The organism is Proteus sp. G2300, assembly GCF_009915965.1.
Taxonomy (GTDB): Bacteria; Pseudomonadota; Gammaproteobacteria; order Enterobacterales; family Enterobacteriaceae; genus Proteus; species Proteus vulgaris.
Window position 1 is genome coordinate 173,014 of the sequence record NZ_JAABNK010000022.1, and the last position, 57,671, is coordinate 230,684.

Genomic DNA, 57,671 nt, shown 5'->3' on the forward strand with positions numbered 1-57,671 from the left:
TTACACCACAACAGCCTTATCAATATGTTGATTTATTAGGCGAAGGATTGTCTGGCGTGTTGTATCAAGATCGAGGTGCTTGGTGGTATCGCGCACCTGTCAGAAAAGAAGATAAACAAAATCCGAATGCCATAACATGGGATAAAGCAAAAAAGCTTCCTGTTATTCCGTCATTGCGGAATTCAGCCATGCTGACCGACGTGACGGGTAATGGAAAACTGGAATGGTTAGTTACCCAAGGTGATGTGAATGGTTATTACACTCAAGATGAAACCAACGCAGAAAATTGGCTAAATTTTGTGCCGCTTGATGCACTGCCAGTAGAATATTTTCATTCTAGAGCGGAAATCACCTCATTAACAGGCAGTGGTTTTGCTGATTTAGCTTTAATTGGTCCTCGCAGTATTCGTCTTTATGCTGGCTCTGCGCAAGGCTGGAAAAAAAGCAAAGATATCATGCAGGCTGATGGCGTGACGTTGCCGATTAAAAACGTTAATCGACGTACCTTAGTGGCATTTAGTGACGTATTGGGTTCAGGTCAACAACACCTGATTAAAGTGGATTACCAAGGCGTAACCTGTTGGGTGCATTTAGGTGAGGGGAGATTTAGTACTCCGATGACGATCCCTGGTTTTTCTGCGGATCGTCTGAAATTTAATCCTAATCAATTCTATTTAGCAGACTTAGATGGTAGCGGTACGACTGATATTATTTATGCTCAATCTACTCATTTAGAGGTGTATTTTAACCAAAGTGGTAATCAATTTGTGCGTGGTGATGATATCGCATTACCTAAAGGTGTGCGTTTTGATAACCAATGCCAACTGCAAGTGGCGGATATCCAAGGTCTTGGTGTCGCTAGTATTTTACTGACAAAAGCTTATCCAACACCGCAACATTGGGTGCTTTCGTTACAAAATAAAAAGCCGTGGTTATTAACGTCCATTAATAACAATATGGGGCTTATTCAGAATTTGCATTACCGTAGTTCAGCGCAATATTGGTTAGATGAAAAATCAACTCGTCAACAGCAAAATAAAGCTAAAGCGGTTAGCCACTTACCTTTCGCACTACATACGTTGTGGAAAATTGAAACCATTGATGAAATCACGCAAAGTTGTTTAGCGCAAACTTACAACTATCGTCATGGTGTCTGGGATGGTGAAGAAAATGAGTTTCGTGGTTTTGGTTGTGTAGAAGCCACCAATGCCGAGTCTTTTAAAAGTGAAGAAAATACCACGGATAAAACGCCAAGTGCATTAACGCGTCAGTGGTTTTTAACGGGAAAATCCTTAGTTGATAACCAGTTTTTTAATGAGTTTTGGCAAGGCGACAGTGCGGCGTTTTCTCATTTCTCACCACGCTTTACCCAAGGTGATGGAAGTTCAGAAAAAGCGTGTAATAACACAGTGCATCAAGAGCACACCTATTGGCTTGAGCGTGGACTGCAAGGTCAATTGCTTAGAAAAGAGGTCTATGGATTAGACAATACCGTTGTATCTGATGTGCCTTATGTCGTTACGGAACAACGGCCACAAGTGCGTTTAATTGAAGCGCAAGGGCGCTCACCAGTGGTGATGCCTTCTGTAGTCGAAAGCCGTGACTATCATTATGAGCGTATTGCTTCTGATCCTGCTTGTCATCAACACATTATCTTAGAGCAAGACGGTTATGGTTTTGTATCTAAAGCCGTTTCGATTAACTATCCAAGACGTGCTAAGGGGGCGAAAAACCCTTATCAGCACTACGAAAGCCTACCCGAGACGTTATGGGCATCCAGTTATGATGAGCAACAACACACTCTGCGTTTAGGTTTATCGCGCCAGACTTGCCATCATCTTGTTCATCCTGAAAAACAGGTTTATCAGCTCGCGATCATCAACGCCAGTCGCCAAGATAGTTGGATATTCGGTGCGGAAAAGCAGCCGAAAGAAGGCCTGAATGTCGAAGCATTATTAGCGAGCAATAATTTGCTCACACAAAAATCAGCTTCAGTCTTTGTAGGGCAACAACAGCTTGCTTATCTGGATGCGAGTGGTAATGCAACATTAGCAGAACCCGATTTCCCTGTGCGTTTAGCTTACAGTGAAACCGCGGAATTAGATGAAGAAACCGCAAAAGTCATTTCACAACCTTATCCAGATTTAAAACTGGATGAAGTGATGAAAAATGCAGGTTATCAGCAAAAAGACTATTTATTCGCTGATGAAACAGAAAAAAGCAAAAAATTGTGGGTAAAACCGTTATTAGGCGTTAAAACCTATGGTTCATTAGCCCAGTTCTATAAGCCACTGGTGTATAAAAAAACAGAGTTTTCTTGTGATTATAACTTACTGTGGGATAAGCAATTCTGTGTATTAATGGGTAAAGGATCTCCTTTAAATACACAAGATTTTCATCTTACTTATGATTGGCGCTTTTTATCACCTAATTCAATAACAGATGAAAACAAAAATCTTCGTCAAGTGACCTTTGATGGTTTTGGTCGTGTAACGACAACCCGTTTTTCAGGGGCTGAAAAAGGTCAGGAAAGTGGTTATAGCCATAAAGCCTTTACGATGCCAAATACTGTCGATGAGGCTTTGGTACTGACATCAACTCTGCCTATTGCTACGGGTTTTGTTTATGTCACGGACAGTTGGATGTCTTCATCGTCAAAACTGCCTCCACACGCTCTGCAAATTATGACTGACCGTTATGACAGCGACTCACAACAGCAAATTCGCCAACAAATCGCGTTTAGCGATGGTTTTGGACGCCTATTGCAAACCTCTATCAGAGTTGAAGCGGGTGAGTCCTTTTTGCGCAGTAAAAAAGGGGAATTAGTGGTGGACAGTGTACAGCAAGCACAGCAAAAAAGTACCACAACACGTTGGGCAATTTTAGGTGAAACCGAATATGACAACAAAGGGAATGTAAAGCGCGTTTACCAGCCTTATTTCCTGAATGATTGGCGTTATGTTTCGGAAAGTTCATCTCAGCCTAATCGCTTTGCGGATACCCATTATTACGATGCATTAGGTCGTTTATATCAAGTGATTACTGCAAAACAATATCGCCGTCATACGATGATGACGCCGTGGTTTGTGGCTCAGGAAGATGAAAATGACACCTTAGTGTAGGTTATTTATTACGCGGATTAATGGGGAACACCATTTATCCGCTCTATTTAGGAATTTTATTATGCTGGTAGCAATCCCATCTGAAAGCGATGCGCTGGCTTGGATGATTATCGGTGGATTTTCAGCCTGGGGAGGTATCGTGAGGTATTTAATGGAAATTAGGCAAAAACAAATTAGGTGGTCTTGGTGTGGCATTGGTAGCCAAATTGTGATTTCAGTATTCACAGGATTATTAGGGGGATTATTGAGTTTTGAAAGTGGTGCAAGTCGCTATATGTCTTACATGATTGCAGGGCTTTTTGGCTCAATGGGAAGTACCACATTGATTTGGCTATGGAATCGTATTTTTGGCATGAATAGCCTTAAGGAGCCTAAATGAGTACGTATACATTAAGTCAACGTAGTCAAAACAACTTAAAAGGTGTGCATCAAGATTTAGTGCAAGTGGTTCATCATGCACTGACATTGAGTGAATATGATTTTGTGGTTATCGAAGGGCTACGCTCATTCGTGCGCCAAAAAGTGCTAATAAAAGAAGGCAAAAGCAAAACACTCAATAGCCGTCATTTAACGGGTCATGCTGTAGATATTGTACCGTTAGTGAATGGCTCGATCCCTTGGCATGATTGGTCTGCGTTTGAATCTGTATCAAAAGCGATGAAACAAGCGGCACATCAATTGGGTGTTTCAATGAATTGGGGCGGTGATTGGGTATCGTTTCGTGATGGCCCTCATTATGAGCTGTCTAGAGAGGTATATTCATGAGTCTAACCTGGCTTCTACGCTGGGGATTAAAAGGAGGCGTGTTGTTAGTCATTCTGACCACGCTTCTGGTGATCCGCTATCAGCACAACCAAATTAATCGACTTTCAGAACAAAATAGTCAGCTTGAATATCAACAAAGTACATTGCAATCACAATTAATGCAATGGCACGAGCAAGCGGAAAAAATCTCTGAAACGCTCACTCATCAACAAAAGGAGCAACACTATTTAGAGGAAGAAAATCATGCAATACGCCAAGAATTACGGCTACTTCTGGCTCAAACGCCTTGTGCTAATGAGTCTGTGCCTGACGCTGTTATCCAGTTGCAACAAAACACCCTTAACCGTCGTTAAAGCACCCGAAAAATTTGTACCAACACACTTATTACAGCCCTGTTCAGCACCGTTTTTTAATGTGCAAGTATGGGGGGATTATCCTGATTATGTGGCACGTTTAATGTTGGTATTAGAAAAATGTAATACCGATAAAAAAGCGGTAGTAGAAATATTGGCAACAAAAAATCAGCTTGGTACTCATGAGTTAGATCATAAAAGAAAGCAAATTAAGGAATTATAGAAATATGTCAAATCAACAATTACATACAAGAACGCCAACGGTGGTGGTTCATGATAATCGAGGATCGGCTATTCGAGAAATTAGCTATTGCCGTCATCCTGATACGGTTAACCAAACGGATGAACGTATTACGCGTCACCATTATCATGCTCGCGGTTATTTAGAACGCAGTATTGATGCAAGATTGTATGAAACACAACAATCAAATTCAGCAATACAACCGAATATTCAACAAACAGTGAGTTTAGGTGGCGCGATTGCTGTATCTCAAGGGATTGATAATGGTACAAGCTTTAGTCTTAATGATATTGAGGGTACCGTTTCACAACAGATTAATGCAAAAGGTACGGTGACAACGTATGAATATTCTGAGCCCAGCGTTGAGCGATATTTAGAGCAAGTCAAAGAAGGAAAATTAGGGAATTCAGACACGAAGGTTATTCAGAAATTTAAATGGGGACAAGGAAACGCGAGTGAGTTAATCGATACCAATCAAGTGGGAAAATGTATTGAACACTTTGATACGGCAGGTAAAAAAACGTATAGCAATTATTCTCTCTTGGGGCATGTTATTGCAGAAACACAACAATTGCATATGGGTAGTGTTATTGATTGGAATTCAAGTCGTGAAGTAAATGATATTCAACAAGCTGAAAAATTTACCACTCAATATACTTATGATGCGACAGGGGTTGTATTAGAAGAAACCGATGCAAAGGGGAATAAACGCCGTATTGCCTATGATATTGCAGGCTTTGTTAAGCAATCTTGGTTGACCTTAAAAGGACAATCAGAACAAGTGATTTTACGCGCTTTAACCTATTCTGCTACGGGGCAAAAATTACGTGAAGAGCAGGGTAATGGCTTAGTCACCACTTATGAATATGAGCCTGAAACGCAACGTTTACTGAATGTCAAAACACAGCGTCCTCAAGGTCATGCATTAGGTGCGAAGATCATGCAAGATCTGCGTTATGAGTACGATCCCGTCGGCAATATTATCTGTCTGAAAAATGATGCTGAAGCAACGCGCTACTGGCGTAATCAGAAAGTCGTGCCTGAAAATCGTTATATCTATGACTCTCTGTATCAATTAGTGAGTGCAACAGGCCGTGAATCTGCCAATCAAAAAACACCTGCATCAATCCAATCTCAAACCATTACCACGTTGGTCAAAGATGCACAAAGTTATACCAATTACACGCGTTTATACGCTTATGACAGAGGCGGTAATTTAACGCAAATCCGTCATAACTCCGCTATTGCGCAACAAAGTTTTACCCAAGATATAACCATATCTAATAAAACTAATCGGGCATTACTTAAATCACAATGTTCTGATCCGAAGCAAGTCGATAGCTATTTTGATGAGAGCGGTAATTTAACCCAGCTTCTTAATGGTGATGCCATTATTTGGGATAGCCGTAATCATCTGAAAGCCACAAAAGAGATAATGGAAAGTGGGCATTTGTCTGAGGGTGAAACTTATCAATATAACAGTGCGAGCCAACGTATGACGAAAATACGCGGGCGCAAAACTGCTAACGGTCATTTAGAAAGAGTCACTACGCACTATTTACCGAATATTGAACAATGGGACGTGAGCACAAGTTCTGTGACAGAGAAATATGCCGTTGTACAAATTCAAGCAGGCACTAGTGCAAAAGTCAGAGCATTGTGTTGGGAAATTGGCACACCGAAAGGAATTGAAAATAACTCACTGCGTTATAGCTATGATGACGGTATTGGCAACAGTGGATTAGAAACCGATGGTCAAGGGCAATTAGTTAGCTATGAAGAGTATTACCCTTATGGTGGCACTGCGATTTGGTCTAGCGAAAATGCAGTAGAGGCTGATTACAAAACCATTCGTTATTCAGGTAAAGAAAAAGACGCTACGGGGATGTATTACTACGGTTATCGTTATTATCAACCGTGGATTGGTCGCTGGTTAAGTGCCGACCCCGCAGGTACGGTGGATGGACTAAATTTATACCGAATGGTGCGTAATAACCCTGTGACATTGCATGATCCGGATGGACGAATACCATTAAAAGAAGATACTTTAGCATCTACAAGTACAAGTGAAGCGGCTAATTTATCAGAAACATCTGCGAATACTTTAAATACTCATCATTTTGTTAATAAGTTACCAACAGAATATAAAGAATTAACAGGATATAAAAAAGGCTTTAAATATGGGATTAGTGAATTAGGTAAATATTTTAAAATAATATCGACACCAGACCATAAATCAGAACAATTAGTGATTACATCACATGGTGGATATTTCCCTTGGCACAATGAAATTTCTCCGCCAGAAGGGACTACATTAGATTTCTTAAATCCACATAAAACGTATTTAGCTGATCCTAAAATATCTAACTTAGCGACAGGAAAAAATAAAACATTTGTTTCTATTACGAGTGAAGACACTATTCCGAAAAAACAAAATGCGGTTGAGATTTTAAATAGTCGAGGATTATGGGGGTTATCAGGTAGCCATTCAAAAGGAAAAGTAAAGGACTACGCATTATCAAAATATGAAGATGATACGATTGAATCCGTCGCTACGGCATTATCTTCAAATAGAGATTTTGCAATAATGGATAGTAATACGGTGAGATCTGATTTTCTAATTGTCAGAAATAGGAAAGATATAAAGAGCTTATTAGCAAATGTAACATTAGGAAGTGTTTTAAAAGAATTAGAAAAAAATGATATCAATTATAAAAATATCGTTTGTGGTTTTTGCCGAGGTGCAATACTGAGTCACAATGAAACTTATAATGTGAAATCCTCACGTTCTCTTTAGAACAACTTAAACCTGTAAATAAATAGTGTTTTTAATAAATATATTATTAGTCAGTCTCAAAGACGATAAGATAAGCTTCGGCAATAACTTATCTTGGGAAACAAGGCACGAAGATCGATCATGTCCAAGAAAATGTCGCTACATTTGATTATAATCTTGAAGCTAAGTTGCCTAGTTTCTCCGGCAGGGCTGGTTATAGTTATGCCCTATTGGCCAAGGATTCAGGAAAAGTTAATGTGAAAGTATTGTCGGAAGATGTGATTATCGATATGAAGACGAACAAAATTAGTGTTCTGAACTCAATGAAAACTCGTTTACATTAATACATCGTAATTACAGAATGACATCAATTGCGATTGTATATTGCTATATTGTAATCACGTTAAAACATATCCCAAAATATACAACCCAGAGAGACAGCATTTCTGTCTTATTTGGGTTGTTTTTATTTTATATTGATGATTTTATTTCTTTTAATAAAATATAAAAAAGTAATAAAAATAATTTAATTTATTATTTTTGTTATTGATAGTCATTTAATAAATATTAAATGACCGTGTTAGTCTCATTTTAATATTAAATTAAATGGCGATGTTGCTCACAAATATAAATAAATGAATATTTAATTATCTTTTTTTGACTAGTATATATTGTGATTGATGCAATCATTATATTTAAAAACACTTATTAATAATTATGAGGCTTTATTATGAAGAAAAATAAACTTATGGTATTCACTGCAACATTATTACTATCATCAGCGGGTTTTATTTCAACAGCGTCAGCTGATGTGACGTTAAAACATGGATACATTGATACTCCTCCTAGCAGAGCTTTTCTTTGTTCAGCAAAAGGGAAAAATTTAAATAAAGATTGTGGTCCAATACAGTATGAACCTCAATCAATTGAGGGGCTTAAAGGATTTCCTAAAGATGGGCCTGCTGATGGTCAAATTGCTAGTGGTGGGAAAGAAGCTTTTTCTGCTTTAAATGCACAAAGTGCGGATCGTTGGCATAAAGTGGCAATGAAAAGTGGAGAAAATATGTTTAAATGGACATTAACGGCTAAACATAGCACTGAATCATGGCGGTTTTTTATTACGAAACCAGGGTGGGATGTAAATAAACCATTGACCCGTGCTGATTTTGATTTAACACCATTCTGCCAACAAGATGATAATGGCAAAATACCAACAGAAACCGTAGAGATAAATTGTAATATACCAGAGCGCTCAGGTTATCAGATTATTTTAGGCGTTTGGGATATTGCGGATACAGGTAATGCTTTTTATCAAGTTATCGATGCTGAATTTAAAAAATAATAAATTTAACGTAATAGAAGAAATTATTTAATATCAATAATGGTATTGTACTCAATCTTATTTATTTTAAATTATAAATAGATCATAAATCCGAATTCTAAATTTGGATCAGAGTTAATGTTTTTTATTAACTAGAAACTATAATCATTTATTATTGTTATTTAATTAATAGCGCCTCTACTCGGGCGCTATTTTTATTGGAACCACTAGAAATCCATCGCGCACAATGCTACTTTTTACGTTATACCTATAATTATTTAGCTTAAAAACCAACATTATTGAGGCGCGATTATGGAAATCTATTTAGATACAGCGGATATCGAAGAAGTCAGAAAACTCTCTCAAGTTCTTCCTATTGCAGGTGTCACCACCAATCCGTCTATTATTGCTAAATCAGCACAAGATATTGAAACGCTGTTACCTGAATTAAAAGCTGCAATGGGAGGCAAAGGCCGAGTATTTGCACAGGTCATTGCCAGTGATGTCGATACCATGGTTGAAGAAGCATTACGTATTGGCAATATCGCGGATAATACCGTGATTAAAATCCCAGTTACTGAAGCGGGGCTTGTCGCCATTAAACAATTAAAGCAAAAAAATATGCTGGTATTAGGTACCGCGATTTACAGTGTCTCACAAGGGTTAATGGCGGCTTTAGCAGGGGCAGATTATATTGCGCCTTATGTTCACCGAATGGATAGACAAGGCTCTGATGGGGTAAGGGTTGTCAAAGAATTACAAACCTTAATTACTATGCATAATTTACCGACTAAAATCTTAGCAGCGAGTTTTAAAACACCAAGACAAGTTGTTGATTGTTTATTAGCGGGGGCTTCTTCGGTGACATTACCGATTGAGCTTGCTTACTCTATTATTCGCTCACCAGTTGTGGATGATGCGGTAAATAGATTTTCGGATGATTGGCAAACTGCATTTGAGCGTCGTTTTTTATAATCAATTTAATAATATGAGACTAGGTGCTATAGAGTTATATAGCACTTAGTTTATCGCTTTTAGTATATAAAATACTAATCTTCACTTTTACTAATGTTTTAATCACTGGGTTATTATTGCATTAAATAAACGAATATTGATTTATATCTAATAATAAGCCACCTTTCTAGCAATCTAAATTCAAATCTATTATTATAATGTTAGTCTAGAAATGGATTATTAATATAATCTATTGTTTTTTATTTTGTTGTTTCAAATGCTTTATTTATCAATGTGTTATGTTTGTTTTTTTAATTTAATTAATTTTTATTTTTACTCAGTTTAATAGTTATTACTTTTGTTTTAATAACAAAATAATAAATTGTGACAGGCGTGTTAATTAACGAGTTTGGTTGTTAAAAATAAATTAATATTATATTGATGGGGTAGTTAAATTACCAAATTAACAGGGAAAACGGATACTCCGTGGTGCAATGATAATTAACATATACAGTTATTATTTTTATTTAGCAATAAATAAAATTTTATTTGTAATACTGGAGTAAATATGTGTGAAGAATACATGAATAAGCCACTCTATCTGTCAATTGCTGATTGGGTTCAAGAACAAGAGCGTTGGGTAAGCGCAAAAGAGATCGCGAAAAAATTCGATATCCCTCAATGTAATGCGATTAATATCGTTTCTTACATCCTTTCTGATGTGAAAGAAATTGAGTGTGAAACGAAAAGTGTTCCTAATCAACTTGAAGGCAGAGGATGTCAGTGCCAACGAATGATCAAAGTGAGTCATATTGATCCTCAACTCTATTCACGTTTAAAAGGTCATGCTCAAGGAAAAAGTAGTCAAAGCTCACCTGAAAAATTAGCGACGATGATCCCTCATGGGCTCAACCATGAGCAGAAATGGCAATGGATGCTGTCAAAATCACAACGACGCTAACTGATCATTTATGATCTTACAATAAATACAATACGACAGGCGCAATGATGCCTGTCGCTGTTTATTACTGACCTTTAGGTTTAACGTCTGTAGTGCCTCGTAAACGTGGACGATTAGGTTCAGGCGCGGCTAGTGGCATTGTTTCGACTAAGCTTTGGTGGCAACGTACTGTGAGATCTTGATATTCACGCGTGTTCATGCGCTTCCATTCCATCTCTTGATCAGTAATATCGCGCAAATGTTTGGCAGGACTGCCAATTAACATTTGGCGAGGTTGTCCTTGAAAACCCGCTTTTACAAAGCTCATTGCCGCTACAATGCTTTCTTCACCAATCACGGCTCCATCCATAATCACGCTATTCATGCCGACTAAGCTGTCACGCCCGATAATACAACTATGAAGGATCGCTCCGTGTCCGATGTGTCCATTTTCTCTTACTATGGTATCCATATCTGTATAACCATGCATGACACAACCATCTTGAAGGTTAGCACCTGCTTCAACAATTAAGCGTCCATAATCCCCTCTTAATGAGGCTAATGGGCCAATATAAACACCCGCACCAATAATGACATCACCAATTAATACCGCAGATGGGTGAATATAGGCGGTTGGATGTACTACAGGAACAAGACCTTCAAACGCGTAGATACTCATCCGTTTTCCTCTTTGTTGTATTATCGAAACACTAGATAATTACCGTCCTTTCCATTCAGGTACACGTTTCTCAGCAAAGGCAAGTGGTCCTTCTGTGGCATCTTCTGAATGGAGAACACTTGGATAATGTTTTAATACACCACTGCGCATTAATTTGTAGCCTTCTTCAATAGAAAGTTCGCTAGTGGCACGATAAATCTCTTTTAATGCTGCAACAGCCAGTGGGGCGCTATTGGCGATTTGATCTGCGAGTTCACGAGCGCTATCCATTAATTCAGCAACGCTAACAACACGGTTTGCAATACCCCAACGTAATGCTTCGTCTGCATTCATGCGACGGCCTGTCATCAGCATTTCATTGACGATAGCAGGGGGGAGACGTTTAGGTAAACGTAGAACACCTCCACTATCTGGCACAATACCTAATTGTGCTTCAGGTAACGCAAAAGAAGCGTTGTCTGAGCACACCATCATGTCGGCAGCGAGTGCTAATTCAAATCCACCACCAAAAGCATAGCCGTTAACCGCTGCAATGACGGGTTTATCTAGAGTGAAAAGCTCGGTTAACCCCGCAAAACCGCCTGCGCCGAAATCAGCATCAGGAGCTTCACCTTCAGCTGCTGCTTTTAAATCCCATCCTGCCGAGAAAAAGCGTTCACCTGCACCTGTAATAATCGCGACACGTAAGTTGGGATCATCACGAAAACGTAGGAAAACTTCTCCCATTTCATGGCTGGTTTTCGCATCAATAGCATTGGCTTTTGGTCTATCTAATACAATTTCAAGTACTGAACCACGCGTTGTTAGGTGTAATGATTGGCTCATGTTGTATTCCTTTTCATCATCAAAAATAAGCATTTATGATTGAGGTTATTAAGTTGTGATTGAATCTACCTATGCTTTATTTCAAATGCTTTTTAATCACTTTTCCGGAGCAGTTACGTGGTAAACCCTCTCTAAATTCAAGAGCACTGGGAACTTTAAATTTCGCCATATTTTGCTCACAGAAATGGAAAAACTCTTCTTCACTCAAGGTTTCATTCTCGACCAGCACCACAAAGGCCTTGATCGCTTCATCACGAATGTTGTCAGGGACACCTATTACAGCCACATCTTGAATTTTAGGGTGTGAAGAAATGATGTTTTCAATCTCAACGCAAGAGACGTTTTCACCCCCGCGTTTGATCATATTGCAACTGCGATCAACAAAATAGAAAAAGCCTTCGTCATCACGATAACCATAATCACCCGTATGTAACCAACCTTCTGGCTCTAGCGCTTTGGCTGTTGCATCAGGTCGATTGTAATACTCTTTGAATAAGGTTTTTCCTGGTTCACCTTTTACGCAAATCTCACCTACCACCCCATCAGGGACTTCGTTATTTTGTTTGTCTCTAATTTGGGCTTGATAGCAAAAACCCGGTCTGCCAATTGATGGCCAACGGCGTTTATCGCCAGGCCTGTCACCAATTAAACCAACAATGGTTTCTGTCATGCCATAAGAGGTGAGTAATCGAACCTTAAAGCGTTCAATAAAGGCGTCTTTTTCTTCATCTGAGAGATTAAGGTAGAACATCACTTCGCGTAATTTGTGTTGCTTTTCTTCTGATGAAATGGGTTGGGCCATTAAAGTTCTCATCATCATTGGAATACATTCTGTTACCGTTGCTTGGTATTTAATTATCTGTTTCCAAAAGGCTCTAGCACTGTATTTTTCTAACAATACAAAGGTAGCACCCACTGAAAATGCCGCGAGGGAAGCCGTGCATTGGCAATCAATATGAAAAGCAGGCATTACAGTAAGATAAACGTCATCTTCCCGTAAGGCGTTTTGCCATGATGAATAATAACCGGCAAAGCGTAAGTTATAGTGTGTGATAACAACGCCTTTAGGTTGAGAGGTTGTGCCTGAAGTAAAAAGAATTTCAGCCGTATCATCCACACTTAATGGGGTGTAATGATTAAGCGTAATAGGGTGCTTGGCTTTCTCTTTTAAAAAGTCGATAACCCCTTTTTCAACAGGGAGATTGTTTTCTGTTATTAAAAACAACTGCGTTAAAGGGTTTTGTTCATCCTGTAGCATAGGTTGATAAATAGGGTAGAAATTATCGCATGTGACCACGTAGTGGGCTTGGCAGTGGTTGATTATCCATGCGCTCTCTTCATGCATAAATCGCGCATTAATAGGCACCATGACAGCGCCTATTTTTGCCAGCCCAAACCAGCAAAAGAAAAATTCAGGGCAGTTATCAAGATGCAAGGCAACATGGTCGCCTTTTTTTATGCCACCAGCATGGAAAAGATTTGCGGTTCTGTTTATCTCTTCATTTAATTCACTGTAGCTAAATTGTCTCTCTTGTCCTTGTGCGGATCCAAAAATTAGCGCTGTTTTTGTACTATAAACCTCTGCCAAATCATCCCACATTTGACGTAAGTTTTGTTTGCCAATCACATCCATTAAACTGTTATCCCGTTCTTTTGCCGTGAGTTCAGACGCGCTTTCTACCTTTGCGCTATCTGAATTCAACAGTATTACTTTTCGATTTTAGCCAGCCCCTTATCGACTAGCCCCCTGATTTGTTCATCGCTATATCCGATATTTTTCAATATCGCGTCAGTGTCCATGCCGTGAGACGGCATTCCACGCCAGATTTTTCCCGGATTATTTTTAAATTTCGGCATCACATTTGGTCCTTTGCAGGTTTCGCCATTCATGGTTTGCCATTCGGTGATCGATTCACGCGCGATATATTGCGGATTATCTTCAAGCTCTGGAATGGTGAGTACTTTGGCACTGGCAATATTGAGTTCTGAAAGGCGTTTAAGGACCTCAGTGATAGGCTGTTTGGCTAACCATTCATCTAACTTGTCTTCAAATAATTGGCCATGAGGGCAATTAATACGGTGAATAAGTTGAGTACCTTCCGGCACTTCAGGTGTACCAAGCAGATGAGCCAGGCCGATATCTTTGAAAATTTCTTCAATTTGCGTGATACCGACAACTTCCATCACGATATAACCATCTTGGCAACGGTAAAGCCCACAGCCTGCGTAGTACGGATCTTTTCCTTTGGTCATTCGAGGACAAATTTCGCCCCCATTGAAATAATCCATCATGAAGTATTGCCCCATGCGCAACATCACTTCATACATAGCAATATCAATACTTTCACCTTTGCCTGTTTGTTGGACTTTATACAGTGCAGCTAACGCGGAAGTGGTTGCTGTCATTCCTGAGAAATAATCTGCGGTATAAGGGAAGGCTGGCATTGGCTGATCTTTGTCACCGTTTTGAATAAGGTAACCACTAAAGGCCTGAGCGATGGTGTTATAAGCGGGTAGGTTGGTATATTGCGGATCACCGTATTGACCAAACCCCGATAAATGCGCAATAACCAATTTAGGATTATGCTCCCACAATACTTCATCAGTAATACCACGGCGTGCAAAAGCTGGGCCTTTACTGGCTTCGATAAAGATATCGGTTGTTTCCATTAATTTTAAAAACGCATCACGACCTTCGTCTTTAAAGATATTTAACGATAGTGCATGAAGATTACGGCGAGAAAGTTGAGGGTAGTGAGGTTGAACGCGGATGGTGTCAGCCCATGCAACGTTTTCAATCCAAATCACTTCAGCACCCCATTCTGCAAACATTTGTCCTGAAAATGGCCCTGCAATTTCAATTCCTGAAAACACAACACGAACCCCTGAAAGTGGGCCGAATTGTGGCATTGGTAAATGTTCTGTCATAGCGTCACCTCGTAAGTGGTTGAGTGAAACCTCTCTTACCTAATGATGAGAGAGGTTTCGTGATTAATTAGCGGTACTGTTTAAGTACTGAACGTCCAAGTGTCAGGATCTGCATTTCGTCAGAGCCACCAGAGACACGGTCAACACGAAGATCACGCCAGAAACGAGAAATACGGTGCTCGCCAGCAATACCAACACCACCAAGCACTTGCATGGCACTATCAACCACTTCAAATGCTGCATTCGCACAGAAGTATTTACACATAGCTGCATCACCAGAAGTGATTAAGTTGTTGTCACTCTTCCATGCAGTTTCATATAACATGTTGCGCATTGAATTGAGTTTGATCGCCATATGAGCGAATTTTTCTTGAATAAGTTGGAAACGGCCGATAGCTTCGCCAAATTGCACACGTTGGTTGGCATAACGAGCAGCATCTTCAAATGCACACATCGCAGTACCGTAGTTAGTAAGAGCCACTAAGAAACGTTCATGATCGAACTCTTCTTTCACTCGATTAAAGCCGTTGCCTTCACGACCAAACATGTCTTTTTCTTCAAGTTCAACGTTGTCGAAAGTGATTTCACAGCAGCTATCCATGCGTAAACCCAGCTTTTCTAACTTGTTGACTTTGATACCGGGTTTGCTCATATCCACAAACCATTCGGTAAAGATAGGTTTATCTGGAGACGCTGAGTCACGGCTCATTACAACAACATAAGGGGTATAGGCACTACTGGTGATAAAGCATTTGCTACCGTTAAGGTAAACTTTGCCATCTTTACGGGTATAAGTAGTTTGTAAGCTACCAACGTCGGAGCCTGCCCCGGGCTCAGTGATAGCAGAATTCCACATTTGTTTACCTGTACCACGGAACGCCATGATTTTATCAATTTGCTCTTGAGTCCCTTCACGTAAGACGGTGTTAAAGCCACCTGGTAATTGATAAAGCACGTAAGTTGGCGCACCTAAACGACCTAATTCCATCCAAATGGCAGCAACAGTAACAAAACCTGCATTTAAGCCGCCGTGCTCTTCAGGGATAAGCAGATTGTCAATTTCCATATCCGCTAAGGCTTTGACAAAACGTTCTGGGTATTTGCTTTCGCGATCACATTGTGCGAAATAAGCTTCCCAGTTTTCACTGGCCATTAATTCGCGGACACCGTCAACAAACAGTTCCTGCTCATCATTCAATCTAAAATCCATGTTAATAACCTCTTAATATGTCATTCTTTGCGTATAGCGGATCAGTCTTTCCAATGTACTTTGGCATCTTTAATAAAGGACAAGGTGACCATGATATTGACGAAAAATAGTGGGCATCCTCCGGCGATAATGGCGGTTTGAATCGGTTTTAAACCCCCAAGTGCTAATAGGATGATGCCGATAACACCAACTAATACAGACCAGCCGATACGCACTAATAAAGGTGGCTCTGCGCCTTCTTTCATAGAGCGACAAGTGGACATGGCGAGTGTGTAAGAGCAGGCATTAATTAAGGTGACAGTGGCAATAAAGCAGAGGATAAAGAAGCCCCACATTGTCGCTGTACTAAGCGGTAATGCTGCCCATGTTTCGATAATGGCGCGTGGAACACCATATTGTTCAATTAGTTGTGGAATATTGAGAATATTTTGATCAATCAGTTGTAGAGTATTACCGCCAAGAATTGTCCAAATTAGCCAAGTCCCTGCGGTTAAGCCTGAAACCATTCCTAAACACAGTTCACGCACAGTACGGCCTTTAGAGATACGGGCTAAGAATATGCTCATTTGAATGGCGTAGATAACCCACCATGCCCAATAGAAGACCGTCCAACCTTGAGGGAATCCACCTTTACCGATTGGGTCTGTATAGAACAACATACGTGGCATATACATCAATAATGTGCCCACAGAATCAGTAAAGTAATTGACGATAAAGCTTGCACCACCGACGATAAATACCCAACCCAGCATTAAAAAACTCAGATAAGTACGCACATCACTGGCGATTTTTACCCCTTTTTGCAGACCGAATGCCACACAAATAGCATTAAGCAAAATCCAGCAAGAGATAATAATGGCGTCTAATTGCAGGGTATGTGGAATACCAAATAGGTATTGAATACACTCAGTCACAAGTGGTGTGGCTAAACCAAGGCTAGTCCCCATGGCTAAAATTAAGGCAACTAAATAGAAATTATCAACAATGGTACCGAATAAGCCATTAACGTGTTTTTCACCAACTAATGGAGTTAAGGTGCTACTTGGTCGAATGACCTCCATTTTGCGTACAAAGAAGAAGTAGGCAAATGCAACAGAAAGGAAACTATAAGTTGCCCAAGGTAAAGGCCCCCAGTGAAACAAGCTGTAAGCAAGGCCAATCTCTTTTGCTTGTGTTGAATAACCTTCCATTCCAAAAGGTGGGCTTGAAATGTAGTAGTATATTTCAATCGACCCCCAGAAAAGGACAGCTGCGGATGTACAAGACGCAAACATCATAAAGATCCAGCTTGCGGTACTAAACTCAGGTTTGTCTTCCCCAAGACGTTTCTTGGCATAACGGCCGAAGACTAGCCAGAACCAACCTCCGAACATGATAACCATGTACCATTCGAAGGCCCAACCCCAGACATTGGTAACATAGCTGAAGACGGCATTAATCACTTCATTTGAAGCATCAAGATCGCGTACCGTTAACCAACATAAAATACCAACAATGATCAATGGCGGAAAAAAAACCTTCGGTTCTATTCCTACCTTTTTATTATCTTTGCTCATGGTTAAATTTTCCAAATATATTTAGCGCAGAAGTTTAAGTAGTGTTAATTCCTAATAACTAATAAAGCAATTAAGTTTATTTGTGAATATTTTGTCTATTGGTGATTCATCATAATAGAAAAATAAAGTCATTGGCTAATCTACAAATCCATTAATGATAAAGAATGATGGATATTATAAGAAATCTATTCTGTTATTCACTTCACACTATTCTTTTTGTCGTTTTTATGTTACGTTTTATAACGTTTTGTTTTCATTGTAACTAACTGATAGTTATTGGTATTTGGTCGTATGTAATCGGCTTGTTATATTCCATCTTTCAATATTGTTGATCTGAGTGGCAATATTGAATGTTAAATACCATTATATTTATTATCTTCAATATTGTTGATCGAAGTAGCAATATTGAAAGTTGAACACTTAAATTAAAACTAATTTCAATATTGGTGATGTATTTGGCAATATTGAACGCTATCTCTTCTTTATTTAATAATGTTCAATATTGGTGACCTAGGTTTAATTTTTTAACCGCTTAATTATGTTAATTCTATATTACATTGCCAGAGTAAATGACATTATTTATTAATTTCAGGAGATGTAATGAATATTATTACATGTTACAAGAGTGTTCCCGATGAGCAGGATATAACGATCAATAGCGCAGATGGTTCGTTGGATTTTTCTCGTGCTAATACCAAAATCAGCCAATATGATTTAAACGCAATTGAAGCCGCTAATCAGCTTAAGACGCAACTTGATGGCATTCAAATCACGGCAATGAGTGTGGGTGGTAAAGCACTGACAAATGCGAAAGCGCGTAAAGACGTTCTTTCTCGCGGTGCTGATGATTTAGTCGTTGTGGTTGATGACCAATTTGAAGCCTCTTTACCCTATCAAACGGCGGTTGCACTAGCAGTAGCAGCCACTAAAAAAGGTTATGACTTAATTCTTTGTGGTGATGGTTCTGCAGATCTCAGCTCACAACAAGTTAGCTTGCTGGTGGGCGAAATTTTAAATATCCCAGCAATAAATGGTATTAACAAAATTGTTTCTCTTTCTAATGATTCCATCACGGTTGAACGTGAATTAGAAAATGAAATTGAAACACTGACAATTCCATTACCTGCTGTCATTGCGGTGTCTACTGACATTAACACACCTCAAATTCCTTCGATGAAAGCCATTCTTGGCGCTGCCAAAAAACCAGTTCAACAATGGAGTGTTACTGATCTTAGTCTGGATGTTATTACTGCGCGTTCAGAGCAAAAAGTCGCGGCACCAAAACAGAAAGTCCGTCAACGCATCATTATTGAAGGTGATGGTGACGATCAGATTGCTGAGTTGGCAGAACATTTACGCAAAATTCTTAAGTAATAGGGGGAGTTATGAGCCAATTTTCAACTGTTTGGGTATTTAGTGATGCACTTTCCCGTTTACCAGAATTAATAGGTGGTGCTTCTTCATTAGGTCAATCTATTAATGTATTTACATTGAATGATGAACAAAGTGTGGTTGCCTTTAAATTAGGTGCAACAGCTGTTTTTCAATTAGAAGGCAAACCAGACGATCGCATTATTGAAGACTATGCACAAAGCATGGTTGAAACCATCAAACAAAAAAGTGATGCAGGTTTAGTACTATTACCGAATACACGTCGTGGCAAATTACTCGCAGCACGCTTAGGTCATCGTTTAGAGGCGGTTGTTTCTAATGACGCACAATCTTTAACAGTAGACGGTGATGCATTAGTCACAAAACACATGGTTTACGGTGGTCTTGCCTTTGGTGATGAAACCCTGAAAACCCCTTATTGCGTGGTGACAGCAAGCGTGGGGGCTTTTGATGTTGCACCAGAAAATGACGCTACGGGTAATGCACAAAAAGTGGCATGGATAGCGCCAGCTCAAACCATTGTTCGTAATGCAGTTCAACCGCGCGCAATCAACGCCGTTGATTTAGATAAAGCGCGCTTTGTTGTCAGTGTAGGTCGCGGTATTGGTAGCAAAGAAAATATCGCTATTGCAGAAGAATTAGCGAAAGTTATTGGTGCTGAGATTGCCTGTTCTCGTCCTGTTGCTGAAAATGAGAAATGGATGGAGCACGAGCGTTATGTTGGTATTTCTAATCTGATGCTGAAACCTGAACTCTATTTAGCGGCTGGTATTTCAGGACAGATTCAACATATGGTCGGCGCAAATGGCGCACAAACTATTGTTGCTATTAATAAAGACAAAAATGCCCCTATCTTCCAATTCTCTGACTACGGCATTGTCGGTGATTTAATGAAGATTTTACCTGCATTAACTCGTCAATTATCTAACTGATTTATTTAAGCAGAGAAGGCGACTTCTCTGCTTTTATCGCAAATTCTGGAGATGTTATGTCCGATTCCGAAGATATTTTCGATGCCATTATTGTTGGCGCAGGATTAGCAGGCTCTGTGGCTGCACTTGTTTTGGCAAGGGAAGGCGCACAAGTATTGCTAATAGAAAGAGGTAACTACGCTGGCGGGAAAAATGTAACCGGTGGTCGTATGTACGCACATACTCTTGAGCGCATCATTCCTGAGTTTGCGCAAGAAGCACCAGTTGAACGCGTTATCACTCACGAAAAATTGTCGTTTATGACTGAAACCGGCGCAATGACAATTGATTACCAAAATGCTGAAGGGAATAATCCCAAAACGGCCTCTTGGTCTGTATTACGTGGTGAGTTTGATCAATGGCTAATGGAACAAGCCGAAAATGCGGGGGCGCAATGCATTACCGGTATTCGTGTTGATAAGCTCGTCGAGCGTGATGGCAAGATTGTTGGTGTGGAAGCTGATGGTGATGTGTTAGAAGCCAAAGCTGTTATTTTAGCTGATGGCGTGAATTCTATTCTTGCTGAACAGTTAGGGATGACAAAACGTGTTGCTGCTGAAAATGTGGCGGTGGGCGTAAAAGAGATCATTGAACTGCCTGAAAGTGTGATTAACGATCGCTTTAACCTAAAAGATAACGAAGGTACGGCTTGGTTATTTGCCGGCTCGCCTACCGATGGATTAATGGGCGGTGGTTTTTTATATACCAATAAAACCACTCTGTCTTTAGGTCTTGTTTGTGGCCTTCATCATATTAAAGATGCGAAAAAATCCGTACCACAAATGTTGGAAGATTTTAAACAGCATCCCGTTGTTGCTCCGCTAATTGAAGGCGGAAAAATGATGGAATACGGTGCACATGTCGTCCCAGAAGCGGGCTTAAGAATGCAAAATGAATTAGTACGCGATGGTGTATTAATTGCCGGTGATGCTGCAGGGATGTGTATGAACCTTGGCTTTACTATCCGCGGGATGGATTTAGCGATGGCATCTGGCGAAGCTGCGGCAAAAACCGTGCTCTCTGCTATGGAGAAAAACGATTTTAGCAAACAAACGCTAAATGAATATCTCACACATTTAGAAGATGGCCCGTTACGCGATATGAAAGCGTATCAGCGTATGCCTGATCTACTTGATAATCCTCGTATGTTCACTGCTTATCCTGAAATGATCGTTGGTATCGCGAAAGATCTCTTTACCGTTACGGGTGAAGTACCCGTACCAATGCGTAAAACCATGATGCGTCATACCAAAAAAGTCGGTTGGATGAATCTGATCAAAGATGGGATCAAAGGAGTAAAAGCAATATGAGTTCTCCCGTAAATGTCGATGTCAAACTAGGCATCAATAAATTTAATGTCGATGAAGAAAATCCACATATCGTCGTTAAAGAACAGCCTGATATGCAGGTATTGGAAACCTTAGTTAAAGCATGTCCTGCAGGTCTATATAAAAAACAAGAAGATGGCACCATTAGTTTTGATTATGCAGGATGCTTAGAGTGTGGAACGTGTCGAATTCTTGGTTTAGATAGTGCGCTTGAAAAATGGGAATACCCACGCGGAACGTTTGGCGTGGAATATCGTTACGGATGATGTATCACGACTTTTCTCCCAGTGCTATCTCCGGCCTGGGAGCTTTTCTTTTTTATTTTATTTAGAAAAAATACCAGGACGCAGTCATGCAACCCAGAAACTTTGATGATATTCGTTTTACCTCTGTACATCGTCGGGTGATGTTATGGGGGAGTGGTGGCCCGTTTCTTGACGGCTATGTATTAGTGATCATTGGGGTGGCGTTAGAGCAACTCACGCCGTTATTACAGCTTGATGCACAGTGGATAGGTCTGCTTGGTGCTGCAACATTAGCCGGGCTTTTTATTGGTACATCACTCTTTGGTTATATTTGTGACAAAGTGGGTCGTCGCAAAATGTTCCTCGTTGATATTGTGGCTATTGCGCTGATTTCGATTGCGACGATGTTTGTGTCAACGCCGGTGGGCCTATTAGTGATGCGATTCCTTATTGGAATCGTGATTGGTGCCGATTATCCCATTGCGACTTCGATGATCACGGAGTTTTCCAATAAAAAACAACGTGCTTTTGCCGTCGGTTTTATTGCTGCTATGTGGTATATCGGGGCGACTTGCGCAAATTTAGTCGGTTATCTTTTATACGATATTGAAGATGGCTGGCGTTGGATGTTGGGCAGTGCCTTTATTCCTTGCGTCATTATTTTAATTGGCCGCTTTGATTTGCCCGAATCACCCCTTTGGTTAATACGTAAAGGGCGTATTCAAGAGTGTAACGAAATGATGATAAAGCTCTTTGGTGAACCGGTTGTTTTTGAAGCTGAAAATGCTAAAACAACGCGTTTTATCGAGCTATTTAATAAACGTCATTTTTCTTTTGTTCTGTTTGTTGCCGTCATTTGGACTTGCCAAGTTATCCCCATGTTTGCCATTTATACTTTCGGGCCACAGATTGTCGGGTTATTAGGATGGGATGCAGGAAGGAGCGCTGCGTTAGGTAATGTGGTGATTAGCCTATTCTTTATGTTTGGGTGTATTCCCGCCATGTTTTGGTTAAACCAAACAGGGCGACGTCCGTTATTGATTGGTAGTTTTGCCATGATGACATTAGCACTATTGGTGCTAGGTGTTTTTCCTGATTTACCTATTTTATTTGTTATCTTAGCATTTGCGACTTATGCCTTCTTTTCTGGTGGCCCCGGAATTTTACAATGGCTTTATCCAAATGAATTGTTCCCAACAGATATTCGTGCATCGGCGGTTGGTGTCATTATGTCAATAAGTCGTATTGGGACGGTTATTTCAACTTGTGCGCTTCCTGCTTTTATTGCCACTTATGGCATTAATACCACCATGCTGGTGGGCGCTGCGATTTCCTTATTCGGTATGATAGTTTCTGTATTGTTTGCACCAGAAACCAAAGGATTAACACTAAATCAAACCTCAACCATGCCAATGCGACAGGGTAAACAACATCTTTAATTGATGAATAATAAAATAAGTTAAGTCATTTAAAATATTTTTATTTAGATGTTATAAAGTTTAATCGTTATTGTATTTATTTTTATATTATTTTAATTTAAATTATTACATCAATGTTTATTGATAAGATTTGTTTATATCTTAAGTGAGATGAGTTTATTTATATTAAAAAGAGAGTGACTTTATTTTTCTTATTTAAATAAAATAACTCTCCTTTTTATTTTTTTAAATAACACCTTTATAACGCCTTGGTTTCAAATTTATTTCATTATTATTAATTTCTCTTCAATTACAAATTATATTTAACTCACCAAATCTAGACCCCAATCACAGATCTCTCTCAGACTATTCAAATGACGAAAAACAGTTCGTTATTTACCAAGAATGAATAATTCTCCCTACCCAGAATAAGGTCATTACAGACGCAAACACCAGCAGAAAAGCGGTTGAGTAGGTATTTATGACCTTATTAGAAATGACAGTTAAAGAATGTCTAAACAATATTGTAAAGCAATATGCTTCACAAACAGCCTTGATTGAAAACCAAAGTAAAAAGACACTTTCTTGGCAACAATTACAACAAGAAGTGGAAAGTGTTGCGCGTGGTTTTTTAGCCATTGGTTTAAAAAAAGGAGATCGTTTAGGTATTTGGTCTGCTAATAGCAAAGAGTGGATAATCTGTTTTCTTGCTGCCGCTCAAATTGGTGTTCCTGTTGTTTGTATTAACTTTCATTTTAAAAAAAGAGAGTTATTAGATTTATGTCGATTAACCGGAATTAAAGCACTCTGTTTTTCAGATGGTTTTAAAAGTAATGACTTTATTGAGGTTATTAATTGTCTTTCTGAAAAAGCATCTGAAAATAACGATATATTACCTCGATTATTTATTAGCATGGGAAATAAACATGCAGAAAAAAGTGTCTCTTTATCTCAATTAAAAGAAGTTAGCCAAAAAATATCAGATAAAGAATATCAACACGCTGTTTCACAAGTCAGTGTAAAAGATTTACTGACCATTCAAATGACCTCAGGCAGCACAGCAATGCCGAAAGGTGTCATGTTAAGTCAATATAATGTGATTAACAATGCCATGTTGTCAGCACAGCGGTTAGGTGTAACGCATAACGATGTCATTTGCCTTGCTGTTCCTCTATTTCACTGTTTTGGGCTCTCTTCTTGCCTCTTTTTTGCGTTAACAACTGGATGCCAATTAGTTCTTCTTGATAACTATTGTGCAGAAGATGTTTTGAAAGTGGTTCAAGACTATCGCTGCACCGTTATGCATGGCGTACCAACGATTTTTAGTCGCTTAATGAAGCACGAGCAGTTCTCTCACTACGATTTATCTAGCCTTGATAAAGGTATTATCGCAGGGGCAAGTTTCCCTTCTGCATTAGTTGATGACATTGAAAATACTCTAGGGATGAAAGGGATCACCGTCTCTTATGGTCAAACAGAAGCTTCTCCTTGTTGTACTCAAACATTACCAAATGATGCTTTATCCATAAAACGCAGTTCTATCGGTAAACCATTACCTTTTGTTGAAATGAAAATCATTAGCCCGAAAACAGGTAAACCTGTGCCAGTGGGCGTTTTGGGTGAAATTTGCACCCGTGGTTTTCATGTGATGATGGGGTATGACAATGCCCCTTATAAAACCAAGGAAGCACTAGACGAAGAGGGTTGGTTACATACAGGGGATATTGGTTATGTCGATAAACAAGGAAATTACCACTATGCCTATCGCATGAAAGAAATTGTAGTCCGTGGTGGTGAAAATATCAGCCTTTGTGAAATAGAAGAGGCTATCGCGGAATATCCTGGCGTTGATGCAACCAAAGCGTTCGGTATTCCTTCTACAGATTTAGGTGAAGAAGTGATTGCTACGATTTGTGTGCAAAAAGACTACACCCTAAATGAAAGCGAATTACGTACATTTCTACAAGAGCGATTGGCTCGCTACAAAATTCCCAAAGAACTCCATTTCTTTACGCAATTTCCTCATACCCCTTGCGGAAAAATTGATGTGCAAGCCCTGAAATTGCAATTGGGTTATGGCGTTTCAATCAAGGATGAAGAAACCAAAGTAGCGGGTTAAGTGACCGCGGATTATCCACATTCTGACAACAGCAGTATGAAGTCTAAAAATAATTAGGAGAAAAAATGACAAGTCGTAAAGCACTGGAAGGCGTCACTGTAGTTGAGCTGGCGACCTTTATTGCCGTACCCGCAGCAGGTCGTATTTTAGCTGATATGGGGGCAAATGTAATCAAAATTGAATCCCCAAGTGGTGATAACTTACGTTATACCGCACCGACTGAAGGCCGTCCGTTAGATCAACATGAAAACACCAGCTTTGATTTAGAAAACGCCAATAAACGAGGCATTGTCTTAAATACGAAAACAGAAGCAGGTAAAAAAATTCTGTTTGAACTGTTAGAAAAAGCCGACATTTTCTTAACTAACTGGCGCCCGGGGGCAAGAGAACGCGCTGGGCTAGATTATGAAACCTTAAAACAGCGCTTTCCAAAGTTAGTTTATGCCAGCGTGACAGGCTATGGCGATGAAGGTCCAGATAAAGATCTACCTGGATTTGATTACACCGCATTCTTTGCGCGTGGCGGTATTTTAGGTTCGCTGTATCAAAAAGGCACAGTACCTATGAACGTGATCCCCGGCCTTGGCGATCATCAATGTGCACTAGGTTTAGTCTCTGGGGTGTTAGCGGCTTATATTCGCGCTAAAAATATTGGTCAAGGTGAGTATGTTTCGACGAACTTACTGCATACCTCAATTTATACCCAAGCGATCATGATCCAAGCAGCACAATACCCCGATTATGGCCAGCCGTATCCAATCGATCGTCGTAATACCACTAGCCCATTTATTCTGGCTTATAAAACAAAAGATGACCGTTTTATTCAGGTCTGTATGCCAGTTTATGACGCCTACTATCCAACCTTTATTTCTTGTATTGGTCGTCCAGATTTAGCGGAAGACGCTCGTTATACACGTTTACAAGAAGTGGCGAAAAATAATCGCTCCCCTGAATTATATGATCTGATTTGGCATCAAGTTGAGCAAAAAACAGCGTCAGAGTGGGCAGATATTTTCACCAAAAACGATATCCCATTCAGTATTGCGCAAACATGGGAAGAGGTGTTGGAAGACAAACAGGCTTGGGCAATCAACACCTTCTACAACATGAAGTACAACAATGGCAGTGAAAAAGCCTTAGTTCGTCCACCTATTGATTTCTTAGAAAGTGGTTTGCCTGAATATCGTCGTGGTCCTTTGCTAGGTGAAGATACACCGTCTGTATTAGCTGAATTAGGGTATAGCGCGGAGGAAATTGCCAACCTTGAAGCCAATAAAGACGTGATGACGTGGAAAGAATAATCCATTTATTTTTTTAATTTTCAGGAGAGCAAAGGCATGCAACAAGACATTTTCACAATGGGCGTTGATATCGGATCGTCTGCATCAAAATGCATCATCATGAAAAATGGTGACACTATTGTCGCCAAATCACTGGCATCCGTAGGTGCAGGAACCTCAGGACCTGAAAAAGCGATCGCTGAAGTAGTCAGTCAATTTGGCGGTGATCTCAGTCAGATAAGTTGGATCTGCGCAACAGGTTATGGCCGTAATTCTCTGAAAGAAGCCAATAAAGAAGTGAGCGAACTGAGTTGTCATGCGAAAGGGGCGCACTTTCTTTTTCCGGGCGTAAAAACAGTGATTGATATCGGCGGTCAAGACGTTAAAGCACTCCATATGGATGGTGCAGGCCGTTTACTAAACTTTGTGATGAATGACAAGTGCGCTGCGGGTACAGGACGCTTTTTAGATGTGATGTCGAGAGTATTAGAAACTAAGATTTCCGATCTCGCACAAGAGGGCGCTAAGTCCACTAAAAAAGTCACGATTAGCTCAACCTGTACCGTGTTCTCTGAATCCGAAGTCATTTCCCATCTCGCAAATAACGAAACAATACCCGATGTAATTAATGGTATTCACCGCTCGGTGGCTAGCCGTATTGCTGGTCTTGCAAAACGAGTGGGTGTTGAAGCACCTGTCGTGATGACAGGCGGTGTTGCCAGTAATTTTGAAGTTGTTCGTTATGTTAGCGAAGAGCTGAACGCCTCTATCGCCATCTCACCATTATCACAATACAACGGGGCGATAGGTGCCGCCATTTATGCCTTTGAAGCGTACCGCCATCAACTGGAAGACGATGCGTTAACAATAGGAACATCAAAATGAGCAATGTAGATATGAATGCGCCGGATTATATTCCTGCAAAAAAACGACTGCAAAAAATCGCTGCGGATGCTTATCAGCGTGCGTGGGATGCTAAAAATAGCGGTGAAAAAATAGGCTGGTGTGCCTCTAACTTTCCACAAGAGATTGCTGAAACATTAGGTTTATGTGTGGTTTACCCTGAAAACCAAGCTGCTGCGATTGCGGCAAAAGGTGCGGGTTTAAAAATGTGTGAACATGCAGAGAGTATGGGGTATTCCAATGATATCTGTGCTTATGCTCGTATCAGTCTCTCTTACATGGATATTAAGCAGTGTGAAGAGATGGATATGCCTCAGCCCGACTTCTTGCTGTGTTGCAACAATATCTGTAACTGCATGATCAAGTGGTATGAAAATATCGCATATGAACTGAATATCCCGATGATCCTCATCGATATTCCTTATAAAAATGATTATGACACCGATGATGTGACCGTGAAGTATGTTCAAGCGCAATTTGATGATGCGATTAAACAACTTGAAAAAGTCACTGGCAAAGTCTTCTCCGAAGAGAAATTTAAAGAAGTCTGTGAAATCTCACAACGCACAGGGCGTGCATGGTTAAAAGCTGCAGAATATTGCCAATATGAACCGTCTCCAATGAATGGTTTTGATTTGTTTAACCACATGGCTGTTGCTGTTTGTGCGCGCGGTAAATTAGAAGCTGCACTGGCTTTTGAACAACTGTGTGAAGAGATGGAACAAAACATCAAAGAGAAAAAATCGACTTATCGCGGAGAAGAAAAATACCGTGTTCTCTTTGAAGGTATTGCCTGCTGGCCTTACTTGCGTGCCACATCGACTCCGTTAAAAGAGCAAGGCATCAACGTGACTGCCACTGTTTACGCCACTGCATTTGGTGTGATTTATCAAAACAGTGACGAGATGATGCGTGCTTACTCTTACGTCCCTAACTGTGTCTCTGTTGAGCGTGCTGCAGATATGCGTATTGACGTCAGTCGTCAGAATAAAGTGGACGGTGCGATTATTCACGTTAACCGCAGTTGTAAGCTCTGGAGTGGCATTATGCCTGAAATTGAGCGCCGTATTCGTCATGAACTTAAGATCCCAACAGTGACTTTTGATGGCGACCAAGCTGATCCTCGAGTTTTCTCTGAAGCGCAGTATGTCACCCGTGTTGAAGCATTGACTGAAATTATGGCTGCTAATAAGGCAGAAATGAAAAAGGGGGACATCTAATGAAAACATTAATAGATAAGTTTGATGCTCTACAAGCAGTGGTGGATACTCCTGTTGCTCAGTTAGAGGGATTTATTCGCAGTGGCAAAAAGGTTGTTGGCTGTTTTCCTGAATATACCCCGAATGAAATTGTCTATGCGGCTGGCATGGTGCCTTTTGGCATTTGGGGAGCTGAAGGACGTGAAATCTCAGAAGCGAAGAAATATTTTCCTCCTTTTTATTGTGCGCTAGTGCTTTCTTCTCTTGAGATGGGATTAGATGGTGCGCTGAATAAACTGTCAGCAGCCATAATTCCTTCTTTGTGTGACACCTTAAAATGCTTAGGGCAAAACTGGAAAGCCGGTGTGTCACAAGTACCATTTATTCAATTGGTGCATCCACAAAATCGTAAAACCCCAGCAGGTATTGCTTTCTTAACTGAACAATACAAAAAAATTGCACTGCAATTAGGGGAAATTTCAGGTCAGCCTGTGACAGATGATGCACTAAAAAATGCAATCCATCTGTTTAATCTGCGTCGCGCCGCGTTACGTGAATTCTCTGAAATTGCAGCCCTTCATCCAAACTTAATCACACCACAACGTCGTAATACTGTGATCAAAAGTGGTTATTTTATGGATGTGGTTGAACATACCAAAGCTGTTGAAGCCATTGTTGCGCAATGCAAAACCTTATCTCCAGAACCTTGGAAAGGGCACAAAATTGTCGTGACAGGCATTATTGCGGATAGTCCTTCTATTCTACAAATTTTGGCTGATAACAAGATGGCGATTGTAGCAGATGAAGTGGCGCATGAGTCTCGTCAGTTCCGTCAAGATATCCCAGAAAATAACGCACCTTATGAAGCGATGGCAGAGCAAATTGCCCAGCTTGAAGGGTGTTCACTTTTATATGATCCAGAGAAAAAACGCGGTCGTTTAATTGCCGATATGGTGAAAAACACAGGCGCTGATGGTGTCGTCTATTTACTGACAAAATTCTGTGATCCCGAAGAATTCGATGCTCCGATAGTGAAGAAATTCCTCGATAAAGAAGGCATTCCTTCCATCATTATCGAAATTGATCAGCAAACCAAAACGTATGAACAGGCTAGAACCGCACTGCAAACTTTTGCGGATGTGCTTTCTGCTTAACAACATTAATCAATAGTCACAAAAGACCTGTGTGAAATAGCACAGGTCAATTGAACCCTAACACATATAAGTGGGGCAATTATGGGTATTATTTGTTTAATCATTGGGCTAGCGATATTAATGATCATGTGTATGAAAGGCATACATATCTTCATTTCTGTTTTTACCACCAGCCTATTTCTTGCTGTGACTGCATGGCTTGTATCACCAGATATGCTTAATCCTGTCGATGCACTGTTACAAGTGTATACCGGTGGGTTAGGTGGCTATTTTGGTAGCTTCTTCTTCATTTTCGTACTCGGTGCGATTTTTGGCAAATTAACCGCTATCAGTGGCGCTGCTGATAGTGTTGCCTCTTTTATTATTGGTAAATTTGGTGAAAGAGCCGTTATTCCTTCATTAGTTGCGGCTTGTGCCATTTTAGCCTACGGCGGTGTTTCAGTGTTTGTTGCACTGTTTACCGTTTATTCGATGATGGTGAGTCTATTTCGTAAAGCGAATCTGCCTCGCAGGCTTATTCCAGCTGTCTATTTTGCTGGTGCAGGTACGTTTGTGATGATAATGCCAGGATCACCACAAATCCAAAACCTTATTCCAATGAAATTCCTAGGGACGTCAGCGACGGCGGGTTTAGTACCCGGAATGTTGACTGCACTGTTCCAGGTCACTTTAGTGATTATTTATCTCACTTGGTTATTTAAGCGTGTAAAAGCGAAAGGTGAAGGTTGGGTTGAAGACGAAAAAACAGCAAAAGCCGAAGAGGGTAAAAAAGAACGTCAATTACCGAATGTGCTCGTTGCATTACTCCCAATGCTTATTTTGTTGGTCGTGCTGAATATTCTGAAATGGGATCCTGCTATTGCTCTGTTCTGCGCCATTATAGCGGCCTTAATTGTGTATTTACGCTATCTCGATTGGAAAAAACTCGTACCTAATTTGGCCGCTGGCACGATGGAAGGAGTGACCTCTCTCTTTAATACCGCAGTTATTGTTGGGTTTGGGGCATTAGTGATGACCTTACCAGCATTCAAAGAATCTTTCCAAGCGATTGCTCAATCGGGTCTTAATCCTCTGGTTGTGACTGCGATTTCCGTCGGTGCGCTGGTGTTTATCAGCGGTTCAGGCTCTGGTGCGTTAAGTATTGCTATGCCAATGATTGCTGCAATGTTCCCTGCAACCGTGGTTGATCAAGGCGCCTTACACCGTGTGGCCACAATGGCATCAATGAGTACAACTCCACCATTTAACGGATTGATTATTACTGTCTTTAGCGTCTGTGGTGTCAGCCATAAAGAGGGCTATGGCCCTGTAGGAACGTTAACTCTCGCGATCCCACTGTTAGCCATGATGTTTATGTTGCTGCTGTACACCTTCTTACCTGCATCTATAGCGACGATGTAGGAATAACGTTAACCCATTAATGCGTGCGATAAGACGAAAAACGTGAAATCGCACGCCATAGAGATAACCCTAAATATTCTCAGAGGAAAATAAACATGGATTTTCAGCTAACAGAAGAACAAATCCTGATCCGCGATATGGTCAGAGAGTTTGTTGAAAACGACATTAAGCCGATTGCGGGGGAAATCGATAAAGAACACCGTTTTCCAAGTGAAAGCATCACTCCCATGGCTGAATTAGGACTCTTTGGTTTCAATATTGATGAAAATTATGGTGGTACAGAAGCGGATGCAATTAGCTATGTATTAGCAACAGAAGAGATGGCAAAAGTCAGTGCAGCACATGCCATGATCATGGGATCACAGTGTTCATTAACAGGCCCTGTTATTCAAAAATATGCTGATGAAGAAACCAAAGCACGTATTTTACCGGGAGTGGTTTCAGGTGAACAAATTGGTTGCTTCTGTTTATCCGAACCAAGTGCGGGTTGTGATGCCGCCGCTCAACAAACAACCGCTGTTCGTCAAGGTGATAATTATGTGATCAATGGATCTAAATTGTGGATCACAGCAGCACCTCAAGGTGCATTCTTTATCGTATTTGCCATGACTGATAAAAGTGCGGGTGTTAAAGGGATCACCGCATTCTTAGTTGAGCGTGATAACCCAGGGATCAGCATTGGTTTACCAGAAGAAAAAATGGGTATGAATGGCTCTGAAACTTGTTCTGTCAGTTTTAGTGACTGTGTTGTACCTGTTAGTGCACGTTTAGGCGCGGAAGGTAAAGGCTTTAGCATTGCCATGGAGACCTTAGATGGTGGTCGTTTAAGCTGTTCTGCTATTGCGTTAGGTATCGCACAAAGTGCATTAGATGCCACGATTGATTACACCAAAGAGCGTATTCAATTTGGAAAACCCATTGCAGCCAACCAAGGTGTGCAATGGATGTTAGTGGACATGGCTACCCGCGTAGACTGTGCTCGTATGCTGGTATATCGCGCAGCTACGGCAAAAATTGCTGGGCTTCCTTATACCCGCGAATCAGCGCAAGCCAAATTATACGCTTCTGAAACAGCAACCTATGTCACTCAAAAAGCCGTTCAACTCCACGGTGGTATGGGTTACACCAAATCTTATCCTGTTGAACGCCTAATGCGTGAAGCAAAACTCACTGAAATTTTTGAAGGCACAAGCGAAGTGCAACGCATGGTGATCGCTAAACATATTTTAGCGTAATGACATTGGGATTTTATTAATTTGCTCCCTTGAGCAAAACGGAGAATGTGAATTATGAAACTTATTGCCTGCTGTAAGGTTGTTCATGACGAACAAGACATCACAACGCGGCCTGATCGTACACTCGCAACTGATAATGCGGGTTTAAAAATTAGTTTATATGATTTAAATGCAATTGAAACCGCAGTAGAAATTGCCTCGGCTCTGGGTGATAGCACCGTAACTGCATTGAGTATAGGCACTAGTGCAATGGTAGAAAATGCGAAAATTAAAAAAGATATTTTATCGCGTGGCCCTGATGCATTAACACTTGTTGCTGATGATGCGTGCAATGCTCTTTATTCAACAGATACCGCTAATATTATTGCGCAAGCGGCACAAAAGGTGGGTTTTGATTTATTAATTTTCGGTGAAGGCTCTGGTGACTTATACGCTCAACAAACAGGTTTAGCAGTAGGTGAATACTTAGGCTTACCTTGTGTTAATGCCGTGAACAAAATCACCGTTGAAGGTGACAAAATCATTGTTGAGCGTGATTTAGAAAATATCACTGAAGAGCTAGAGCTGACATTACCTGCCGTTGTCTGCGTGACATCAAGCATCAACACCCCAAAATTACCATCAATGAAAGCCATTTTAGCTGCCAATAAAAAACCTGTTGAGAAACTTGAGTTAGGGGATATTGGTGTTGATATTTTAGCTCCGACTGTTGTGCAAACACAGGTGTGCGCACCAGAACAGACTGATCGCCTAGGGATTATTTTAGACGGTGATTCAGATGAAAATATTGCCACATTTGCTGAGCATTTACGCCAAGCGGTTAATCAATAAGGAGATTAAAAATGGCTAGTTTACTCCCTACAACTTTTGTTTATGCCGAGAAAGCGGATGATTTAGCAAAACTGATTGCGTTTGCTCGTAGTCTTGGTGAAAAAGTGAATGTGTTATTTATCGGTGATGATGAAAGTACGCGTGAATGCGTCAGTCTGGGGGCTGATTGTGTCTATTGCTTTGCGCCACAAGACGGTGTGATTGCTGAAGATTATGCGACCTCTTTTGCTGAAATTATTAAAGAAGCAGGTGCTAATGCATTGGTTTTATTAGCATCATCAAAACGAGCAAAAGCCATTGCGGCTCGTCTAGGTGTTACGTTAAAAGCAGGTGTTGTCAGTGATGCATTAAGTCTGACTGTTGAAAACAATACGGTGATCGCAACACACCAAATTTATGGTGGTTTAGCACATGCTAAAGCAGAAATTCGCTCACCTTATGCTATTGCTACTGTTGGTGGTGCATTAGATGTGGAAGTCATTACAGATGCTCCCAATGCATCAGTGGTACAAGGCACCTTTGTCGCCCCTGCGTATACATTAAAAGTGTTAGCACGTAAGCCAAAACAAGGTAGTAGCGTTGATTTAGGTAAAGCGCATTGTGTTGTTGGTGTTGGACGTGGCTTTGGTAAGGCAGATGATATTGCGTTAGCGTCAGCATTAGCGAAAGCCCTTCAAGGTGAAGTGGGTTGCTCACGTCCAATTGCTGAAGGCGAAGGTTGGATGGAACACGATCGCTATATTGGTGTTTCTGGTGTGACTTTAGGTGCTGATGTTTATGTTGCTGTCGGTATTTCAGGGCAAATCCAACATATGGTGGGTGTTGATAGAGCAAAGGTCATTGTTGCTATCAACAAAGATAAGAATGCGCCTATTTTCAATATGGTGGATTACGGGATTGTCGGCGACCTCTACAAAGTGTTACCTGCATTAACAGCGAAGCTGGGCGGCTAATTCTCGTCGGTCGCTTGGCGAAAGTGTGCTAAGCGACCACAGATAATAAAAGGATAGAAAAGTATGTCAGACGATATTTTTGACGCCATTATTGTGGGTGGTGGACTTGCTGGTGGTACTGCTGCCTATGTTTTAGCGCAAGCAGGATGTGATGTATTAGTGGTTGAGCGAGGTAATTTCGCTGGCAGTAAAAATATGACGGGAGGGCGTTTATACGCGCATAGTCTTGAAAAAATCATCCCTAATTTTGCCCAAGAGGCGCCTGTTGAACGTCTTGTGACGCGCGAAAAAATTTCCATGTTAACGGAAACCGATGGAGTTACGTTAGATTATCAGCATACTCAGCAGGAAGAGGAAGCCGCACGCTCTTATACTGTATTGCGTTCTTCATTTGATCAGTGGTTAATGGAAAAAGCGGAAAATGCTGGCGCACAAGTGATCACGGGCGTTCGTGTTGATGAAGTATTAGTAAAAGATGGCAAAGTCTGTGGGGTTAAAGCGGGTGATGATGAAATTGAAGCCAATGTCGTGATTTTAGCTGATGGTGTGAATTCACTGTTAGCGAAGCAATTAGGTATGACGCAGAAAGTTAATCCTCATACCGTGGCGGTAGGAGTTAAAGAATTACTAGAATTCACACCACAACAAATGGAAGATCGATTTGGTTGCACCAATGATGAAGGGTTAGCTTGGCTTTTTGCGGGGGCTCCATCAGGGGGGTATTTAGGGGGGGGGTTTTTATACACCAATAAAAATACTGTTTCTTTAGGCCTAGTTTTAGGGCTGCATAATGTCAATAAGTTCGAAAAAACAGTTCCTCAACTATTAGAAGATTTTAAACAACATCCTGTTGTTGCCCCCCTTATCAAAGACGGAAAATTATTAGAATATTCAGCGCATATGGTGCCAGAAGGTGGCATGAATATGGTGTCTGAATTAGTGAAAGATGGGGTCTTAGTGGCGGGTGATGCCGCAGGATTTTGCCTCAATGTGGGTTATACCGTAAGAGGAATGGATCTGGCAATTGCTTCAGGTGAAGCGGCCGCAAAAGCGGTTTTAATGGCGAAAGAACAAAACAGCTACAGTCAAAAAGAGCTGAGTTGTTATCAATCTTTATTAAATGACAGCTTTGTTATGAAAGATATGAAGCTATATAAAGATCTACCTGCTTTCCTTGATAACACCAGATTCTTCACGGATTACCCACAAATGGCCACTAATGTCATGCACGATTTATTCGTGATTAATGGCCCAGAAAAACCAGTACGTAAGAAAATACTGTCTCAAGTGAAGAAAGTCGGTGTGATGAACTTAATTAAAGATGGCTTTAAAGGAGTACGTTCTTTATGAGTCAAGTAAACGTAGACGTTAAATTAGGCGTTAATAAATTTAATGTAGATGAAGAAAATCCACATATTGTCTTAAAAGATGATATCGATCCCGCACAATTTGAAATCTTAATGAAAGCGTGCCCCGCTGGCTTATATAAAAAAGATGATAAAGGGCAATATCTTTTTGATTATGCTGGGTGTTTAGAGTGTGGCACTTGCCGTGTGTTATGTGGCGAGACGATTTTAAAGAAATGGGAATATCCCTGTGGCACATTAGGTATTGAATTTCGTTACGGCTAATGTAATCACCTTTATCTCCCCCTCTAGAATAACCTCCAAAATCTAAACTAGAGAGGGAGATAATTCATTTATTTATCTTAAAGAATGTATTTTTCGATACTCAGATGGAGTCATAAAAAATTCAGATTTAAATTTTCGGCTTAAATTAGAAATATCACTAAATCCACATTCATAAGCTAGTTGTGTAATATTTTTCTCTGCTAAAAGCGGGTTAACTAATGCCGTTTTATAATTCTCAAGACGTTTTTGGTAGATCCAACGATGTACAGACATATTTTGTTCTTTAAAAAGCATCTGTAAATAGCGCACTGAGATCCCACAGGCACTAGCACATTCATTAACACTTAAATCTGGATCGGAAAGATGTTGTTCAAGATAGTGTTGAGCAAAATAAAACAGCGTTGATCTTCCTAAGCTTTGAGGTGGTGTCGCAATACTGAATTCGCTAAATGCAGAGGTAATTAAATTCAATAAAATATCGGCAAGTTGTTGAGCGTGTTGTGGTGGCATCGAATCCAAAAAAGGGATATAGCGCATCACAAAGCTATATACTAATGAACCAGTGATACTATTACCACGTATTGCCCTTGCAGTCAGATTTTGCGTGTTGCCTAAACGTGATGCTAATTTTTCTCTTGGGATCAGGATCTTAAATAACGAATAGTCGTTATCAAAAGACCATGATACAGGTCTTGCCATATCAAAAATACAAAAGTCACCTTGCCGTAGAAATGCCGTTCTCCCATCTTGGGTAAGATGACTAGTTCCTGAACGTTGTATCTCAATTTGGAAATGCTCTTCTAAGCTAAGTTTATTAGCTAAAGGACGACTACTCGCCCAGTGACCATTAGACTCTAGCTGAATAAAGCGAATATTTGTCACCTTTTGCTCGACAATGTTGGCATAAAATCGAGAATGAGGGGGCAATTCGACTTCATTGCATTCATAAGACGATAAAAAGCGGTCTTTTATTGTATCCCTGAATACGGAAAACCGATCTACGTCAGGGAGCTCCCGAGTCGTAAACATGCTTTTCATAGTACGCCCACTTTTATTGAAAGTTTTTTTGTTGTGTTGCTATCAATCTAGTATAAAAACGACATAAACTAGACTGAATTAGAATAATATTTTTATAACTTTAATCTTAAAATTAGAATAGTAAATTTAAATAATTATTAGCGAAGATACTTATTCTTTTCTTTGTTAATAAATTGAAGATAATATATTTAAAAGTTTTTAATTTATTTAAACTAAAGTCATTTAAATTATATATTTAATTCATAGCATTTTTGATGCTACCACTTCTATGATATTAATCCTAAGTTAATTTCTTATCTTTAGAGTGAGATCTCATAAATAAATTAAGAGTGATTCTTATTAATATCTTATTTATTTCATTCTTTTCAGAGTGTAGGTTAATATGGATTTTATGTACGGAGTATAATCGCTTGTTAAATAATGTTGTTATTTATTGTTAATAATAGCGTTAATGATTATATTAAATTTTTATAAACTTAAGTATTAATAATATTCATATTATATATTATAACAAATCTTCCTTTGATATCATGATGTATTAATAGTAAAGATATTTAATCTTAATGATGTTCACGATAATAATTTTTATTTGTTGTGAACAAGTCAATATCGTGGCTCTGAAATAGGTTGCTCGATGTATAAACCATTATCATTTATCCATACTAGAATAATGATCTTTTTCTTAAAACTGAATCTAAAAAATAAACGATATCTTCCATTTACTAATTTAATTCGTGATCAATTTTTATTTTCTTCACCTAGGTGTTACCTAATCTAAACTCTGGAGTTCGTGGAGCATTTGTGATGTTTACTATAGATTTCAATATATGAGCAAAAATTTTTTGTATCTGCTTTTTTCTGATAATCTTCTGGATATTTTTTCAGTGCTTCAAATTAATTGAAATACTATGAATACAACTCTATTTTGAATTGATGTGAGATCACATCAGTGTTGTTAAACATATAAGAAAAGAAATAGCTAGGATATTGAGAGAAAGATTTTTTAAAAGGCTAGAAAGCAAAAAACCAGCCCTAAGGCTGGTTTTTCTAAAGATGGTGCCCGAACTCGGAATCGAACCAAGGACACGGGGATTTTCAATCCCCTGCTCTACCGACTGAGCTATTCGGGCTAACGAGGCGCATTAAACCGTATTCAGCGTGATGCGTCAACGTCTTTTTAATAAAAAATGCAAAAATAAGTTCGTTTGCTTTCTTTTTATTCTATTCGAGTTTAAATTTTCATCATAAGCAATTTTTTAGTAAAAAATGCTTAAATAACAATCAGTAAAGATATTCACTTTTTTGCATGTCGAAGAGAAAACTTTCTCTTTTTTGATGATTAAATTTGTTTTTTGTTATTCAGTAGAGAGAAATTGAGTACAAACGAAAAAATGGATCCTTTTTCTCGTTTCCTAGTACTCAAAACTAACTTAATGCGCCATTTTTACGGCATTGAGCAATCTTAAGAATGTCTTCTGCCAATAATTTTGCTGTAATAATATCATCAGCATGATGATTCACCATTAAACGGCTTAAACAGCCTTCTAAGATGAGTTCCATCTGTTTAGCAACTAACTCGCTGTCTTCGATATCAAGCTCGCGTAGTAGCGTTTTAGAGTAATCAAATGAGCTTTGTTTTTGACGTTGGCTTAATTGATGGATTTGAGAGTGTTCATCAGGGTATGCGCTACAAGCAGCAACGAATAAACAACCAGGAAAACGGTTTTTCTCTAAACGCATGGCGAGCTGATCATAACGAGCAAGTAACTTTTGTTCGATAGTCAGTTTTTCATCTAACATCACTTGGCGTTGCCAAATATCAATTTGTTGCCCGTGATGGCGAAGACAATCAAAAATTAAGGCATCTCTATCAGGCCAAAATGGGTGAAGTTGAGATTTATTGATACCGGAATCTTGAAGAAGCTCCGGTAAAGTCGCCGCTAAGCCATATTGCTCCAGCTGGATAAGTACGTGGTCTAATAACGCTTCACGTTGCACTGAAATCTCCTTAAATCACGTTGTCGCGAAAACATCATAATTAGCAGACTTTAACTAAAAATGAAAGCAAGAGGCGGCAGGGTAAAATGAAAATACCCCATCTTGCGACGGGGTATTTTCTGTTTTTTTATTTCTTGTAAGCGCTAGGCGCTTTTTTGCAATGTTTTCGTTTTTTACTTCAAACTACAGGATCATACCGCCGAAGAGGAAACCAAATCCGACCGCTAATACCACCCCAATTGTACCTGGGATAAAGAATGGGTGGTTGAAGACTAATTTACCAATACGAGTTGTACCTGTGTCATCCATTTGAACTGCCGCAACTAGTGTTGGGTAAGTTGGCAGAATGAACAGACCAGAAACCGCAGAGAAAGAGGCAATTGCAGTTAATGGAGATACACCTAGAGCTAAAGCCATTGGCATCAATGCTTTTGCTGTTGCTGCTTGTGAATATAACAGTGCAGAACAGAAGAAGAAGATAACGGCTAATAACCAAGGGTGGCCAGTGATTAAATCACCCGCAGTCAGTTTGATCCAATCAATGTTACTTGAAACGAAAGTATCACCTAACCATGCAACACCCAGAATACAGATACATGCACTCATACCTGCTTTAAAAGTACTTGAGTTGAGGATAGTATCCGTTTTCACTTTACAGAAGATAGTGATAAGGGTTGCAACACTCAGCATGATGATAAGAATGGCGTTAGTGGTATTCATTAACGGCTCTTTCACGATACCTAAACTTGGGCTGTTGATAACAGCATAAGTTACAACACCGATAACACCCAATAAGAACAGCATTACAGATGATTTAGCACCAGGTAATGTTTCTCTACGTTCTTGGCTACCACGTAACTCAACCAGACCTTGTTCTAAACGTTCACGATAGACCGCATCATCTGACAGTTTTGAGTTAAATACCCAAGAGATGATGAAGGACATCAGAATGATAGCAAGGAACGTTGCTGGTAATAAGATAGACAGCAGAGTGATGTAGCTTACTGTATTACCTTCACCGACCATTGCAGGGTTTTCCATGACAGATGCCATGTAAACAACCGCAGCAGAGATTGGAGATGCAGTAATACCGATTTGAGCGGCAACAACACCTGTTGATAAAGGACGGCAAGGTTTGATGCCTTGTTCTTTTGCAACTTCTGCGATAACGGGCAGTGTTGCTAAAGAGATATTCCCTGTACCTGCAAATAGTGTTAAGAAATAAGTCACAATTGGCGCAAGAATTGTGATGTATTTTGGATTACGTCTTAACAGTTTTTCAGTTTGGCCAACAAGGTAATCCAAACCACCAGCAACCTGCATCGCAGAGATTGCGGCAATAACAGCCATAATGATGGAGATAACATCAAAAGGGATTGAACCAGGTTTAACACCGATAGCAGCTAAAACTAAAACCCCTAAACCACCGGCAAACCCGATACCAATTCCCCCAAGTCTCGCACCGAGGAAAATGGCCAGCAGAACGATAATCAATTCTACGGCTAGCATAGCGTTTACTCCTTGAGATAATTAAAAAAATGAGAAAGATAAGTTAAATTTTTGTTTTTACAATCAAGTAAAAAGGCACGTCTCTTAAAGAGTCCGTGCCTTGTATTTTTAAGAGCTCATTCTTATGTTTAACAGTGTCATGTTATAAAACATAATTATTAATCATCGAAGCGTTTTGCTTTGTAAGCCGGGTTTTTTAAGTTCTCGATAGAGAAGATATCATCCAGTTGTTCTTCGGTTAATAAACCGCGTTCTAGAACAACTTCACGTACGCTCTTACCAGTTTCTGCACAAATCTTACCAACGATGTCGCCATTATGGTGACCAATGAATGGGTTCAGATAAGTAACGATACCGATTGAGCTGAAGACGAAGTGTTCACAGATTTCTTTATTCGCAGTGATGCCATCAACACATTTTTCTACTAAGTTACGACAAGCGTTGCTTAACAGAGAAATTGATTCGAACATTGCTTGACCGATTGCTGGTTCCATTACGTTTAATTGTAATTGACCTGCTTCAGCAGCCATAGTGACACAAGTGTCATTACCGATAACTTTAAAGCAAGCTTGGTTAACAACTTCTGGAATGACTGGGTTTACTTTAGCTGGCATGATTGAAGAACCTGCTTGTAGTTCTGGAAGATTGATTTCTTTCAGACCTGCACGAGGACCAGAGGACAGTAAACGTAAGTCATTACAGATTTTAGACATTTTCACAGCTAAACGTTTTAATGCGCCGTGAACCATTACATAAGCACCACAGTCAGAAGTTGCTTCAATTAAGTCTTCTGCTGGAACGCAGGCTAAACCAGTTACTTCTGCTAATTTTTCAACAGCCAGTTTTTGGTAACCAGGCGCTGTATTCAGACCAGTACCGATAGCTGTTGCACCTAAGTTCATTTCTAACAGTAACTCAGCAGTACGTTTCAGGTTTTTGATTTCTTCTTTCATTAATACAGAGAAAGCGTGGAATTCTTGACCTAAAGTCATTGGTACAGCATCTTGCAATTGAGTACGACCCATTTTCAGGATATCTTTAAACTCAACCGCTTTTCTATCAAAACCTGCTTTCAGCAGTTCGATAGATTCAGTTAACTTGATTACAGAGTTATAAACCGCTACACGGAAACCACAAGGATAAGCGTCGTTTGTTGATTGGCTCTTATTGACGTGGTCATTTGGGTTCAGGTATTGGTATTCACCTTTTTGGTGACCCATTAATTCCAGACCGATGTTTGCGATAACTTCATTGGTATTCATATTTAATGAAGTACCTGCACCGCCTTGGAATACATCAACTGGGAATTGATCCATGTGTTTACCTGTTTCTAATACTACGTCACAGGCTTTGATAATCGTATCAGCGATTTCACGAGGAATAGTGTGAAGTTCTTTGTTTGCTAATGCTGCTGCTTTTTTCACCATGACCATACCGCGGATGAATTCTGGAACATCATTGATGGTACGATCACTGATGTAGAAGTTTTCAATTGCACGTAAAGTATGGACGCCGTAGTAAGCATCAGCAGGAACTTCTCTTTTACCTAACAGGTCTTCTTCGATACGAGTTTTATTTGACATGAGAACCTTCTTATTAAAATTTTAACTGTCTAGTTATGCGCTTGTTAATAAAATATATCGTTAACGGTTAATAATGTAATATAACTTACCGTTTTGCTTGGTACTGACATGATCATATTCGGGTTGTGAACAAATACCTTTAAGCTGGATCACTTTATACGTAAATAACGTCTAAATATTTTCTTTTTGTGATCTATCTCATGGATTTTACAGTTCTACTTCTCTTTTTAATACCCCTTGAAAAGGAGTGTTAGGCTCCCCATTATTATGTAGATAAACTAAGAAAAAGCGAGTTCGTAAACCATCAGCTTAGATGTAGTTCACACTCCTTTCTATTAATAATATGAATCTTTTTTTATAAAAAGGAGAACCACGTGCGTTGGCTCCCATTAATTGTTATCTGTCTTCTTATTTATATAGAAGCTGTTATTTTCGTCAATGTGGCATCTTCTATTGGCGTACTGACAACACTCTTCCTTGTGGTGCTGACTTCTTGTGTTGGTGTCTCATTGGTAAAAAATCAGGGCGTAAAAAATATTGCTTCAATGCAACAAAAATTAGCGGTAGGAGAAGTACCTGCTGCTGAAATGGTGAAAAGTGTTTCGTTAATATTGGCAGGTATTCTATTGTTGATCCCAGGCTTCTTTACTGACTTCTTGGGATTACTGTTATTACTGCCACCATTGCAAGCACTGCTAGTGACTAAATTGATTTCTCGTATTCGTGTTTATTCAGCAGGTCATACTCAAGGCGGATTTTCTTCACATCAGAATGGCACCACTTTTGAAGGTGAGTATCAGCGCAAAGAAGATTCACCAAGTAACCAATTGAATAATAAGGGCGAAGATCAGAATAATGACCATTTTTCTGACAAAAAATAATTAGCCCAAAGCATAATCGACTAAAAAGGGGAAAATTTGAAAAAAAAACACACTTCTCCCCTTGAAGTTTTACCGGATGCCCCCACCTGTATCGTCATGGTACTGGTTCATCTTAGGCACTGGTATCAACCTTAATCCTGATATGGACTTTTTTATAGGAGCACTATTAATGAAGATTCGTCCATTACATGACCGTGTTATTGTTAAACGTAAAGAAGTCGAAGCTAAATCAGCAGGCGGTATCGTTCTCACTGGCACTGCAGCGGGTAAATCTACTCGTGGCGAAATCTTAGCCGTGGGGCAAGGCCGTATTATGGAAAACGGCGACGTTAAACCACTAGATGTTAAAGTTGGCGATATCGTAATTTTTAACGACGGTTATGGCGTTAAAACAGAAAAAATTGATAACGAAGACGTGCTTATCATGTCTGAAAGCGACATTTTAGCAATTGTAGAAGAATAATTTTTCTCTTTTAAGATCTTCTTAAACTGAACGAATTCAAAGGAAATATACGATGGCAGCTAAAGACGTCAAATTCGGTGTAGATGCTCGTAATAAAATGTTACGTGGTGTTAATGTTCTTGCAGATGCAGTTAAAGTAACTTTAGGCCCTAAAGGTCGCAACGTTGTTTTAGATAAATCTTTCGGTGCACCAGTTATTACTAAAGATGGTGTATCTGTAGCACGTGAAATTGAACTCGAAGATAAATTCGAGAACATGGGTGCGCAGATGGTGAAAGAAGTTGCTTCTAAAGCTAATGATGCGGCAGGTGATGGTACTACAACTGCAACAGTATTAGCACAATCAATCATTGCCGAAGGCTTAAAAGCAGTTGCCGCAGGCATGAACCCAATGGATCTGAAACGTGGTATCGACAAAGCGGTTATTGCCGCAGTCGAAGAACTGAAAAAACTGTCTGTTCCATGTTCAGATACTAAAGCGATTGCTCAAGTTGGTACAATTTCAGCAAACTCTGATGAAACTGTTGGTACTTTGATCGCACAAGCGATGGATAAAGTCGGTAAAGAAGGGGTTATTACTGTTGAAGAAGGTACTGGCTTAGAAGATGAGCTAGATGTTGTTGAAGGTATGCAGTTTGACCGCGGTTATCTGTCTCCTTATTTCATCAATAAACCTGAAACAGGTACAGCAGAATTAGAAAACCCATTCATTCTGTTAGTTGATAAAAAAGTATCAAATATCCGTGAGTTACTGCCTGTTCTAGAAGCAGTTGCTAAAGCCAACAAACCTCTACTTATCATCGCTGAAGATGTTGAAGGTGAAGCACTGGCAACATTAGTTGTGAATAACATGCGTGGTATCGTTAAAGTTGCTGCGGTTAAAGCTCCTGGCTTTGGCGATCGCCGTAAAGCAATGTTACAAGATATCGCAACGTTAACTAACGGTGCTGTGATTTCTGAAGAAATCGGCATGGAGTTAGAAAAAGCAACGTTAGAAGATTTAGGCCAAGCAAAACGTGTTGTTATCAACAAAGACACTACCACTATTATTGATGGTTTAGGTGATCAAGACGCAATCAGTGGCCGTGTATCTCAAATCCGTCAACAAATCGAAGATGCAACTTCAGATTATGACCGTGAAAAATTACAAGAACGTGTCGCTAAATTAGCGGGCGGTGTTGCAGTAATTAAAGTCGGTGCAGCAACTGAAGTGGAAATGAAAGAAAAACGTGCTCGTGTTGACGATGCTCTGCATGCAACTCGTGCAGCAGTTGAAGAAGGCGTTGTTGCGGGTGGTGGTACTGCGCTGGTTCGTGTTGCTAACGCGCTACGTGAGATGGTTGGTGATAACGAAGAACAAACAGTAGGTATCCGCGTTGCATTACGTGCAATGGAATCGCCAATGCGTCAAATCGTTGCTAACGCAGGTGAAGAACCTTCAGTTGTTGTAAACAACGTGAAAGCAGGTGAAGGTAACTACGGTTATAACGCTGCAACGGATGCTTACGGCGATATGATTGATATGGGTATCTTAGATCCTACTAAAGTCACTCGTTCTGCACTGCAATTTGCTGCATCTATCGCAGGTCTGATGATCACAACAGAAGCAATGATCACTGATTTACCTAAAGATGATAAAATGGATTTAGGTGGCGCTGGTGGTATGGGCGGCATGGGTGGAATGGGCGGCATGATGTAATTCATCAGCTTACTGTTTTACATAAAAAAACCGAGCTTAGGCTCGGTTTTTTTATGTCATTTTATGAGATAACAGATCGTTGTTGTAGTTGTCATTGCCTTTCTTTTGCTGTCATTATGTGTGGTTATCCCGCTCACTGTCAGAAAAAACCCTTTGTCGTTGCTCCCAGTTGTGGTAGGTGCCTGTTGGCCTATTTTGTGTTTTGAGGTGGCTTTTTATTCACTTGTTTTTGTATTTCTCTTTATTTCACCACGTTTATTTTTGGGGCAATATTATTCGGCAGAGGGGATTGATTGTCTGACAATTTTAAAAAAATGAACAAATAATGTGTTCATTCTCGCACTGTGCAGGCTGAAAATAGGTCAGATTGTTTTAAAAGCCTAAAAGCGGTGTAGAATAGATGCATTGTTGCTTTGTCTATCTCAAAGCCGAATTTGTACGTTAAAATAAGTGTAAAGCGAAAATAATATCTTAAGGCTATTGGCTAATGTGAGATAGTAATAATGATTTATTTTTGCGCATCAGAGGGATGACAAGGTATATTGTTGTCGTAACTAAACGGACACTCAAATAAATGAGGGGATCATGCGAATTAAATTGTTATTGGGAGCTACTGCGTTGTTATTAGCGGGCTGTTCTGCAACAAACACATTAACCACTGCGGGCTCACAGGTACAAATCACTGATACGCAACCAGGCAGTGAGTGCCAATTATTAGGAACAGTGACAGGTGTTCAAAATAACTGGTTATCAGGTTCCCGTACTGAAAGTCAATCACTGCGTGGTGCTGCTAATGATTTACGTAATAAAGCAGCGGCAATGGGCGGTAACGTTATTTTTAACGTTGGTACTGGCGCAGGCAGTTTCGTTGATAGCTTTGCACCATTAGATAGCAAAATGAGTGGGCAAGTTTATAAATGCCAATAAAGGCAGGTAAATTATTCATTATTTATTAGTCTACTAATAGAAAATAAAAAGCTGTAGTCACTTCATAATGAATTGAACTACAGCTTTTTTGTTTCTGCGATATTGATTATTGTTGGCGTAATCCGAGATCTAACAATGTTTTGCTTGGTTCACCACCAATTTCACGAGTAAGTTTAGGTACCATATAACCTGATACTAAGCTCATAAGTCCTTTCATAATCTCTCTAGCTTCACTGTCTGGCACCATAAAGTGAGCCGCCCCTTGTACTTTATCTAGAACATGCAAGTAATAAGGCATAACGCCTGCATCAAACAGGGCGCGACTTAATTCTGCGAGAACTTCAGCGTTGTCGTTAACACCTCGCAATAACACACCTTGATTTAATAAAGTGACATTGGCTTTCTTTAGCTTTAAGCACGCTTCTCGTAATACGTCATTAATTTCATTCGCATGATTTGTATGCAGTACCATAATATTCTGCAAACGTGATTGTTGTAAGCGCTGACATAGTACATCAGTGACACGAGCAGGAATCACCACAGGTAAACGAGAATGGATGCGTAAACGTTTAAGATGAGGAATGGCTTCTAATTGTGTGATTAACCAATCAAGCTCATCATCTTTTGCCATCAGAGGATCTCCCCCGGAGAAGATGATTTCATCGAGTTTTGGGTTATTTTTGATATACTCTATTGCCTTTTGCCAATTCGCTTTGTTTCCTTTGTTATCTTCGTAAGGAAAATGACGACGAAAACAGTAGCGACAATTGACAGCGCAACCACCTTTGACCAGAAGCAATGCACGATTCTGATATTTATGTAATAAACCTGGCACCGCATTTTGTTGCTCATCTAACGGATCCGTAGAAAATCCCGGTGTTAGGGTAAATTCAGCATTTGCAGTTAATACTTGTAAAAGTAATGGATCGTTAGGATCGCCTTTTTTCATGCGTGCAACGAATTCACGGGGAACCCGTAGCGGAAAAAGCCGTCGCGCCTGAGCCCCTTTTTGGAGATCAGCGTGATGTTCCAATGCTAAAAGTTGGAGTAATTCAACAGGATCACTGATTGCCTGCGCGAGTTGTGTTAACCAGACTTCTCTGGTGGGGTGATTATGAGTTACAATGTGTGCCATTTTTTGGCTATGCCATTTTAAATTAAAAAAGTTAGAGGATATTCATGGCTTCTTATAATACCAACGATTTTCGTTCAGGTCTTAAAATCATGTTAGATGGCGAGCCAGCCGTCATTACTGAATGTGAATTTGTTAAACCAGGTAAAGGTCAGGCATTTGCTCGTGTGCGTCTGCGTAAACTGATTTCTAACAAATTACTGGAAAAAACATTTAAATCTACTGATTCAGCAGAAGGTGCTGATGTCATGGATATCAACTTAACTTACCTATACAACGACGGTGAGTTCTGGCATTTCATGAATAACGAAACCTTTGAACAATTAGCCGCAGACGAGAAAGCCGTTGGCGAAAATGCTAAATGGCTCATCGACCAAGCAGAGTGTATCGTAACACTGTGGGATAACCGCCCTATTGCTGTTATTCCACCAAACTTCGTTGAATTAGAAATCGTTGATACTGATCCTGGCCTGAAAGGTGATACTGCGGGTACTGGTGGTAAGCCTGCAACATTAAGTACAGGGGCTGTTGTTAAAGTTCCACTTTTTGTACAAATCGGTGAAGTTATTAAAGTTGATACTCGTTCAGGTGAATACGTATCACGTGTAAAATAATCGTATAGATTATTTTACTGAGTTACAATATCAAGTACAATAATTAATTACCGCAGATAATGTTAACTATTTGCGGTATTTTTTTATTTTAATTGATAAATATTGAATAATAGACGGTATATTCTTTCTAAAAAACTGAGTGATTTGTATTACTACATTATTTTATTTTCTATGTTATTATTTTGTGCCTAATTTATTTATCCCTTTATTATATTTGAATGCCAAAACTGAATGCTATATTCAATATTGGAATTGGTAAAAAATAACCATTTTCTTAGAATGAATGTGTCGGTTATTTTGGTAAAGATAATCCACAGCAATATTTATTTTAAGTTATTTTGACTTTCCTTTAAGAGATATTGAAGAGTATAGATAAAAACATTAATCCTGTAATATTATTGATCTTTATTTTATATTTTTGTACTAGGGAAACCCTTTCTATATAGACATTTACTTTGATATATCTCTTTTATTTTTTTATTATCTATATTTATACTGCAATAAAAATCACCTATTTCATAGGTTGAAGATCTTATATATAGAATAAGTTTCTATTTCTTCTTTTTATAAATTTCCCATATTAAAAAACAGATAACAGAATTATAATCTATACTTTATTTAGATTGAATATAAAGAATAGGTGTTGATTTTTTTTCAATTCTAATGTTATCAATGCCTTATATTTACCCGTAGACCTTAAATTCATTTAGGAGGCTATATGGAAAATAAAATGATTATTATGGGGGCAGATCCTTCAGGATTTGAGCTTAAAAACACGATTAAATCTTATTTATCAGAAAAAAACTACACAATAAAAGATCTCACAGAATTAGGCCCTATTGGCTATTGTGATGTAGGTGATAAAGTTGGTTCGATTATTTCTGAACATCCTGAATATATTGGCTTTGTTTTCTGTGGTACAGGAATGGGGGTGAGTATCAGTGCGAATAAACATAAAAATGTTTATTGTGGTGTCTGTGAAAGCGTTACCAGTGCTCGTTTTTGTAAAATTATAAATAACTGTAATATTCTCGCTATGGGAGGATTATTAATTACCCCATTTAAAGCAAAAATGATGGTTGACGCTTATTTATCAGCAACCTTTACAGACGGTTTTTCAGAAGCAACACCGGAAGATTTACAATCTGGCTTAAATTCAATGAAACAAGTAGAAAAGAGAATTTATAAAAATTAAGTCAAGTTTAATGACTCACCTTTATAAGCCTGAATATTCAGGCTTATTTTTTACTAAGTGATATATTTTGCTTATAAAATAGGTAAAGATTTAGTATCTATATTAAAATAATAAACAAAGCATTTTTATGACTCAACAAGAAATTAAAAGTAGGTGAACAGTGGAACATCAACACGATGATGCAGTAAATGCCCCATTACGTATTACCTCTAAAATGCGAGATGTTGGAGGGATTGAAACCTATCGTGCTTTACCTGATAAAAAACAACGTTTAATTGGGCCTTGGTGTTTTCTTGATCATTTAGGCCCTACTGTTTTTAATGACTCTATCGATAAATTAGCCATTTCGCCACATCCCCATATTGGCTTACAAACTTTTACTTGGATGTTAGAAGGGGAAGTTTTACATCGCGATAGTCTCGGTTTTCAGCAAGTTATTCGCCCTCAACAAGTTAATTTGATGACAGCAGGCCTCGGTATTAGCCATTCAGAAGATAGTCACGGCGATAAAAAAGAGGTCCATCTGGCGCAATTATGGATAGTGCTACCAAACGATAAAAGAAATATGCCACCGCGCTTTGATCACTATCCTGAACTACCTAAATGGCAAGCTGATGGCGCTGACTTCACGTTATTAATCGGTGATTATCAAAGCTACAACTCTCCCGTATTATGTTTATTACCCATGGTTGGCATGGATATTATGGCAAAACATGCTACGGGTATTTCCTTATCATTAAATCCTAAATATGAATATGGACTTTTTGTCTTAACGGGCGAAATGACCATTAAAGGTGAAATTTTTACAGCTAATGAACTTGCTTATATTAGTACACAACATGAGTCATCGTTAGTTATTCAATTAAGCGATGATACTAAAGTTCTTTTTTTAGGTGGCGAACCTTTAAAGGAAAATATTTTGATGTGGTGGAATTTTATTGGTCGTAGTAAGGAAGAAATTCAACAAGCAATCACCGATTGGAATGCGGGCAGTGCACGTTTTGGTAAAGTGGTTAATGATGAAAGAACACCACTGGTATCGCCTTTAATGCCTTAATTTTATGTTATAAAAGAAAATATTAATATTACGTATTTGAACTTAGCTGAGTTATCTAACGATAATTCAGCCATTTTTTTCTCTATGCTCCGCTATTTTTGATATCTAATCATAGTGACGACAAAATTGTTGTTTATAACTCACCACTTACTGTCAACGTCATTATTGTCGATACGTCATTCTTAATCCCTTCTTATATTTCTATCTCAATGATTTTTATCGTAAATAAATTAGAACCTCTCTTGGCATGAAATATGCTTCATCTAAAGAAAAATTGACGACAGTAATGCTGTTAAACGTTTTTCTCGGAGGATGTGGCGAATGAATCGCTTTGTAATTGCAGAGCCACAACGATGCATAGGGTGTAATACCTGTATGGCAGCTTGTTCAGAAGTTCACCAAGCTGTGGGGTTACAGGCGCATCCGCGTCTTACAGTGGTAAAAGTGGAGGATCAAACAGCACCGATGCTTTGTCGGCACTGTGAGGATGCTCCTTGTGCTCGCGTGTGCCCAGTCAATGCCATCACTCATGAAGATAATATGATCTTTCTTAATGAGAGCCTGTGTATTGGCTGTAAGTTATGTGGTTTGGTTTGTCCCTTTGGGGCAATTACACCATCAGGCAGTAAGCCCGTTAACTTACCAGCGGTTTTTGAACATTTTGTTCCTGAAGAGATGTTGGCGGATGTGCCAGCAAGCCTTCCAACAACCAACCCATTTCTTGCATGGAATGTGGGTGTCCGTGCTATTGCAGTGAAATGTGATTTATGTGCTTTCTCTGATGAAGGTCCTGCTTGTGTCAAGGTGTGTCCGACAGATGCATTGCATTTAGTTGAAGAAGACAAACTTGAAGAGCAGATGAAAACGCGTCGCTTAGATTCTGTGATGGAACCTGTCACAAGTCTTGACGATTTATCTACTTTGACACAGGAGCGGAAGTAATATGGAACCTCTTCAGTTACTGCTGTGGTCAGTCATCCTGTATGTTGTTGGTGGCGTTATTGCACTGTTTTTAAAGAAACAGGAAGGGTTGGCAATCCTTATTTCAGGGATCAGCGCAATCATCGGCGGTGTTTTAGGTGTTTTAAGTGCATTACCGGTTATTTTGGGTGGTGAGATCGCCACTTTTACCGCGGCAGGCCCATTTGAATTTGCAGCCTTCGTAGTACGTATGGATATGTTAGGCGCCTTTATGGTGTTCGTTATTTCATTATTGGTCAGTGTATGTGCACTTTATTCTCTTGCTTATGTGCAAGAATATAAAGGACGTGGCGCTTGGAGCATGGGATTCTTTATGAATCTGTTTATTGCTTCTATGGTTGGCTTAGTGGTGATGGATAATGCGTTCTACTTTATTATCCTATTCGAAATGATGTCGCTGGCTTCTTGGTTCTTAGTGATTGCTGATCAAGATGACGAATCTATTCACGCAGGTTTACTTTACTTCTTTATCGCTCACGCAGGCTCCGTGTTAATCATGATTGCCTTCTTCTTGATGTGGCGTGAAAGTGGTAGCCTTGATTTTGATTCATTCCGTCAACTCTCTCTTTCACCTGCAATGGCCTCTGTAGTGTTCTTACTGGGTTTCTTTGGTTTTGGTGCCAAAGCAGGTATGTTGCCATTACACAGTTGGTTACCAAAAGCTCACCCTGCAGCGCCTTCACACGCATCGGCATTAATGTCAGGTGTAATGGTTAAAATTGGTATCTTTGGGATAATCAAAGTCGGTATCGATTTATTAGGTGCCACCGAAATGTGGTGGGGCATTGTTGTTCTTGGGTTTGGTGCTGTTTCTTCTGTATTAGGTGTTATGTACGCCTTAGCAGAGCATGATTTAAAACGCTTACTCGCATGGCACACTGTTGAAAATATCGGCATCATTTTAATGGGTGTGGGTGTTGGCATGGTAGGAATGGCAACTGATCATCCTGTTATAGCAGCACTTGGTCTGTTAGGTGCTTTATATCACTTATTAAACCATGCGGTGTTCAAAGGATTATTATTCCTTGGTGCAGGTGCCATTATTAACCAAATTCACACTCGTGATATGGATAAGATGGGGGGCTTAGCAAAACTAATGCCTTATACCGCAACAGCCTTTCTAATTGGTTGTATGGCGATTTCAGCGTTACCACCATTAAATGGTTTTGTTAGTGAATGGTATACCTATCAATCTCTTTTCTCGATGAGTTACGAAGGTAACTTTGTAATGCGCTTAAGTGGCCCAATTGCCATTATTATGTTGGCAATTACAGGGGCATTAGCGGCAATGTGTTTCGTTAAGGTCTATGGTGTTAGTTTCTGTGGTGGCCCGCGTAGCGAACAAGCAACAAAAGCGAAAGAAGTGCCTTTACCAATGACGATTGCAATGGGTTTATTAGCACTTTTCTGTGTTGTGTTAGGTGTGGGGGCTGCTTTTGTTGCGCCAATTATTGCAAATATTGCAATGTCACTTAGCGAAACCAGCGCATTAACCGTGACTCAAGGCGCAATGCTTGTTCCTGATACCGCATCACAAGCAATGTTCTCTCCAGCATTAACATTTGTTTTATTAATTGCCTTACCGCTTATCCCATTCCTGATTTATCTCGGCCTGAAAGGCAATCAACCTGCGTTTCGTCGTAAAGGTGATCCTTGGGCGTGTGGTTATGTATGGGAAAAAGACATGGCAGTGTCAGCAGGTGGCTTTACTCAAGCGTTACGTAGTATGTTTGCACCACTTTATCGTATGCGTAAACAACTTGATCCATCTCCATTGCTGTCTCGTGGTTTTAATAAAACACAGCTCGGTGCTGAAAAGGTCGAACCATTCTGGGATGAACGCATTATTTATCCTCTGGTTCGTGGTATCCAACGCTTTGCAAAACGTATCCAATGCCTACAAGGTGGGGATTTCAGACTCTATTGTCTCTACGTTGTCGCAGCGCTGGTCATCTTGCTTTTAGTCATCGCAGCGTAAGGAGAGGGACTTATGACTTTCCAAGAAGCACCTACGTTAATGATGGGAATATTCGCACTAATACAAGCACTCTTTTTGCTGGCGATAACCCCATTATGTACAGGTATTTCGCGCACAATTCGTGCCAAGATGCATTCGCGTCGAGGCCCTGGAATTTTGCAAGATTATCGAGATATCTTTAAGTTATTTAAACGCCAATCAGTAGCGCCTGAGCAATCTGGTGTGATTTTCCAAGTGATGCCGTATGTGTTACTCGGAAGTATGTTAGTGGTTGCTATGGCACTGCCCGTCTTTACTGCAACATCACTGTTTGCGGGTGCGGCTGATCTTATTGCACTGATTTATCTGTTTGCACTTTATCGTTTCTTCTTCTCTTTATCTGGTCTGGATTCAGGAAGTCCATTTGCTGGTATTGGTGCTAGCCGTGAATTAACACTGGGTGTGTTAGTTGAGCCAATTTTAGTGTTATCACTGATTGTGGTGGCTTTGATTGTGGGTTCAACCAACGTTGGCACCATCAGTGCAACACTGGCTCAAGGTTGGGTATCACCTACAGCCACATTGTTAGCCTTATTAGCTTGTGCTTTTGCGGCATTTATCGAAATGGGCAAAATGCCCTTTGACGTTGCTGAAGCTGAACAAGAGTTACAAGAAGGGCCATTAACTGAGTATTCAGGCTCTGGTTTTGCCATGGTGAAATTGGGTCTTGGCTTAAAACAAGTCGTAGTAGCTGAACTGTTCTTAGCCATATTTATTCCTTTCGGTAAAGCAACAGAATTCACCTTCATTGCACTGATCATAGCGTTAGTTTTAATGGCGGTGAAATTGTTAGTGGTGTTTGTATTAGCGTCATTGGTTGAAAACAGTTTAGCGCGTGGTCGCTTCCTGCTAACTCACCATGTGACATGGTTAGGATTCGGTGTTGCAGCACTGGCTCTTGTTTTCTATTTAACTGGTCTATAAGGAGCGATGATTACAATGGAAAATATAGCTCTTGCGACCTTACTCATCCCATTTGCGGGGGCGCTGATTACGTCCTTAATGCCAAATCGGATGGCGAAGTGGTTATGTACACTGTTCGCTTTATTAGCCACATTAGGAACGGTTGCTTTAGGTTGGCAGTTTCTCGCTGAAGGTAAAGTCGATACGACAATTACGCTAGTACAATATGGTGATATTGCACTCTTTGGTTTTACCATTGACCGTGTGAGTACCTTGATTGCTTTCGCTGTTGTGTTCTTAGGATTACTGGTGAGTTTATACTCCACGGGTTATCTGACTGATGGCAACCGTGAGCATCCTCATGAAGGGACTCGTCGCTATTATGCCTTCCTGCTGATCTTTATTGGTGCGATGGCAGGTCTAGTGCTTTCATCAACTATCTTGGGCCAACTCCTGTTTTTCGAAATCACAGGGGGTTGTTCTTGGGGATTAATCGGTTACTACCAATCTGAAAAATCACTCCGCTCAGCAATGAAGGCATTATTGATCACTCACGTTGCTTCAATCGGTCTTTATCTTGCGGCTGCAACCTTATTTGTCAGTACGGGTACATTTGAATTAACCGCCATTGCAACCTTAGATGAATCAACCAAACTGATTGTGTTTGGCGGTATTCTCTTTGCGGCTTGGGGGAAATCAGCTCAATTACCGCTACAAGCTTGGTTACCTGATGCAATGGAAGCTCCAACCCCTGTAAGTGCTTACTTACATGCAGCATCAATGGTGAAAGTCGGTGTTTATATCTTTGCTCGTGCAATTATGTCAGCAGATGGTGATGTTCCTCATCTTATTGGATGGGTAGGTATTACCATGGCAGTAATCACGCTGATTTATGGCTTTATGATGTATCTGCCACAAAAAGATATGAAACGCCTATTAGCATGGTCAACGATTACTCAGCTCTCTTATATCTTTCTCGCATTATCTATCTCTATCTTTGGACCACGCGAAGCGTTTGAAGGCGGTATTGCTTATATCTTTAACCATGCCTTCGCTAAAAGCTTGTTCTTCTTAGTTGCGGGTGCGTTGAGTTATAGCTGTGGTACTCGTATGTTGCCTCGCTTAAAAGGGCTAATTAATAAATATCCATTATTGGGCGTGGGTTTTTGTGTTGCTGCGCTGGCAATTGCAGGTGTTCCACCACTTAATGGCTTCTTTAGTAAATTCCCAATTTTTGCCGCAGGCTTTGAATTGTCGAGTATTTTCTGGGTGATGACACCAATTATGGTGCTAGTGTTGATTGAATCTGTGGCTAGCTTCACTTGGTTTATCTACTGGTTTGGTCGTGTTGTGCCGGGCAAACTCAGTAAAGAGGTTGAGGAAGGACAGCCAGTTCCTATGGCAATGCAAATTGTCATTGGAATACTGATTATTATGTCCTTTGCATCCAGTGTTATCGCAGTCACTTGGCTAGGATAAGGGAGATAAATCATGACTGGAGCACTTATCGTAAACAATTTGGCGGGGTTAATGATGATAACTTCGCTATTGGTCATTGGCGCGAAAAAGCCGATTGCTTCTTGTTGGTTCTATGCATTGCAATCTTTCGTCTTGGTGATGATTTTTGTCACCTTGGCCAATACGTTAGATGCACACCAACTGACTCTGTGGGCAATTACCGCCTTCTTTACTAAAGTTCTGCTTGTGCCACTTATTTTAGGATTTGCATTCCGTAAGTTATCGGATCCTAGTGCGAATATCAGTGTTATTAGCCCTGCACTCTTAATGTTGTTGGCGGCTGTTATCGTCATTCTAAGCTGGTTTGTGGTTGAGCCAATTCAAATACCAATGGTTGTCGATTTGAAACCTGCACTCGCAGTTTCTTTGGGACACTTTATGTTGGGTCTGCTTTGTATCGTGACTCAACGAAATATCCTAAAACAAGCTTTTGGTTACTGCTTAATGGAAAACGGCTCTCACTTAACACTGGCACTATTAGCGTGGAGAGCACCAGAACTAGTCGAAATCGGTATCGCCACTGACGCCATCTTTGCTGTGATTGTAATGGCAGTGTTGGCTCGTAAGATTTACCGCACGCTCAACACACTGAACGTGGATCAACTGACCGCGCTGAAGGGGTGAGGAGATGAACCAAACAACCATGTTAACTATTTTAATGTTTGCACCGTTGGTATTTTCAATACTGGCGTTTCTAAGTCCGTTATTAAAAGCGGGTGCGCGTCCTGTTGTGACGGGTATTCATGCTATTGGTATCACCGTATTGTTAATCGCTGCGTTAGGGACTGTGGCAGATGTCATGTCTCATGGCGAAATATTGGCTGCTGCTAATTGGGTTCACGTTGATAGCCTAGGCGCATTATTCCTATCCATCTTAGGCATTATCGGCTTTTTAACGGGGCTTTATTCTATTGGTTATATGAGTCACGAAGTGGATGAGGGTGAAATCTCAGTACGCACTTTGTGTAACTACTATGGATTCTTCCACCTATTTTTATTCACCATGTTATTAGCAATCACGAGTAATAACTTGATCTTAATGTGGGCGGCCATTGAAGCAACAACCCTAAGCTCTGCATTCTTAGTCGGAATTTATGGTCAACGTTCTTCTCTGGAAGCAGCGTGGAAGTACATCATCATTTGTAGTGTGGGTGTGGCGTTTGGTCTTTTCGGTACTATTTTGGTATATGCCAATGCCGCAAGCTTTATGCCTGATCCAGATCAGGCTATCTTCTGGACTGAAGTGTTGAAATATACAGACCAGTTAGATCCAACACTGATGCATTTAGCTTTTGTCTTTATTTTAATCGGTTTTGGTACCAAAACAGGGTTATTCCCTATGCATGCTTGGTTGCCCGATGCGCACAGTGAAGCACCAAGCCCTGTCAGTGCGCTGTTATCGGCGGTGTTACTGAATTGTGCACTATTAATCATCATTCGTTACTACATCATTATTGATGCGGCTATTGGCACCGAGTTCACTCGTAACTTACTGTTAATTTTTGGCTTCCTCTCTGTGGCTATTGCGGCGTTCTTTATTCTTATTCAGCGCGATATGAAGCGTCTTTTAGCGTATTCCAGTGTGGAAAACATGGGATTAATCGCCGTCGCGTTAGGGATTGGCGGACCAATCGGTATTTTGGCTGCTTTATTTCACACCTTAAACCACAGTTTAGCGAAAGCGCTGTTGTTCTGTGGCTCTGGTAACGTGTTATTGAAATACGGTACGCGTGATTTAAATGTCGTGAAAGGCATGTTTAAAGTGATGCCATTAAGTGCAGCCCTTTTTGCTGGTGGTGCGTTAGCGTTAGGGGGCATGCCTCCATTCAACGTCTTTATCAGTGAGTTTATGATTGTTGTGGCAGGTTTAGCTTCTCAACACATCGGTTTAACTATTCTACTATTATTGTTACTAACCATAGTATTAGGTGGTTTAGTTCGTATGGTGGCTAAAACTGTTTTTGGTCCAAAACCTGATGTTGTTGCTAAAGGTGAGCTGGGGATTTTAACCACATTACCAATGGTCATTTTGATTGCCCTTATGCTGTTAATGGGAACTCATATTCCTAAACCTGTCAGCGAGCTGTTAGAAAATGCCGCTAATATCGTGATGAATCTCGATAAAAATGAGTCACCAACTTATGCATGGCCAACAACTTTAATCAGCAATCAATCCACATCAGTTCAGGAGATGTAACGTGAGCTACCAAAATTATGTCAGTAGAAAAGAGGGAAAAGAACTGGGTGCAGATTATGTTGCCAAAGTTCGAGAGAAATTCCCATCAGCTGTCCTTGATGAAGAGCGACAAACTGCTGATCAATTGACGATAACAGTAAAAACGGGATCACTTCCTGAAGTGGTGGAGTATCTATATTACGGTTTAGGGGGTTGGTTACCTGTTTTATTTGGCAATGATGAGCGTAGT

Annotated in this window: 52 protein-coding genes and 1 tRNA gene (2 of these 53 only partly in view); 40 read left to right on the forward strand and 13 right to left on the reverse strand. The window is 40.0% G+C overall.

What is annotated here, in order from left to right:
* The 10 genes from GWI97_RS11245 to caiF form a co-directional block, all read left to right on the forward strand.
* Positions 1 to 3,122, forward strand: partial view of a SpvB/TcaC N-terminal domain-containing protein gene (locus GWI97_RS11245; protein WP_161751987.1) — the 3' portion only. 1,210 nt of this gene lie to the left of the window's left edge; only the last 3,122 of its 4,332 coding nucleotides appear in the window; its start codon lies off the left edge, out of view; it ends in the stop codon at positions 3,120 to 3,122.
* Between the two features lie 61 nt (positions 3,123 to 3,183).
* A complete protein-coding gene (locus tag GWI97_RS11250; protein ID WP_036934409.1) occupies positions 3,184 to 3,501 on the forward strand; it encodes a phage holin family protein in 318 nt (105 codons plus the stop codon).
* Positions 3,498 to 3,887 carry a M15 family metallopeptidase gene (locus tag GWI97_RS11255; protein WP_115370668.1) on the forward strand — a complete coding sequence of 130 codons (390 nt, stop codon included), beginning with the start codon at positions 3,498 to 3,500 and terminating at the stop codon, positions 3,885 to 3,887. Before GWI97_RS11250 ends, GWI97_RS11255 begins: the two co-directional genes overlap by 4 nt.
* A complete protein-coding gene (locus GWI97_RS11260) occupies positions 3,884 to 4,240 on the forward strand; it encodes a DUF2570 domain-containing protein (protein WP_087803359.1) in 357 nt (118 codons plus the stop codon). Before GWI97_RS11255 ends, GWI97_RS11260 begins: the two co-directional genes overlap by 4 nt.
* On the forward strand, positions 4,182 to 4,463 hold the full coding sequence (gene lysC, locus GWI97_RS18620) for an Rz1-like lysis system protein LysC (RefSeq protein WP_286416327.1): 282 nt from the start codon (positions 4,182 to 4,184) through the stop codon (positions 4,461 to 4,463). The genes GWI97_RS11260 and lysC overlap by 59 nt, the downstream gene beginning before the upstream one ends.
* 4 nt (positions 4,464 to 4,467) lie before the next feature.
* Positions 4,468 to 7,278 carry an RHS repeat protein gene (locus GWI97_RS11265; RefSeq protein WP_161751988.1) on the forward strand — a complete coding sequence of 937 codons (2,811 nt, stop codon included), beginning with the start codon at positions 4,468 to 4,470 and terminating at the stop codon, positions 7,276 to 7,278.
* A gap of 83 nt (positions 7,279 to 7,361) precedes the next feature.
* Positions 7,362 to 7,601, forward strand: a complete 240-nt coding sequence (locus GWI97_RS18625; RefSeq protein ID WP_123220779.1) for a cytotoxic necrotizing factor Rho-activating domain-containing protein — start codon at positions 7,362 to 7,364, stop codon at positions 7,599 to 7,601.
* Positions 7,602 to 7,987: 386 nt separating this feature from the next.
* Positions 7,988 to 8,599, forward strand: a complete 612-nt coding sequence (locus GWI97_RS11275; protein ID WP_087803363.1) for a lytic polysaccharide monooxygenase — start codon at positions 7,988 to 7,990, stop codon at positions 8,597 to 8,599.
* 291 nt (positions 8,600 to 8,890) lie between these two features.
* Positions 8,891 to 9,553, forward strand: coding sequence for a fructose-6-phosphate aldolase (fsa, locus tag GWI97_RS11280; RefSeq protein ID WP_036934402.1), 663 nt, complete (start codon positions 8,891 to 8,893; stop codon positions 9,551 to 9,553).
* Positions 9,554 to 10,100: 547 nt separating this feature from the next.
* The gene (caiF, locus tag GWI97_RS11285) at positions 10,101 to 10,493 is read left to right on the forward strand and encodes a carnitine metabolism transcriptional regulator CaiF (protein WP_036934398.1); all 393 of its coding nucleotides are present in this window, start codon (positions 10,101 to 10,103) and stop codon (positions 10,491 to 10,493) included.
* A gap of 64 nt (positions 10,494 to 10,557) precedes the next feature.
* On the opposite strand, the gene caiE is transcribed toward caiF, so the two are convergent.
* From caiE to caiT, 6 genes are all read right to left on the reverse strand, one after another.
* Entirely contained in the window at positions 10,558 to 11,151 is a 594-nt protein-coding gene (caiE, locus tag GWI97_RS11290) for a carnitine operon protein CaiE (protein ID WP_036934396.1), read from the reverse strand.
* Positions 11,152 to 11,190: 39 nt separating this feature from the next.
* Positions 11,191 to 11,976: a crotonobetainyl-CoA hydratase gene (gene caiD / locus GWI97_RS11295; protein ID WP_036934395.1), complete on the reverse strand. Its 786-nt coding sequence runs from the start codon at positions 11,974 to 11,976 to the stop codon at positions 11,191 to 11,193.
* A 76-nt stretch (positions 11,977 to 12,052) separates the two neighbouring features.
* The gene (gene caiC, locus GWI97_RS11300) at positions 12,053 to 13,609 is read right to left on the reverse strand and encodes a crotonobetaine/carnitine-CoA ligase (protein WP_036934392.1); all 1,557 of its coding nucleotides are present in this window, start codon (positions 13,607 to 13,609) and stop codon (positions 12,053 to 12,055) included.
* A 74-nt stretch (positions 13,610 to 13,683) separates the two neighbouring features.
* Positions 13,684 to 14,904: an L-carnitine CoA-transferase gene (gene caiB, locus GWI97_RS11305; RefSeq protein WP_036934391.1), complete on the reverse strand. Its 1,221-nt coding sequence runs from the start codon at positions 14,902 to 14,904 to the stop codon at positions 13,684 to 13,686.
* A gap of 67 nt (positions 14,905 to 14,971) precedes the next feature.
* Positions 14,972 to 16,114, reverse strand: coding sequence for a crotonobetainyl-CoA dehydrogenase (gene caiA / locus GWI97_RS11310; RefSeq protein WP_023582983.1), 1,143 nt, complete (start codon positions 16,112 to 16,114; stop codon positions 14,972 to 14,974).
* A gap of 41 nt (positions 16,115 to 16,155) precedes the next feature.
* Positions 16,156 to 17,670, reverse strand: coding sequence for an L-carnitine/gamma-butyrobetaine antiporter (gene caiT, locus GWI97_RS11315; RefSeq protein ID WP_036934388.1), 1,515 nt, complete (start codon positions 17,668 to 17,670; stop codon positions 16,156 to 16,158).
* Positions 17,671 to 18,270: 600 nt separating this feature from the next.
* Here caiT and fixA (GWI97_RS11320) point away from each other — a divergent pair.
* The 16 genes from fixA (GWI97_RS11320) (at position 18,271) to GWI97_RS11395 (ending at position 35,730) form a co-directional block, all read left to right on the forward strand.
* Entirely contained in the window at positions 18,271 to 19,044 is a 774-nt protein-coding gene (fixA, locus tag GWI97_RS11320) for a putative electron transfer flavoprotein FixA (protein ID WP_087803365.1), read from the forward strand.
* 11 nt (positions 19,045 to 19,055) lie between these two features.
* Complete coding sequence (locus GWI97_RS11325) at positions 19,056 to 19,994, forward strand: FAD-binding protein (RefSeq protein ID WP_036934383.1); 939 nt, start codon at positions 19,056 to 19,058, stop codon at positions 19,992 to 19,994.
* A gap of 56 nt (positions 19,995 to 20,050) precedes the next feature.
* A complete protein-coding gene (gene fixC / locus GWI97_RS11330; protein ID WP_087803367.1) occupies positions 20,051 to 21,343 on the forward strand; it encodes an FAD-dependent oxidoreductase FixC in 1,293 nt (430 codons plus the stop codon).
* On the forward strand, positions 21,340 to 21,627 hold the full coding sequence (fixX, locus tag GWI97_RS11335; protein WP_023582978.1) for a ferredoxin-like protein FixX: 288 nt from the start codon (positions 21,340 to 21,342) through the stop codon (positions 21,625 to 21,627). The genes fixC and fixX overlap by 4 nt, the downstream gene beginning before the upstream one ends.
* 86 nt (positions 21,628 to 21,713) lie before the next feature.
* Positions 21,714 to 23,045, forward strand: coding sequence for an MFS transporter (locus GWI97_RS11340; RefSeq protein WP_036934379.1), 1,332 nt, complete (start codon positions 21,714 to 21,716; stop codon positions 23,043 to 23,045).
* A 460-nt stretch (positions 23,046 to 23,505) separates the two neighbouring features.
* Complete coding sequence (locus GWI97_RS11345; RefSeq protein WP_161751989.1) at positions 23,506 to 25,143, forward strand: AMP-binding protein; 1,638 nt, start codon at positions 23,506 to 23,508, stop codon at positions 25,141 to 25,143.
* Positions 25,144 to 25,208: 65 nt separating this feature from the next.
* The gene (locus GWI97_RS11350; RefSeq protein ID WP_036934376.1) at positions 25,209 to 26,444 is read left to right on the forward strand and encodes a CaiB/BaiF CoA transferase family protein; all 1,236 of its coding nucleotides are present in this window, start codon (positions 25,209 to 25,211) and stop codon (positions 26,442 to 26,444) included.
* 36 nt (positions 26,445 to 26,480) lie between these two features.
* Positions 26,481 to 27,308, forward strand: coding sequence for an acyl-CoA dehydratase activase (locus GWI97_RS11355; protein ID WP_036934374.1), 828 nt, complete (start codon positions 26,481 to 26,483; stop codon positions 27,306 to 27,308).
* Positions 27,305 to 28,546: a 2-hydroxyacyl-CoA dehydratase subunit D gene (locus GWI97_RS11360; protein ID WP_036934372.1), complete on the forward strand. Its 1,242-nt coding sequence runs from the start codon at positions 27,305 to 27,307 to the stop codon at positions 28,544 to 28,546. Before GWI97_RS11355 ends, GWI97_RS11360 begins: the two co-directional genes overlap by 4 nt.
* The gene (locus tag GWI97_RS11365) at positions 28,546 to 29,679 is read left to right on the forward strand and encodes a 2-hydroxyacyl-CoA dehydratase subunit D (RefSeq protein ID WP_036934371.1); all 1,134 of its coding nucleotides are present in this window, start codon (positions 28,546 to 28,548) and stop codon (positions 29,677 to 29,679) included. Before GWI97_RS11360 ends, GWI97_RS11365 begins: the two co-directional genes overlap by 1 nt.
* A gap of 81 nt (positions 29,680 to 29,760) precedes the next feature.
* A complete protein-coding gene (locus GWI97_RS11370) occupies positions 29,761 to 31,080 on the forward strand; it encodes a GntP family permease (RefSeq protein WP_036934369.1) in 1,320 nt (439 codons plus the stop codon).
* Between the two features lie 95 nt (positions 31,081 to 31,175).
* Entirely contained in the window at positions 31,176 to 32,315 is a 1,140-nt protein-coding gene (locus GWI97_RS11375) for an acyl-CoA dehydrogenase family protein (RefSeq protein ID WP_161751990.1), read from the forward strand.
* A 54-nt stretch (positions 32,316 to 32,369) separates the two neighbouring features.
* Positions 32,370 to 33,146 carry a putative electron transfer flavoprotein FixA gene (gene fixA / locus GWI97_RS11380; protein ID WP_036934367.1) on the forward strand — a complete coding sequence of 259 codons (777 nt, stop codon included), beginning with the start codon at positions 32,370 to 32,372 and terminating at the stop codon, positions 33,144 to 33,146.
* 11 nt (positions 33,147 to 33,157) lie between these two features.
* Positions 33,158 to 34,099 carry an FAD-binding protein gene (locus GWI97_RS11385; protein ID WP_036934366.1) on the forward strand — a complete coding sequence of 314 codons (942 nt, stop codon included), beginning with the start codon at positions 33,158 to 33,160 and terminating at the stop codon, positions 34,097 to 34,099.
* 63 nt (positions 34,100 to 34,162) lie between these two features.
* The gene (locus GWI97_RS11390) at positions 34,163 to 35,449 is read left to right on the forward strand and encodes an FAD-dependent oxidoreductase (protein WP_036934364.1); all 1,287 of its coding nucleotides are present in this window, start codon (positions 34,163 to 34,165) and stop codon (positions 35,447 to 35,449) included.
* On the forward strand, positions 35,446 to 35,730 hold the full coding sequence (locus tag GWI97_RS11395) for a ferredoxin (RefSeq protein WP_036934363.1): 285 nt from the start codon (positions 35,446 to 35,448) through the stop codon (positions 35,728 to 35,730). Before GWI97_RS11390 ends, GWI97_RS11395 begins: the two co-directional genes overlap by 4 nt.
* A gap of 72 nt (positions 35,731 to 35,802) precedes the next feature.
* Here GWI97_RS11395 and GWI97_RS11400 read toward each other — a convergent pair whose 3' ends face one another.
* The 6 genes from GWI97_RS11400 to aspA all read right to left on the reverse strand — a co-directional run bounded on the left by GWI97_RS11400 (position 35,803) and on the right by aspA (position 41,858).
* Positions 35,803 to 36,768, reverse strand: a complete 966-nt coding sequence (locus GWI97_RS11400; protein WP_036934362.1) for a helix-turn-helix domain-containing protein — start codon at positions 36,766 to 36,768, stop codon at positions 35,803 to 35,805.
* A 603-nt stretch (positions 36,769 to 37,371) separates the two neighbouring features.
* The gene (locus tag GWI97_RS18630) at positions 37,372 to 37,500 is read right to left on the reverse strand and encodes a type II toxin-antitoxin system YhaV family toxin (RefSeq protein WP_115370964.1); all 129 of its coding nucleotides are present in this window, start codon (positions 37,498 to 37,500) and stop codon (positions 37,372 to 37,374) included.
* A gap of 322 nt (positions 37,501 to 37,822) precedes the next feature.
* A tRNA-Phe gene (locus GWI97_RS11410) sits at positions 37,823 to 37,898 on the reverse strand.
* Between the two features lie 295 nt (positions 37,899 to 38,193).
* Complete coding sequence (dicD, locus tag GWI97_RS11415) at positions 38,194 to 38,766, reverse strand: division control transcriptional repressor DicD (protein ID WP_036934361.1); 573 nt, start codon at positions 38,764 to 38,766, stop codon at positions 38,194 to 38,196.
* Positions 38,767 to 38,949: 183 nt separating this feature from the next.
* Complete coding sequence (locus GWI97_RS11420) at positions 38,950 to 40,275, reverse strand: anaerobic C4-dicarboxylate transporter (RefSeq protein ID WP_036934359.1); 1,326 nt, start codon at positions 40,273 to 40,275, stop codon at positions 38,950 to 38,952.
* A 158-nt stretch (positions 40,276 to 40,433) separates the two neighbouring features.
* Complete coding sequence (gene aspA / locus GWI97_RS11425; RefSeq protein ID WP_036934358.1) at positions 40,434 to 41,858, reverse strand: aspartate ammonia-lyase; 1,425 nt, start codon at positions 41,856 to 41,858, stop codon at positions 40,434 to 40,436.
* 374 nt (positions 41,859 to 42,232) lie between these two features.
* Here aspA and GWI97_RS11430 point away from each other — a divergent pair, with 374 nt between their 5' ends.
* The 4 genes from GWI97_RS11430 (at position 42,233) to GWI97_RS11445 (ending at position 45,828) form a co-directional block, all read left to right on the forward strand.
* Positions 42,233 to 42,739 carry an FxsA family protein gene (locus GWI97_RS11430; RefSeq protein ID WP_036934356.1) on the forward strand — a complete coding sequence of 169 codons (507 nt, stop codon included), beginning with the start codon at positions 42,233 to 42,235 and terminating at the stop codon, positions 42,737 to 42,739.
* A 169-nt stretch (positions 42,740 to 42,908) separates the two neighbouring features.
* Entirely contained in the window at positions 42,909 to 43,202 is a 294-nt protein-coding gene (locus GWI97_RS11435) for a co-chaperone GroES (protein ID WP_036914050.1), read from the forward strand.
* Between the two features lie 52 nt (positions 43,203 to 43,254).
* Positions 43,255 to 44,901 (forward strand): chaperonin GroEL, encoded by a 1,647-nt coding sequence (gene groL, locus GWI97_RS11440; protein WP_036934353.1) that lies wholly within the window; start codon positions 43,255 to 43,257, stop codon positions 44,899 to 44,901.
* A 585-nt stretch (positions 44,902 to 45,486) separates the two neighbouring features.
* Positions 45,487 to 45,828, forward strand: coding sequence for a DUF4156 domain-containing protein (locus GWI97_RS11445; protein ID WP_036934351.1), 342 nt, complete (start codon positions 45,487 to 45,489; stop codon positions 45,826 to 45,828).
* A gap of 106 nt (positions 45,829 to 45,934) precedes the next feature.
* Here GWI97_RS11445 and epmB read toward each other — a convergent pair whose 3' ends face one another.
* The gene (gene epmB / locus GWI97_RS11450; RefSeq protein ID WP_036934348.1) at positions 45,935 to 46,963 is read right to left on the reverse strand and encodes an EF-P beta-lysylation protein EpmB; all 1,029 of its coding nucleotides are present in this window, start codon (positions 46,961 to 46,963) and stop codon (positions 45,935 to 45,937) included.
* A gap of 44 nt (positions 46,964 to 47,007) precedes the next feature.
* Between epmB and efp the strand changes: the two genes are divergently transcribed.
* The 10 genes from efp to GWI97_RS11500 all read left to right on the forward strand — a co-directional run.
* A complete protein-coding gene (gene efp / locus GWI97_RS11455; protein ID WP_036934346.1) occupies positions 47,008 to 47,574 on the forward strand; it encodes an elongation factor P in 567 nt (188 codons plus the stop codon).
* 718 nt (positions 47,575 to 48,292) lie between these two features.
* Entirely contained in the window at positions 48,293 to 48,769 is a 477-nt protein-coding gene (locus GWI97_RS11460; protein ID WP_036934344.1) for an RpiB/LacA/LacB family sugar-phosphate isomerase, read from the forward strand.
* 160 nt (positions 48,770 to 48,929) lie between these two features.
* Entirely contained in the window at positions 48,930 to 49,826 is an 897-nt protein-coding gene (locus GWI97_RS11465; RefSeq protein WP_036934342.1) for a pirin family protein, read from the forward strand.
* A 321-nt stretch (positions 49,827 to 50,147) separates the two neighbouring features.
* Positions 50,148 to 50,768, forward strand: a complete 621-nt coding sequence (locus GWI97_RS11470; protein ID WP_036934340.1) for a 4Fe-4S dicluster domain-containing protein — start codon at positions 50,148 to 50,150, stop codon at positions 50,766 to 50,768.
* Between the two features lies 1 nt (position 50,769).
* A complete protein-coding gene (hyfB, locus tag GWI97_RS11475) occupies positions 50,770 to 52,785 on the forward strand; it encodes a hydrogenase 4 subunit B (protein ID WP_036934337.1) in 2,016 nt (671 codons plus the stop codon).
* A gap of 12 nt (positions 52,786 to 52,797) precedes the next feature.
* Positions 52,798 to 53,748, forward strand: coding sequence for a respiratory chain complex I subunit 1 family protein (locus tag GWI97_RS11480; RefSeq protein ID WP_036934336.1), 951 nt, complete (start codon positions 52,798 to 52,800; stop codon positions 53,746 to 53,748).
* A 6-nt stretch (positions 53,749 to 53,754) separates the two neighbouring features.
* On the forward strand, positions 53,755 to 55,206 hold the full coding sequence (locus tag GWI97_RS11485) for a hydrogenase 4 subunit D (protein ID WP_161751991.1): 1,452 nt from the start codon (positions 53,755 to 53,757) through the stop codon (positions 55,204 to 55,206).
* A gap of 12 nt (positions 55,207 to 55,218) precedes the next feature.
* The gene (gene hyfE, locus GWI97_RS11490) at positions 55,219 to 55,869 is read left to right on the forward strand and encodes a hydrogenase 4 membrane subunit (RefSeq protein WP_036934333.1); all 651 of its coding nucleotides are present in this window, start codon (positions 55,219 to 55,221) and stop codon (positions 55,867 to 55,869) included.
* Between the two features lie 4 nt (positions 55,870 to 55,873).
* The gene (locus GWI97_RS11495; protein ID WP_036934331.1) at positions 55,874 to 57,442 is read left to right on the forward strand and encodes a hydrogenase 4 subunit F; all 1,569 of its coding nucleotides are present in this window, start codon (positions 55,874 to 55,876) and stop codon (positions 57,440 to 57,442) included.
* A gap of 1 nt (position 57,443) precedes the next feature.
* Positions 57,444 to 57,671: the beginning of a hydrogenase large subunit gene (locus GWI97_RS11500; protein ID WP_036934330.1), read on the forward strand. Its footprint extends 1,506 nt past the window's final position; the window shows 228 of its 1,734 coding nt (coding positions 1–228); it begins with the start codon at positions 57,444 to 57,446; its stop codon lies beyond the right edge, outside the window.

What these genes read in the sequence shown, in the direction of transcription:
- caiD (WP_036934395.1), bottom strand. Translation starts at nt 11,976, where the DNA reads ATGAGCCAATCATTACACCTAACAACGCGTGGTTCAGTACTTGAAATT.
- fixC (WP_087803367.1), top strand. Translation starts at nt 20,051, where the DNA reads ATGTCCGATTCCGAAGATATTTTCGATGCCATTATTGTTGGCGCAGGA.
- fixA (WP_087803365.1), top strand. Translation starts at nt 18,271, where the DNA reads ATGAATATTATTACATGTTACAAGAGTGTTCCCGATGAGCAGGATATA.
- GWI97_RS11390 (WP_036934364.1), top strand. Translation starts at nt 34,163, where the DNA reads ATGTCAGACGATATTTTTGACGCCATTATTGTGGGTGGTGGACTTGCT.
- caiT (WP_036934388.1), bottom strand. Translation starts at nt 17,670, where the DNA reads ATGAGCAAAGATAATAAAAAGGTAGGAATAGAACCGAAGGTTTTTTTT.
- fsa (WP_036934402.1), top strand. Translation starts at nt 8,891, where the DNA reads ATGGAAATCTATTTAGATACAGCGGATATCGAAGAAGTCAGAAAACTC.
- hyfE (WP_036934333.1), top strand. Translation starts at nt 55,219, where the DNA reads ATGACTGGAGCACTTATCGTAAACAATTTGGCGGGGTTAATGATGATA.
- GWI97_RS11395 (WP_036934363.1), top strand. Translation starts at nt 35,446, where the DNA reads ATGAGTCAAGTAAACGTAGACGTTAAATTAGGCGTTAATAAATTTAAT.
- GWI97_RS11420 (WP_036934359.1), bottom strand. Translation starts at nt 40,275, where the DNA reads ATGCTAGCCGTAGAATTGATTATCGTTCTGCTGGCCATTTTCCTCGGT.
- caiF (WP_036934398.1), top strand. Translation starts at nt 10,101, where the DNA reads ATGTGTGAAGAATACATGAATAAGCCACTCTATCTGTCAATTGCTGAT.
- caiC (WP_036934392.1), bottom strand. Translation starts at nt 13,609, where the DNA reads ATGGATGTGATTGGCAAACAAAACTTACGTCAAATGTGGGATGATTTG.
- GWI97_RS11275 (WP_087803363.1), top strand. Translation starts at nt 7,988, where the DNA reads ATGAAGAAAAATAAACTTATGGTATTCACTGCAACATTATTACTATCA.
- GWI97_RS11495 (WP_036934331.1), top strand. Translation starts at nt 55,874, where the DNA reads ATGAACCAAACAACCATGTTAACTATTTTAATGTTTGCACCGTTGGTA.
- GWI97_RS11350 (WP_036934376.1), top strand. Translation starts at nt 25,209, where the DNA reads ATGACAAGTCGTAAAGCACTGGAAGGCGTCACTGTAGTTGAGCTGGCG.
- caiE (WP_036934396.1), bottom strand. Translation starts at nt 11,151, where the DNA reads ATGAGTATCTACGCGTTTGAAGGTCTTGTTCCTGTAGTACATCCAACC.
- hyfB (WP_036934337.1), top strand. Translation starts at nt 50,770, where the DNA reads ATGGAACCTCTTCAGTTACTGCTGTGGTCAGTCATCCTGTATGTTGTT.
- GWI97_RS11260 (WP_087803359.1), top strand. Translation starts at nt 3,884, where the DNA reads ATGAGTCTAACCTGGCTTCTACGCTGGGGATTAAAAGGAGGCGTGTTG.
- GWI97_RS11485 (WP_161751991.1), top strand. Translation starts at nt 53,755, where the DNA reads ATGATTACAATGGAAAATATAGCTCTTGCGACCTTACTCATCCCATTT.
- GWI97_RS11460 (WP_036934344.1), top strand. Translation starts at nt 48,293, where the DNA reads ATGGAAAATAAAATGATTATTATGGGGGCAGATCCTTCAGGATTTGAG.
- GWI97_RS11480 (WP_036934336.1), top strand. Translation starts at nt 52,798, where the DNA reads ATGACTTTCCAAGAAGCACCTACGTTAATGATGGGAATATTCGCACTA.
- GWI97_RS11265 (WP_161751988.1), top strand. Translation starts at nt 4,468, where the DNA reads ATGTCAAATCAACAATTACATACAAGAACGCCAACGGTGGTGGTTCAT.
- GWI97_RS11345 (WP_161751989.1), top strand. Translation starts at nt 23,506, where the DNA reads ATGACCTTATTAGAAATGACAGTTAAAGAATGTCTAAACAATATTGTA.
- fixX (WP_023582978.1), top strand. Translation starts at nt 21,340, where the DNA reads ATGAGTTCTCCCGTAAATGTCGATGTCAAACTAGGCATCAATAAATTT.
- GWI97_RS11340 (WP_036934379.1), top strand. Translation starts at nt 21,714, where the DNA reads ATGCAACCCAGAAACTTTGATGATATTCGTTTTACCTCTGTACATCGT.
- GWI97_RS11435 (WP_036914050.1), top strand. Translation starts at nt 42,909, where the DNA reads ATGAAGATTCGTCCATTACATGACCGTGTTATTGTTAAACGTAAAGAA.
- caiB (WP_036934391.1), bottom strand. Translation starts at nt 14,904, where the DNA reads ATGACAGAACATTTACCAATGCCACAATTCGGCCCACTTTCAGGGGTT.
- GWI97_RS11355 (WP_036934374.1), top strand. Translation starts at nt 26,481, where the DNA reads ATGCAACAAGACATTTTCACAATGGGCGTTGATATCGGATCGTCTGCA.
- GWI97_RS11375 (WP_161751990.1), top strand. Translation starts at nt 31,176, where the DNA reads ATGGATTTTCAGCTAACAGAAGAACAAATCCTGATCCGCGATATGGTC.
- caiA (WP_023582983.1), bottom strand. Translation starts at nt 16,114, where the DNA reads ATGGATTTTAGATTGAATGATGAGCAGGAACTGTTTGTTGACGGTGTC.
- GWI97_RS11325 (WP_036934383.1), top strand. Translation starts at nt 19,056, where the DNA reads ATGAGCCAATTTTCAACTGTTTGGGTATTTAGTGATGCACTTTCCCGT.
- GWI97_RS11250 (WP_036934409.1), top strand. Translation starts at nt 3,184, where the DNA reads ATGCTGGTAGCAATCCCATCTGAAAGCGATGCGCTGGCTTGGATGATT.
- GWI97_RS11370 (WP_036934369.1), top strand. Translation starts at nt 29,761, where the DNA reads ATGGGTATTATTTGTTTAATCATTGGGCTAGCGATATTAATGATCATG.
- GWI97_RS11445 (WP_036934351.1), top strand. Translation starts at nt 45,487, where the DNA reads ATGCGAATTAAATTGTTATTGGGAGCTACTGCGTTGTTATTAGCGGGC.
- epmB (WP_036934348.1), bottom strand. Translation starts at nt 46,963, where the DNA reads ATGGCACACATTGTAACTCATAATCACCCCACCAGAGAAGTCTGGTTA.
- efp (WP_036934346.1), top strand. Translation starts at nt 47,008, where the DNA reads ATGGCTTCTTATAATACCAACGATTTTCGTTCAGGTCTTAAAATCATG.
- GWI97_RS11360 (WP_036934372.1), top strand. Translation starts at nt 27,305, where the DNA reads ATGAGCAATGTAGATATGAATGCGCCGGATTATATTCCTGCAAAAAAA.
- aspA (WP_036934358.1), bottom strand. Translation starts at nt 41,858, where the DNA reads ATGTCAAATAAAACTCGTATCGAAGAAGACCTGTTAGGTAAAAGAGAA.
- GWI97_RS11400 (WP_036934362.1), bottom strand. Translation starts at nt 36,768, where the DNA reads ATGAAAAGCATGTTTACGACTCGGGAGCTCCCTGACGTAGATCGGTTT.
- fixA (WP_036934367.1), top strand. Translation starts at nt 32,370, where the DNA reads ATGAAACTTATTGCCTGCTGTAAGGTTGTTCATGACGAACAAGACATC.
- GWI97_RS11470 (WP_036934340.1), top strand. Translation starts at nt 50,148, where the DNA reads ATGAATCGCTTTGTAATTGCAGAGCCACAACGATGCATAGGGTGTAAT.
- GWI97_RS11365 (WP_036934371.1), top strand. Translation starts at nt 28,546, where the DNA reads ATGAAAACATTAATAGATAAGTTTGATGCTCTACAAGCAGTGGTGGAT.
- groL (WP_036934353.1), top strand. Translation starts at nt 43,255, where the DNA reads ATGGCAGCTAAAGACGTCAAATTCGGTGTAGATGCTCGTAATAAAATG.
- GWI97_RS11385 (WP_036934366.1), top strand. Translation starts at nt 33,158, where the DNA reads ATGGCTAGTTTACTCCCTACAACTTTTGTTTATGCCGAGAAAGCGGAT.
- lysC (WP_286416327.1), top strand. Translation starts at nt 4,182, where the DNA reads ATGAGTCTGTGCCTGACGCTGTTATCCAGTTGCAACAAAACACCCTTA.
- GWI97_RS11255 (WP_115370668.1), top strand. Translation starts at nt 3,498, where the DNA reads ATGAGTACGTATACATTAAGTCAACGTAGTCAAAACAACTTAAAAGGT.